General features: G+C 51.1%; 50 protein-coding genes, 1 CRISPR repeat array and 1 riboswitch (1 of these 52 running past the window's edge). Of the genes, 42 read left to right on the top strand and 8 right to left on the bottom strand.

Features of this window, described 5'->3' with window-relative positions:
* The 20 genes from A0U42_RS10390 to A0U42_RS10300 form a co-directional block, all read left to right on the top strand.
* Positions 1 to 773: the 3' portion of an adenosylhomocysteinase gene (locus A0U42_RS10390; RefSeq protein ID WP_065360914.1), read on the top strand. It extends 469 nt beyond the left edge of the window; the window shows 773 of its 1242 coding nt (coding positions 470-1242); the start codon falls outside the window, past its left edge; its stop codon occupies positions 771 to 773.
* A 15-nt stretch (positions 774 to 788) separates the two neighbouring features.
* Positions 789 to 2069, top strand: a complete 1281-nt coding sequence (locus tag A0U42_RS10385; RefSeq protein WP_065360913.1) for an amidohydrolase — start codon at positions 789 to 791, stop codon at positions 2067 to 2069.
* A 114-nt stretch (positions 2070 to 2183) separates the two neighbouring features.
* Entirely contained in the window at positions 2184 to 2429 is a 246-nt protein-coding gene (locus A0U42_RS10380) for a hypothetical protein (RefSeq protein ID WP_065360912.1), read from the top strand.
* Between the two features lie 373 nt (positions 2430 to 2802).
* Positions 2803 to 3288 carry a GNAT family N-acetyltransferase gene (locus tag A0U42_RS10375; protein WP_065360911.1) on the top strand — a complete coding sequence of 162 codons (486 nt, stop codon included), beginning with the start codon at positions 2803 to 2805 and terminating at the stop codon, positions 3286 to 3288.
* Between the two features lie 246 nt (positions 3289 to 3534).
* Positions 3535 to 3633: riboswitch (SAM riboswitch) on the top strand.
* Positions 3634 to 3709: 76 nt separating this feature from the next.
* Entirely contained in the window at positions 3710 to 4648 is a 939-nt protein-coding gene (gene cysK / locus A0U42_RS10370; RefSeq protein ID WP_065360910.1) for a cysteine synthase A, read from the top strand.
* 32 nt (positions 4649 to 4680) lie between these two features.
* Positions 4681 to 5718 (top strand): sulfate ABC transporter substrate-binding protein, encoded by a 1038-nt coding sequence (locus A0U42_RS10365; RefSeq protein WP_065360909.1) that lies wholly within the window; start codon positions 4681 to 4683, stop codon positions 5716 to 5718.
* 12 nt (positions 5719 to 5730) lie between these two features.
* Positions 5731 to 6576 (top strand): sulfate ABC transporter permease subunit CysT, encoded by an 846-nt coding sequence (gene cysT / locus A0U42_RS10360; protein ID WP_044503732.1) that lies wholly within the window; start codon positions 5731 to 5733, stop codon positions 6574 to 6576.
* 12 nt (positions 6577 to 6588) lie between these two features.
* A complete protein-coding gene (locus A0U42_RS10355) occupies positions 6589 to 7419 on the top strand; it encodes a sulfate ABC transporter permease (protein ID WP_044503733.1) in 831 nt (276 codons plus the stop codon).
* Positions 7420 to 7430: 11 nt separating this feature from the next.
* Positions 7431 to 8492: a sulfate/molybdate ABC transporter ATP-binding protein gene (locus tag A0U42_RS10350; protein WP_065360908.1), complete on the top strand. Its 1062-nt coding sequence runs from the start codon at positions 7431 to 7433 to the stop codon at positions 8490 to 8492.
* A gap of 16 nt (positions 8493 to 8508) precedes the next feature.
* Positions 8509 to 10206, top strand: a complete 1698-nt coding sequence (locus tag A0U42_RS10345; protein WP_065360907.1) for an adenylyl-sulfate reductase subunit alpha — start codon at positions 8509 to 8511, stop codon at positions 10204 to 10206.
* Positions 10190 to 10504, top strand: a complete 315-nt coding sequence (locus tag A0U42_RS10340) for a ferredoxin family protein (protein ID WP_044503736.1) — start codon at positions 10190 to 10192, stop codon at positions 10502 to 10504. The genes A0U42_RS10345 and A0U42_RS10340 overlap by 17 nt, the downstream gene beginning before the upstream one ends.
* A gap of 32 nt (positions 10505 to 10536) precedes the next feature.
* Complete coding sequence (cysD, locus tag A0U42_RS10335; protein ID WP_353736594.1) at positions 10537 to 11439, top strand: sulfate adenylyltransferase subunit CysD; 903 nt, start codon at positions 10537 to 10539, stop codon at positions 11437 to 11439.
* Positions 11439 to 13133: a sulfate adenylyltransferase subunit 1 gene (locus A0U42_RS10330; RefSeq protein ID WP_065360906.1), complete on the top strand. Its 1695-nt coding sequence runs from the start codon at positions 11439 to 11441 to the stop codon at positions 13131 to 13133. Before cysD ends, A0U42_RS10330 begins: the two co-directional genes overlap by 1 nt.
* 230 nt (positions 13134 to 13363) lie before the next feature.
* Positions 13364 to 14380 carry an anaerobic sulfite reductase subunit AsrA gene (asrA, locus tag A0U42_RS10325; RefSeq protein WP_065360905.1) on the top strand — a complete coding sequence of 339 codons (1017 nt, stop codon included), beginning with the start codon at positions 13364 to 13366 and terminating at the stop codon, positions 14378 to 14380.
* Positions 14373 to 15179 carry an anaerobic sulfite reductase subunit AsrB gene (gene asrB, locus A0U42_RS10320; protein WP_065360904.1) on the top strand — a complete coding sequence of 269 codons (807 nt, stop codon included), beginning with the start codon at positions 14373 to 14375 and terminating at the stop codon, positions 15177 to 15179. Before asrA ends, asrB begins: the two co-directional genes overlap by 8 nt.
* Before the next feature lie 12 nt (positions 15180 to 15191).
* The gene (gene asrC / locus A0U42_RS10315; RefSeq protein WP_255304169.1) at positions 15192 to 16169 is read left to right on the top strand and encodes a sulfite reductase subunit C; all 978 of its coding nucleotides are present in this window, start codon (positions 15192 to 15194) and stop codon (positions 16167 to 16169) included.
* A gap of 11 nt (positions 16170 to 16180) precedes the next feature.
* Positions 16181 to 16948, top strand: a complete 768-nt coding sequence (locus A0U42_RS10310; protein ID WP_065360903.1) for a formate/nitrite transporter family protein — start codon at positions 16181 to 16183, stop codon at positions 16946 to 16948.
* 420 nt (positions 16949 to 17368) lie between these two features.
* Positions 17369 to 17524 (top strand): hypothetical protein, encoded by a 156-nt coding sequence (locus tag A0U42_RS11665; protein WP_176698864.1) that lies wholly within the window; start codon positions 17369 to 17371, stop codon positions 17522 to 17524.
* Between the two features lie 93 nt (positions 17525 to 17617).
* A complete protein-coding gene (locus A0U42_RS10305) occupies positions 17618 to 18478 on the top strand; it encodes a formate/nitrite transporter family protein (protein WP_083122536.1) in 861 nt (286 codons plus the stop codon).
* A gap of 157 nt (positions 18479 to 18635) precedes the next feature.
* A complete protein-coding gene (locus A0U42_RS10300) occupies positions 18636 to 19193 on the top strand; it encodes a flavin reductase family protein (RefSeq protein WP_065360902.1) in 558 nt (185 codons plus the stop codon).
* A 66-nt stretch (positions 19194 to 19259) separates the two neighbouring features.
* Here A0U42_RS10300 and A0U42_RS10295 read toward each other — a convergent pair whose 3' ends face one another.
* Both A0U42_RS10295 and lexA read right to left on the bottom strand, forming a co-directional pair.
* Positions 19260 to 19919 carry a Crp/Fnr family transcriptional regulator gene (locus A0U42_RS10295; RefSeq protein ID WP_065360901.1) on the bottom strand — a complete coding sequence of 220 codons (660 nt, stop codon included), beginning with the start codon at positions 19917 to 19919 and terminating at the stop codon, positions 19260 to 19262.
* An 11-nt stretch (positions 19920 to 19930) separates the two neighbouring features.
* A complete protein-coding gene (gene lexA / locus A0U42_RS10290; RefSeq protein WP_044503744.1) occupies positions 19931 to 20548 on the bottom strand; it encodes a transcriptional repressor LexA in 618 nt (205 codons plus the stop codon).
* A 189-nt stretch (positions 20549 to 20737) separates the two neighbouring features.
* On the opposite strand from lexA, the gene A0U42_RS10285 reads away from it, so the two are divergent.
* Positions 20738 to 21070 carry a LysM peptidoglycan-binding domain-containing protein gene (locus A0U42_RS10285; protein WP_255304168.1) on the top strand — a complete coding sequence of 111 codons (333 nt, stop codon included), beginning with the start codon at positions 20738 to 20740 and terminating at the stop codon, positions 21068 to 21070.
* Here A0U42_RS10285 and A0U42_RS10280 read toward each other — a convergent pair.
* Positions 21067 to 22062, bottom strand: a complete 996-nt coding sequence (locus A0U42_RS10280; protein ID WP_065360900.1) for a site-specific integrase — start codon at positions 22060 to 22062, stop codon at positions 21067 to 21069. The two genes, A0U42_RS10285 and A0U42_RS10280, sit on opposite strands and share 4 nt — an antisense overlap.
* A gap of 229 nt (positions 22063 to 22291) precedes the next feature.
* Here A0U42_RS10280 and A0U42_RS11905 point away from each other — a divergent pair, with 229 nt between their 5' ends.
* Positions 22292 to 23101: a TIGR00730 family Rossman fold protein gene (locus A0U42_RS11905; RefSeq protein ID WP_065360899.1), complete on the top strand. Its 810-nt coding sequence runs from the start codon at positions 22292 to 22294 to the stop codon at positions 23099 to 23101.
* Between the two features lie 13 nt (positions 23102 to 23114).
* Here A0U42_RS11905 and A0U42_RS10270 read toward each other — a convergent pair whose 3' ends face one another.
* Positions 23115 to 24479: a PhoH family protein gene (locus A0U42_RS10270; protein WP_065360898.1), complete on the bottom strand. Its 1365-nt coding sequence runs from the start codon at positions 24477 to 24479 to the stop codon at positions 23115 to 23117.
* Between the two features lie 639 nt (positions 24480 to 25118).
* Between A0U42_RS10270 and A0U42_RS10265 the strand changes: the two genes are divergently transcribed.
* Complete coding sequence (locus A0U42_RS10265; RefSeq protein ID WP_065360897.1) at positions 25119 to 25475, top strand: PTS glucitol/sorbitol transporter subunit IIA; 357 nt, start codon at positions 25119 to 25121, stop codon at positions 25473 to 25475.
* Positions 25476 to 25591: 116 nt separating this feature from the next.
* On the opposite strand, the gene A0U42_RS10260 is transcribed toward A0U42_RS10265, so the two are convergent.
* The 4 genes from A0U42_RS10260 to A0U42_RS10245 form a co-directional block, all read right to left on the bottom strand.
* Positions 25592 to 27370 carry an adenine deaminase C-terminal domain-containing protein gene (locus tag A0U42_RS10260; protein ID WP_065360896.1) on the bottom strand — a complete coding sequence of 593 codons (1779 nt, stop codon included), beginning with the start codon at positions 27368 to 27370 and terminating at the stop codon, positions 25592 to 25594.
* A gap of 12 nt (positions 27371 to 27382) precedes the next feature.
* Positions 27383 to 28714: an NCS2 family permease gene (locus A0U42_RS10255; RefSeq protein WP_044503755.1), complete on the bottom strand. Its 1332-nt coding sequence runs from the start codon at positions 28712 to 28714 to the stop codon at positions 27383 to 27385.
* 392 nt (positions 28715 to 29106) lie between these two features.
* On the bottom strand, positions 29107 to 29946 hold the full coding sequence (locus tag A0U42_RS10250; RefSeq protein WP_065360895.1) for a LemA family protein: 840 nt from the start codon (positions 29944 to 29946) through the stop codon (positions 29107 to 29109).
* Positions 29947 to 29955: 9 nt separating this feature from the next.
* Entirely contained in the window at positions 29956 to 30720 is a 765-nt protein-coding gene (locus tag A0U42_RS10245) for a hypothetical protein (RefSeq protein WP_065360894.1), read from the bottom strand.
* 241 nt (positions 30721 to 30961) lie between these two features.
* Between A0U42_RS10245 and A0U42_RS10240 the strand changes: the two genes are divergently transcribed.
* From A0U42_RS10240 to A0U42_RS10155, 19 genes are all read left to right on the top strand, one after another.
* Positions 30962 to 31252 (top strand): YciI family protein, encoded by a 291-nt coding sequence (locus tag A0U42_RS10240; RefSeq protein ID WP_065360893.1) that lies wholly within the window; start codon positions 30962 to 30964, stop codon positions 31250 to 31252.
* A gap of 465 nt (positions 31253 to 31717) precedes the next feature.
* The gene (locus A0U42_RS10235; RefSeq protein ID WP_065360892.1) at positions 31718 to 32779 is read left to right on the top strand and encodes a hypothetical protein; all 1062 of its coding nucleotides are present in this window, start codon (positions 31718 to 31720) and stop codon (positions 32777 to 32779) included.
* Between the two features lie 148 nt (positions 32780 to 32927).
* Positions 32928 to 36608, top strand: a complete 3681-nt coding sequence (locus A0U42_RS10230) for an ESPR-type extended signal peptide-containing protein (protein ID WP_065360891.1) — start codon at positions 32928 to 32930, stop codon at positions 36606 to 36608.
* Positions 36609 to 36900: 292 nt separating this feature from the next.
* Positions 36901 to 37524, top strand: coding sequence for a hypothetical protein (locus A0U42_RS10225; RefSeq protein WP_141669522.1), 624 nt, complete (start codon positions 36901 to 36903; stop codon positions 37522 to 37524).
* A gap of 10 nt (positions 37525 to 37534) precedes the next feature.
* Positions 37535 to 39541 (top strand): dynamin family protein, encoded by a 2007-nt coding sequence (locus A0U42_RS10220; protein WP_065360889.1) that lies wholly within the window; start codon positions 37535 to 37537, stop codon positions 39539 to 39541.
* The gene (locus A0U42_RS10215) at positions 39531 to 41285 is read left to right on the top strand and encodes a dynamin family protein (RefSeq protein ID WP_065360888.1); all 1755 of its coding nucleotides are present in this window, start codon (positions 39531 to 39533) and stop codon (positions 41283 to 41285) included. Before A0U42_RS10220 ends, A0U42_RS10215 begins: the two co-directional genes overlap by 11 nt.
* Positions 41286 to 41452: 167 nt before the next feature.
* A complete protein-coding gene (locus A0U42_RS10210) occupies positions 41453 to 43282 on the top strand; it encodes a TM1812 family CRISPR-associated protein (protein ID WP_065360887.1) in 1830 nt (609 codons plus the stop codon).
* A 243-nt stretch (positions 43283 to 43525) separates the two neighbouring features.
* A CRISPR array of direct repeats spans positions 43526 to 44073; the repeat unit is 36 nt; unit sequence GCCGTATTACCCAAATCCCCGTAAGGGGACTGAAAC.
* 332 nt (positions 44074 to 44405) lie between these two features.
* Positions 44406 to 45116, top strand: a complete 711-nt coding sequence (gene cas6 / locus A0U42_RS10205; RefSeq protein ID WP_065360886.1) for a CRISPR system precrRNA processing endoribonuclease RAMP protein Cas6 — start codon at positions 44406 to 44408, stop codon at positions 45114 to 45116.
* A complete protein-coding gene (locus A0U42_RS10200; protein ID WP_083122532.1) occupies positions 45113 to 46321 on the top strand; it encodes a hypothetical protein in 1209 nt (402 codons plus the stop codon). Before cas6 ends, A0U42_RS10200 begins: the two co-directional genes overlap by 4 nt.
* Positions 46322 to 46357: 36 nt before the next feature.
* Positions 46358 to 46675, top strand: coding sequence for a hypothetical protein (locus A0U42_RS11525; protein ID WP_083122530.1), 318 nt, complete (start codon positions 46358 to 46360; stop codon positions 46673 to 46675).
* A gap of 12 nt (positions 46676 to 46687) precedes the next feature.
* Positions 46688 to 47326 (top strand): RAMP superfamily CRISPR-associated protein, encoded by a 639-nt coding sequence (locus A0U42_RS10195; protein WP_065360885.1) that lies wholly within the window; start codon positions 46688 to 46690, stop codon positions 47324 to 47326.
* Entirely contained in the window at positions 47323 to 48885 is a 1563-nt protein-coding gene (locus A0U42_RS10190; protein WP_065360884.1) for a hypothetical protein, read from the top strand. Before A0U42_RS10195 ends, A0U42_RS10190 begins: the two co-directional genes overlap by 4 nt.
* Complete coding sequence (locus A0U42_RS10185) at positions 48875 to 50227, top strand: RAMP superfamily CRISPR-associated protein (protein WP_065360883.1); 1353 nt, start codon at positions 48875 to 48877, stop codon at positions 50225 to 50227. Before A0U42_RS10190 ends, A0U42_RS10185 begins: the two co-directional genes overlap by 11 nt.
* 5 nt (positions 50228 to 50232) lie before the next feature.
* Positions 50233 to 50790: a CRISPR-associated protein Csx19 gene (gene csx19 / locus A0U42_RS10180; RefSeq protein ID WP_065360882.1), complete on the top strand. Its 558-nt coding sequence runs from the start codon at positions 50233 to 50235 to the stop codon at positions 50788 to 50790.
* 1 nt (position 50791) lies between these two features.
* Positions 50792 to 52807 carry a TIGR03986 family CRISPR-associated RAMP protein gene (locus A0U42_RS10175; RefSeq protein WP_065360881.1) on the top strand — a complete coding sequence of 672 codons (2016 nt, stop codon included), beginning with the start codon at positions 50792 to 50794 and terminating at the stop codon, positions 52805 to 52807.
* A 60-nt stretch (positions 52808 to 52867) separates the two neighbouring features.
* Positions 52868 to 54730, top strand: coding sequence for a TM1812 family CRISPR-associated protein (locus A0U42_RS10170; RefSeq protein WP_065360880.1), 1863 nt, complete (start codon positions 52868 to 52870; stop codon positions 54728 to 54730).
* Positions 54731 to 54806: 76 nt separating this feature from the next.
* Entirely contained in the window at positions 54807 to 55151 is a 345-nt protein-coding gene (locus A0U42_RS10165; protein WP_065360879.1) for a hypothetical protein, read from the top strand.
* 14 nt (positions 55152 to 55165) lie between these two features.
* Positions 55166 to 56953 (top strand): TM1812 family CRISPR-associated protein, encoded by a 1788-nt coding sequence (locus A0U42_RS10160; RefSeq protein WP_065360878.1) that lies wholly within the window; start codon positions 55166 to 55168, stop codon positions 56951 to 56953.
* Between the two features lie 24 nt (positions 56954 to 56977).
* Positions 56978 to 57631 (top strand): hypothetical protein, encoded by a 654-nt coding sequence (locus A0U42_RS10155; RefSeq protein WP_065360877.1) that lies wholly within the window; start codon positions 56978 to 56980, stop codon positions 57629 to 57631.
* Positions 57632 to 57671: the final 40 nt, after the last annotated feature.

The raw sequence follows: 57671 nt of genomic DNA, 5'->3' as shown, positions 1-57671 counted from the left end.
TCCACGGCCTCGATAAAGCCGGCCAGTTGAAGGTCCCCATGATTGCAGCCAACGATTCGTACTGCAAATATCTCTTCGACAACCGCTACGGTACAGGCCAGTCGACATGGGACGGCATCATGCGCACGACGAACCTCACTGTCGTCGGCAAGAAAGTCGTCGTCGCCGGCTACGGCTGGTGCGGTAAAGGCTGCGCTATGCGCGCTAAAGGCCTCGGTGCTCACGTCATCGTCACCGAAGTCGACCCGATCAAAGCCATCGAAGCCGTATTCGACGGTTTTGAAGTCATGCCTATGGCCGAAGCGGCCAAAGTCGGCGATATCTTCGTCACCTTGACCGGTGATAAAGACGTCATCCGCGGCGAACACATGAAGAACATGAAAGACGGCGTCGTCCTGGCCAATGCCGGTCACTTCGACGTCGAAATCAACCGGCCCGAATTGGAAGCCCTTTCGGTCCGCCATTTTGAAGCCCGCCACAACATCGAAGGCTATGAACTTCCCAACGGTCACGTCATCAACCTCTTGGCGGAAGGCCGTCTGGTAAACTTGGCTGCCGGCGACGGTCATCCGGCTGAAATCATGGACCTGTCCTTTGCCGTTCAGGCCCTGGCTGCTAAATACATCCTCGACCATCATACGGAACTTGAAAACCACGTCTATGTCCTCCCTCATGAAATCGACGACGATATCGCCAAGATCAAACTGGCTTCCATGGGGTACGCCATCGATACCCTCAGTGAAGAACAGCGCAAATATTTGAATCTCGACTGATAGGAGCGGACTAGGATGAAAAAACTGATTCAGCACGTCGGCCTCTATCGGGACCACAAGGTAATAGAAGATCAAAACATTGCCATCGACGGCACGAAAATCACGGGCTTTCCCGAAAATCCCGTCCTTTCCGATTACGATGAAGTCATGGACGGCAAGCAGATGCTGGCCCTGCCGGGCTTCGTCAACACCCACAACCACATCGCCATGACTGTCTTCCGCAGCTATGCCGATGACATGCAGCTCATGGATTGGCTCCAGAAGAAAATCTGGCCGGCCGAAGATAAGCTTGACGGCGACGTCGTCTACGCCCAGACCATGCTCGGTATTGCCGAAATGATTCGCTGCGGTACGACGTCCTTTGCCGATATGTACTTCTTTATGGACGATGTCGCCCGCGCCGTCGACGCGTCGGGCATCCGGGCCTGCCTGAGCCGGGGCATGACGGGCATTACGCCCAGCGCCGAAACGGCCCTCAAAGAAAATAAACAGCTCTTTTTAGACTGGCATAAAAAAGGGGACGGCCGCATTACGGTCATGCTAGGACCCCATGCGCCGTACACCAATACGCCGGAATACCTCTCCCGCGTCGTCGATTTGGCCCATGAATTAGGGGCTGAAATCCATACCCATTTGTCGGAAACGAAGGGCGAAGTCGAAAACATTAAGAAGCAGTACGGCAAGTCGCCTATTGCCTGGTTCAACGACCTGGGCCTCTTCGACACGGGTTGCCTGGCTGCCCACTGCGTCTGGGTCGATGACGATGATATGGATATCATGCTTAAAAAACACGTCCGCGTCGCCCACAATCCCGGCAGCAACCTGAAACTGGCCAGCGGCTTTGCGCCCATCGCCAAGATGCTGAAAAAAGGCCTCACCGTCGGCCTCGGTACCGACGGCGCCTCGAGCAATAACAACCTCGACATCGTCGAAGAAATGCACTTGGCGGCGCTTGTCCACAAGGCCAACACCCTCGATCCGACGGTCATCCCGGCTGAAACGGCGATCAACATGCTGACCGAAGGCGGGGCTAAATGCCTGGGCTATACGGATATCGGCAAACTCGAAGCCGGCTACAAAGCCGACATCACCTTAGTCGACCGCGAAGGCCTCCATTGGTACCCGAAACACGACGCCCTCAGCCTCATGGCTTACAGCGCCAACAGCATGGACGTCGACACGGTTTTGGTAAACGGGGAAGTCCTCCTGCGAAACAAAGAGTTTACCAAACTCGACATCGAAAAGATCAAAGCTGAAGCCGAACGGACCAAAGAAAAACTCTTTGCCCAAATTTAACCGTTCGTATCAGTGCGCCTTCTTGAATACTCCTTGTTTTATCCCCGAAAAGCGTGTATAATTAAATTCACTTTGAGGCTATTTATGTACGTTTACAGGGAGATGCATCGATTCATGAATAAAACGCTCGTCACGGCTGCCTTCGTCGTCTTGGCACTGCTCTTATCGACACACTGGGATTTACCGGCCATTAAGATCCTCTTGACCGGCTGTCTCCTGGGCTGGTTAGCCCGGTCCGTCGTCGTCAACATAAAAGAGAGCAACCGGAAAGCCGAAGTACGGCGAAATAAACGGCTCCGCCGCATGGCTGCCGATCACGCAGCCAGGGAAGAAAGCCGTGCCGGTGTAAGCGAACACTGAGGTGTAAAAGGCGACATACAGCCTTTTGAAAAGAACTTGTGTGAGGTAAAAACTTCATACAGGTCCTTTCCTGTATTTGCCGCTGTGACAGGCCTTTTCCGGTGAAAATCACAGCCGTTCGAATGTTTCGGAAGGATGCTTCGATTCCCGGAAGGGGCCGGAGTTACAGGGGTATTTATTCGATGCCGACCGGCTGCTGCTGTTGAAAAAGAGCGATATGACGGTCTGGAACTTTCGGGACGTTCATGTTACGGACTTTCTCCAGACGTTTTCCTGTAGCTTTTTCTCGGCATTTACGATATAATATTTGAAATATATGTTCACCGTGTCCGACTGTAAGAGGCAGGAGGGCCGTGATGGAAGGAGCGATGGCATGAATATCAGAATGGCGACCCTCGACGACCTTAAGGCTGTCACCGCCGTAGAAGCGGCTTGTTTTCCGGCAGCCGAGGCGGCATCGGAAGAACGCCTGCGCGGCCGTATTTCCTACTTTGGCCGTCATTTTTGGCTGCTCTTTGGCGACGATGGGACTCTTATTTCTTTCGTCGACGGCATGGTTACGGATCAACGTGATTTGACGGACGACCTCTATGGGGATGCCTCTCTCCACGACGAAAAGGGTGCTTGGCAGATGATTTTCGGCGTCAATACATTGCCAAGTCATCGGAAACACGGTTATGCCGCATTACTTCTCACGAAAGCTATCGACGACGCCCGCAAAGAAGGCCGCCAGGGACTGGTCTTGACCTGCAAGGATAAGCTCCTGCATTATTATGCTAAATTCGGCTTTAAAAACGAGGGACTCAGCACCTCGGAACACGGTGGAGCCGTTTGGTATCAAATGCGCCTTACTTTTTAATGAAGGCGGATAAAGGCTTCTTTATACGTAATTTTAACTTTTTTCTTCATTTTTTTCATAAAATGCCTTGACAAGACGCCTTACAAAGTGTACAATTCCAGTAACGTTTCAAGCGAATCGTTGTTGTATACATTGTATAAGAATGAGGTATGTCATTATGGGGTACTTAAAAAAATTGACCATCATGTGTTGTACGATATAATCGTATTGTACAGCCATCTATCATAGGACAATACAATACGAACCTATTCATCCAGAGCAGCCGAGGGACTGGCCCTTTGACGCTGCGGCAACCTACGTAGGTAAGGTGCCAATTCCAGCAGGATTTTACCTGGCAGATGAAGTCATGGGCATACGTTTATTTCTTGCGCCATCTGCTTAGTACAGGTGGCGCTTTTCTTTGGGCAAAAAGGAGGGCTTTATGGAGCACGTCGCAAAACACGTGACCGACCTCGTCGGTCATACGCCGCTACTGGAGCTGACCCGCTGGCAGGCGGTACACGGCATCAAAGGCCGGGTCCTGGCCAAGCTTGAATACTTCAATCCCTTGGGCAGCGTCAAGGATCGAGTGGCCGTGGCCATGATCGACGCCGGGATACAAGCCGGGAAGATCGATCAGGATACGGTCATCATCGAACCGACGAGCGGCAACACCGGCATCGGTCTTGCCATGGCCGCTGCTGTGAAGGGCCTGCACCTCATCTTGACCATGCCCGATACGATGAGCCTGGAAAGGCAGAAAATCGTCAAGGCATTGGGGGCTGAAGTCGTACTGACACCGGGCATCGAGGGGATGCGCGGCAGTATCGGCAAGGCTGAAGAACTGCGAAAGTCTTACGGCAACGCCTTCATTCCGCAGCAGTTCGACAATCCGGCCAATCCGGCCATCCACCGGACGACGACGGCCGAAGAAATCTGGCGCGATACGGACGGTAATGTCGATATCTTCATTTCGTCCGTCGGCACCGGCGGTACCATTACCGGCACGGCTGAGGGGTTAAAAAGCCATGACCGGGAGGTACAAATCGTCGCCGTCGAGCCGAAAGACTCGGCCGTCCTTCGCGGCGGAAAGCCCGGGCCCCACGCCATTCAGGGGATTGGCGCCGGCTTCATTCCCAGCGTCCTCGATATGTCACTCGTAGATGATGTGATCGACGTATCGAATGAGGATGCTTATGAACGGGCTCGGGAAGTGGCCAAGACCGACGGCCTTTTAGTCGGCATCTCGTCAGGTGCCTCCTTACAGGCGGCCCTAACCGTCGCCAAGCGGCCGGAAAACGAGGGCAAGACCCTCGTCGTCCTCTTGCCGGACGGCGGCGAGCGCTATTTATCTACGTCTTTATTTGAAGAAGGCCTGTAAGGGCCAGCAGTCGGTATCGAGGGGGAAAAGATATGAAGCATAAAAAAATCATAGCGGTACTGACTGTCACGGCAGTCCTCACGGCGGCCGGTCTCTTGGCCGGCTGCGGTCGTGGGACTGATGAGGACACGCTTACCTTGACCAATGTCTCGTATGATCCAACACGTGAATTATATAAAGAATATAATGAAGCCTTTCAAAAGCATTATAAAGAGCAGACCGGGAAGGATATCCGCATCGTCCAGTCTCACGGCGGTTCGGGCAGCCAGGCCCGATCGGTCATCGAAGGCAGTCGGGCTGATGTCGTGACCCTGGCCCTGTCGTATGACATCGAACGCCTGGAACGGGCCGGCCTCATCGATGCCGGTTGGGAACAGGAACTTCCCGATGATTCGGCGCCGTACACGTCGACCATCGTCTTTCTGGTTCGCAAGGGGAATCCTAAGGGGATACGCGACTGGAACGATTTGACGAAATCCGGCGTCAGTGTCATTACGCCCGATCCCAAGAGCAGCGGCGGTGCCTGTTGGAACTTTTTGGCCGCTTGGAGCTGGGGCCTTGATCATTTCGGGGGGAATGAAATCAAGACCCGGGCCTTCATGACCGACCTCTACCGCCATGTCACCGTCATGGACGCCGGCGCCCGGGGCTCGACGACGACCTTTGTCGAAAACGGGCAGGGGGACGTCCTCATCGCCTGGGAGAACGAAGCGCTCTATACGATGCGCGAATATCCCGGCAGCTATGAAGTCGTCGTACCCAGTGTCAGCATATTAGCACAGCCCAGTGTGGCCGTCGTCGACCGCCTGGCTCGGCGCAAGGGCCATGAACAGGCGGCTCAGGAGTACCTGCGCTATTTGTACTCTGACGAAGGCCAGGAATTGGCCGCCAAAAATGATTTCCGGCCGTCCAATCCGGAGATTCTCCGGCGCTACGCCGACCGATTTGACCTTAACGTCAAGCTGACGCACATCAGCGACTTCGGCGGCTGGGATGCAGCCTATGTCAAATTCTTCGACGACGACGCCATGTTTGATAAAATCATGGCCGATGTCGATGGCAGTCAATAAGGAGGGATGCAGATGAATCCATTTTCAAACCCCGCGGGCGGGCGAAACCGAATTATTCCCGGCTTCGGCCTGACCCTGGGCGTGACCCTGGCCATGCTGTCCTTATTGATCCTCATTCCGTTGATATCGATTTTAGGCCACGCCTTTCAACTGACGGCCAATGACTACGCTAAGCTCATCACCAACAGCGCCATTCGCAACGCCTTTATCACGACCCTTGGAAGTTCTTTCTTGGCAGCCCTGATCAACTCCGTCTTCGGTTTCATCCTGGCCTGGGTCCTCGTCCGCTATGAATTTCGCGGCAAGACCCTCTTAAACGGTGTCATCGAACTGCCCTTTGCCTTGCCGACGGCCGTTGCCGGCATTACCCTTTCCAAGCTCTATTCCGATACGGGCTTCTTCGGCAGTTTCTTTGCCGGCTACGGCATTTCCATTGCCTATACCCATATCGGCCTTATCATCGCCTTGGTCTTCGTCGGCATTCCTTTCGTCGTCCGCTCCATTCAGCCGGTCCTGGAAAATTTGGATCCGACCTATGAAGAGGCGGGGAGTATGCTCGGTGCATCGAAGTTCACCATTTTCCGGCGCATCATCTTTCCCGAGCTGCGGCCGGCTCTCTTGACCGGTTTCGGCCTGGCTTTTGCCCGGGGCCTTGGCGAATACGGCAGTGTCATTTACATTTCCGGCAACAGTGCCAAGAATCACACTCAGGTCGTCTCTTACGTCATCATGCAGAAGCTTAATTACGTCGACTATGCCAGCGCTACGGCCATCGCCTTGGTCATGCTCATCATCGCCTTTGCCATGCTGTTTTCCATCAATATGATTCAGCTCTGGCAGGCCCGGCGCGTTCAATAGAGGAGGGGAATCATGAAGCACAGCAAGACAAAAATACTCTTACTGAGCATCAGCGTCGTCTTTGTCGTCGTCATGCTCATCGTCCCCCTCATTTCGGTCCTGATGAATTCACTGGCCGAAGGCTGGGACTTTTACGTCAAAGCGTTGACGACGCCTTACGTTTTGTCAGCCCTGCGCCTGACCTTGATAGCTACGGTCATCGCCGTCATCGTCAATACCGTCTTCGGCCTCTGTGCGGCCTGGGCCATTTCAAAATTCGACTTTCGGGGCAAACACCTGCTCACGACCCTCATCGATATTCCCTTTTCCGTCTCGCCGGTCATCGCCGGCCTGGCCTTCATCATGACCTTCGGCCGCATGGGCTGGATCGGGCAGTGGATTGAAGTCCTGAACGACTATTTAGGGACGGATATTCAAATCGTCTTCGCCGTTCCCGGCGTCATCTTGGCGACGATTTTCGTCACCTTTCCCTTCGTCTTCCGGGAAATCATTCCGGTCCTCCATACCCAGGGCCGCGATGAAGAAGAAGCTGCCGCCCTCATGGGGGCTAAGGGCAAGACGATATTCTTCCGCATTACCCTGCCGCAGATCAAATGGGCCTTATTGTATGGCATCGTCCTCTGTACGGCCCGGGCCCTCGGCGAATTCGGTGCCGTCAGCGCCATGTCGAAACTGCGGGGCGAAACCTTTACATTGCCCCTTGAAATCGACGCCCTCTACCAATCGGGATCGACCGATGCCATTACGGCAGCCTTTGCCGTCTCGTCCTTACTCGTACTCTTAGCCGTCGGCGTCCTTTTGCTGCGGGTATTCTTTGAAGCCAAGCTCCATAAGCCATCTTAGGAGGTGATGTCATGTACGTCGAAATGAAGCATATCGAAAAAAATTACGGCTCTTTCCACGCCTCACGGGACGTCTCCTTTGGCGTCGATAAGGGCAAACTGGTCGCCCTCCTGGGGCCCAGCGGCAGCGGCAAGACGACGATCCTGCGCATGCTGGCCGGCCTTGAAAATCCCAACAGCGGCGACATCGTCATCGACGGCAAACGGGTCAATGACATTCCGGCCGCCAAGCGGGGCATCGGCTTCGTATTCCAAAACTACGCCTTGTTCCGCTATATGACCGTCTTTGACAACGTTGCCTTCGGCCTCACCATTCAAGGGATGAAGAAAGACGACATCCGCCAGCGGGTCCTGGAAATGATCGACCTCGTCGGTCTGGCCGGCATGGAAGCCCGCTATCCCAATCAGCTCTCCGGCGGCCAGCGTCAGCGCGTCGCCTTTGCCCGGGCCCTGGCACCTCATCCCCAGGTCCTGCTCCTCGATGAACCCTTTGCGGCCATCGATGCCAAGGTGCGCCAAGAGCTGCGGAACTGGTTGAAAGAGACGATCCACCGCGTCGGCATCACCAGCATCTTCGTCACCCACGACCAAGATGAAGCCGTCGAAGTGGCCGATGAAATCATCATCACCAATCACGGCCGCATCGAGCAGGTCGGAACGCCTTTCGACATATACAGTAAGCCCAAGACGCCCTTTGTGGCCGAGTTCATCGGGACGCCCGTCGTCATCGACAACTGCAGCGTCCTCACAGGATTTGTCGACGTCGGCGGCCCGAAAAGAGCCATCATCCGGCCGGAATTCCTCAAGATTTATAAACAGGGGACGATGAAGCGCTACGCCAGCGCCGCCGAAGAGGGCATCGTCGAAGCCGTCGTCTTCCGCGGCAGCCGCCTCGACGTGACCCTGCGCGTCAAAGACTACCTCATTCACGGGGAATACGCCTTTGACGCCCCGAATCTTGCGGTCGGCGAAAGGGTGAAGGTCCTCATTTACCGCCTTCACGTCCTCGACGGCGACAAGACCTATTTACGAGAAAACAGGGCCATGATGGGTTCTGATGTATTCTATATTTAAACGAAGGAGTATTGCCATGCAGATTCAGAAGGAGAAAATCATCCACACCGATGTCCTCATCATCGGCGGGGGAACGGCGGGCTGTTACGCCGCCTTGACCCTCCAGAGCCTGTCTAAAGCCTCGGTGGTCATTGCCGAAAAGGCCGACATACGCCGCAGCGGTTGTCTGGCAGCCGGCGTCAACGCCTTGAATGCCTATATCACCAAAGGCCATACGCCGCAGTTTTATGTGGATTACGCCAAGAAAGACGCCGCCGGCATCGTCCGCGAAGACCTGCTCTTAACCATGTCGGAAGGGCTCAACGAAGTCACCCGAAAGCTTGAAGAATTGGGATTGGTCATCTTGAAAGACGAACAGGGGGAATACGTTACCCGCGGCCCGCGCAACATCAAGATCAACGGCGAAAACATCAAGACCATCTTGGCCGATGCCGTAAAGAAACTGGACGATGTCGAAGTTATCAATCACTTGAATATCACCGACTACATCGTCCGCGACAATCGCATTGCCGGTGCCCTCGGCTTCGATATCCTGACCGGTACGGCCTATGAAATCCGGGCCAAAGCCGTCCTCTGCGCGACCGGCGGTGCGTCCGGCCTCTACCGGCCCAACAATCCCGGTTTTTCCCGCCATAAGATGTGGTACAGTCCCTTTAATACGGGAGCCGGCTACGCCATGGGCATCCGGGCCGGGGCGGAAATGACGACCTTTGAAATGCGCTTCATCGCCCTGCGCTGCAAGGATACCATTGCCCCGACGGGAACCATCGCCCAAGGCGTCGGTGCCAAGCAGATCAACGCCAAGGGCGAAGTCTACGAAGATAAATACGGCCTGACGACGTCCCAGCGTCTCTACGGCACGGTGAAGGAAAACCTCGACGGTAAAGGCCCTTGCTACCTCAAGACCGAAGGCTTGACGGCCAAAGAGGATGAGGCCCTTTTAAAAGCCTACCTCAACATGGCGCCGAGCCAGACCTTGAAGTGGATGGAATCGGGGAAATTCCCGAGTCAGCAAAATGTCGAAATCGAAGGGACCGAACCCTACGTCGTCGGCGGCCACACGGCCAGCGGCTACTGGGTCGATACCCATCGACAGACGACCATTGAAGGCCTCTATGCGGCCGGTGACGTAGCCGGCGGCTGCCCGCAGAAGTACGTAACCGGCGCTCTCGTCGAAGGGGAAATCGCTGCCAAGCATATCGTTGAAACCGCCTTGTCCGGAGACCTCGAACTGACGGCCGACGAAGAACAGCAGCTCTTAGCCGACAAGGTCGCCGAATACAACGCCTTCCTCGGCGAAGAACGACCTTTCTTTACCGTTGAAGAACTGGAAGAAGCCATGCAGAAAGTCATGGACACCTACGCCGGCGGCATTGGCAGTCATTACCAGTACAACGAACGCCAATTGGCCCTGGCCGATGAAAAAATCGACCAACTCACCGATTTGGCCGACAGCGTCGGTGCCGGCGACTACCATGAACTGCTCTTCGTCTACGAACTGCGCGAACGATTGACGGTCTGCAAGGTCCTCATTGCTCACCTCCGGGCCCGCAAGGAAACGCGGTGGCATTCCTTTGCCGAAAATCTCGACTATCCGGAGCAGAGGGAAGAATGGCTGAAATACGTCAATTCCCGCATGGATGAAGACGGCCAGATTCACATGGTATACCGCGATTTAGTACCGGGAGGGAGCCTTTATGAGCATTCGCATTAATCAAGACCGCTGCATCGGCTGCAAACGCTGTGTGTCCGTCTGCCCGGGCAGCCTTATCGATATCAACGAGACGGGAAAGGCCCGGATGCATTACCCCAAAGACTGTTGGGGCTGTGTATCCTGCGTCAAAGAGTGTCCCGTCCAGGCCATCGACTTTTACCTCGGCGCCGACATGGGCGGCCGGGGGAGTACGATGAACGTCACCACCGAAGGCCAGTACATCAAATGGCACATCCGTCGGCCTGACGGCAGTGAAGAGACGATTACCATCGACCGCAAACAGGCCAATTCGTATTAAGGCCTTACTATCTATCTGTTTAGAGGGGGATTATTATGTCTGCATTATCGCATCTTGACAACTTGGAAGCCGAAGCGATTTACATCATCCGCGAAGTGGCGGCAGAGTGTGAAAAGCCCGTCATGCTCTATTCCATCGGCAAAGACAGCTCGGTCATGCTCCATCTGGCCTTGAAGGCTTTTTATCCGGAAAAACCACCGTTCCCGTTCCTCCACGTCAATACGACCTGGAAGTTTAAGGAAATGATTCGCTTCCGCGATGAAACGATGAAAAAATACGGTCTTCAGCTCATTGAACATATCAATCAGGAAGGTGTAAAACAGGGAGTCAATCCCTTCGATTACGGCGCATCCTATACGGATATCATGAAGACCCAGGCCTTAAAGCAGGCCTTGAACCAATACGGCTTCACGGCAGCCTTCGGCGGCGGCCGGCGTGACGAAGAAAAGTCTCGCGCCAAGGAACGCATCTTCTCCTTCCGCAACGAAGCCCAGGCTTGGGATCCGAAGAACCAGCGCCCGGAAATGTGGAAACTGTACAATACGCATATCCATAAGGGGGAAAGCATGCGCGTATTCCCCATTTCCAACTGGACGGAAAAGGATATCTGGCAGTACATCAAGCGGGAAAACATTGACATTGTATCCCTGTACTTTGCCGCTGAACGGCCTTGTGTCTACCGCGACGGCAACATCATCATGGTCGACGACGACCGCATGCGCTTAAAGCCCGGCGAAGAAGTCATGCATAAGAAGATTCGCTTCCGGACCCTTGGCTGCTATCCGCTGACGGGGGGCATCGAATCGGACGCCGACACGCTGGACGCCATCATCGACGAAACCTTGAGTGCCGTATCGTCGGAACGGACGAGCCGGGTCATTGATAACGAAGCGGCCGGCAGTATGGAACGCAGAAAGAGAGAGGGGTATTTCTAATGGATAGAAATGAAAACGGTTTATTAAAATTCATCACCTGCGGCAGTGTCGACGACGGCAAATCGACGCTCATCGGCCACTTGCTGTACGATGCCAAACTGCTCTATGCCGATCAGAAACGGGCGTTGGAACTTGAAAGCAAGGTCGGCAGCCGCGGCGGGGCCATCGACTATTCGCTCCTCCTCGACGGCCTCATGGCTGAACGGGAACAGGGCATCACCATCGACGTCGCCTACCGCTATTTCAATACGGATAATCGCAGCTTCATCGTCGCCGATACGCCGGGCCATGAAGAATATACGCGCAACATGGCCGTCGGCGCCTCCTTTGCCGATTTGGCCATCATCCTCATCGACGCCACCCAGGGCGTCTTGGTCCAGACTCGGCGCCACGCCCGTATCTGCGCCCTCATGGGCATTCGCTACTTCATCTTTGCCATCAACAAGATGGACCTCGTCGACTACGATCAGAAGCGCTTTGAAGCCATCAAGCAGGATATCGAAGCCCTTCGGGACGACTTGGAACTGGAAAACGCCGTCTTTATTCCCGTCTCGGCGACGGAAGGGGACAACGTTACCAAAAAGTCCGTTCCCATGGCTTGGTACGACGGCCCGACCATCCTCGAATACTTGGAAACGGTCGACGTCGAAGAAAATGACGAAGAAGGCTTTTACCTTCCCATTCAGCGTGTCTGCCGGCCGAACCATACTTTCCGCGGCTTCCAGGGCCAAATCGAAAGCGGCAGCCTGGCCGTCGGCGATACGGTTCAGATCCTGCCCAGCAAGCAGGAAGCGAAGGTTAAAGACCTCCTGGTCGGCTTTAATTCCGTGCCGTCGGCCTCGAAGGGGCAGCCGGTCAATGTCCAGCTCGACCGGGAAGTCGACGTTTCCCGGGGCTGCGTCTTTACGAAAGATACGGCTATCGGCCTCGGCCAGCGCATTACAGCGACCATGCTCTGGATGGATGACCAACCCTTAGTCGTCGGCAAAGAATACGTCGTCAAACTGGGGACTAAGGAAATCGTCGGCGTCCTGACCGATGTGGACTACACCATCGACGTCAATACGGGCGAGAAAAAACGGGCCACGGCCGTTTCAAAGAACGAAATCGCCGTCTGCACCTTGTTCCTCCAGGAACCGATCGTCGTCGACACCTTCAGTCATCACAAGGGGCTTGGCGAACTGATCCTCATCGACCGGGTCACCAACATGACGTCGGCCTGCGGCGTCGTCATCGACGGCAACGATACCGACAGCGACCACACCTTCGTCAATGGCAGCCTGAAAGGCCGTGGCGACGTCTTTGAAGACTTCTTCTACGGTATGCAGAGCCTGAACATCACCAAGGCCAAACCGGCTTACCGCCAGTATCATATCGGCGATGCCATCCCGACGAAAGGCGAAACCTATGCCTATCCCGACGACTTCGACATCCTCATCCTACGCGATAATTTGGCTGTTGAAATCCGTAAGGCCAAGGTCGCCAATATCCTGACCCTCGACGGCTACGCCTATACGGAAAAACCGTTGGTCAACGGCCGGGGCTTTGCCATTAACGTCCATACGGCACAGGAATTTGCCGACTTTAAGGCCGATTATGCCGCTGCCGGCGACAATCCCGACGCCAAAGTCTTCGATAAGTGGCTGACTTTTGAAACGTACCGTACGATTAAATTCCATAACGATTTTGAATAACTTCATCACGAAAAAAGTGCTGTTCCCACGGCGGGAGCGGCACTTTTTTTGTCTTTTGAGAATGGCGGTATAGATGACTTTTAAGCATGATTAATTGCGGATATTTTCAATAACCGTTGCGACGGCAACAGTTTGAACGGTCCCTTCCTGCTATGATAAGGGCAAGCTAGAAATAAGATTGCTGTCACGATATATGTGAAAAAAAGTATTTACTGAAAGAAGGGACTGCTATGGGATACGCGGTATCACTTGAAAAATTTCAAACTGTCTTCGATAGCTGGAGAAAAAAATATGATATTTACGCTCCGAAAGTCTTTGAAGGAACGGGTCGTTTTTCTGAAACAGACGTCGTTCGTTACGGGAAGGTAGCGGATTTGGCCGACATCGATTGGAACGAACGGTCGGAATACTCCTTTAAGGATATTCTCCTGCCGCTGAGTCAGACCTTATTGTACTTTACGGAACATGGTATGACCGAATCGGAAGGTCCGACGAGAGGAACTATCGTCTTCCTCCGCAGCTGCGACCTCCACGCTGTAAAGCGCCTCGATTATATGTTCCTTGAAAACGGTCCGGAAGATTCCTATTATAAGCGCGTCCGCGACGGTCTGAAGTTCGTACTCATGGGTTGCGACCACGACTTTGACGGCTGCTTCTGTGTCTCCATGGGCACCAATATCAGCACCGACTACGACGCTGCCGTCAACGTCCACGGCGATGAGATCGAAATCGACTGTAAGGATGAAGACCTGGCTGAAGCCCTCCGTGCCATGGGCGCTGCCGAAGCCGACGTCACGCCCGACGCCGTTATGGAAAACAGCCTGACCGTCAAGGTTCCGGAAAACCTGACGTCGGCTGTTGCTAAGAGCTCCATTTGGGACGAATACGACAAGCGCTGCATCAAGTGCGGCCGCTGCACCGTCGCCTGTCCGACCTGCACCTGCTGGTCCATGCAGGATCTGTTTTACACCGAAAACGGCCAGGCCGGCGAACGGCGCCGCGTCCAGGCCTCGTGCATGATCGACGGCTATACGGAAGTGGCCGGCGGCCTCTGTTTCCGCAAGAAAGCCGGTGAACGGATGCGTTTCAAGGTCCTCCACAAGGTCCTCGATTTCAAGAAGCGCTCGGGCTTCCAGATGTGCGTCGGCTGCGGCCGGTGCGATGCCATCTGTCCCGAATACATTTCCTTTACTCATTGTGTCGAAAAATTAGAAGCCGGTATGAAGGAGGTCAGCGGCCATGAATAATTCATATATGCCTTTTCGCTCAGAAATCTTAGAGGTCATCAAACACGCCGATGTGGAATATACCTTCCGCATGTCTTACGACCGCGGCGATACGCATCCCGTAAAGCCCGGCCAGTTCTTTGAGATCTCCATCCCGAAATACGGCGAAGCGCCCATTTCCGTCAGCGGCATTACCGACCATTCCTTGGATTTTACCATCCGCCGCGTCGGTTCCCTTACGGAAGAAATCTTTGAAAACTACGTCGGCGGCCACTTCTTCATGCGCGGCCCTTACGGCAACGGCTTCGACGTCAATATCTTTAAAGGCAAGGAAATCGTCCTCATCACCGGCGGTTCCGGCCTGTCTCCGGTTCACGGCGTCATCGACTACTTCGCCGATCACATGGACGAATGCCAGAGCCTGAATATCATTTCCGGCTTCAAATCGCCGGACGACATCTTGTTCCGCGACGATTTGAAACGCTGGATCGCTGACGGCATGAACTTCATCTACACCGTCGACGCCGCCCCCGAAGGCTATGAAGGCAATGTCGGTCTCGTCACGCAGTACATCCCGCAGCTGCCGCTCAAGGACTTCGATAACGCCATCGCCGTCGTCGTCGGGCCGCCGATGATGATCAAATTCTCCATTCAGGAACTCTTAAAAATCGGCTTCGATGAAGAAAAAATTTGGTTGTCCGAATCGCGCAAGATGTGCTGCGGCCTCGGTAAATGCGGTCACTGCCGCATCGGCGAGCTCTACGTCTGCCAGGACGGCCCGGTATTCAAATATACGACGGTTCGCTCGTTTATCGACTAGGAGGGAAGAACGATGATTGATATGAATTGTGGCAAGTTAAAGAAAAACGCCTTTCGCGTCACCAAAAACCGCGGCGTCACGTCGGCCCGCGTCCGCGTTCCCGGCGGCCATCTCCGGGCCGACGTTTTAGGGAAAGTTCAGGAAATCGCCGAAACCTACGGAAGCGGAGAAGTCCATCTGACCATCCGTCAGGGCTTTGAAATCTTAGGCATTCCCTTTGAAAAGGTCGACGAAGTCAACAAGGCCCTGCAGCCCATCATCGAAGAATTGGGCATCAACCAGTCGGAAAAGGGCCGCGGCTACGATTCGTCCGGTACGCGTAACATCATGGCCTGCGTCGGCAACCGCATCTGTCCCTTTGCCAACTACGACACGACGGCTCTGGCCGAACGGATTGAAAAGGCCATTTTCCCCAATGACCTTCACGTCAAAGTCGCTCTCACGGGCTGCCCCAACGACTGCGGCAAGGTTCGCATGCACGACTTCGGCATCATCGGCATGACCGAGCCCCAGTTTGACCCGACGCGCTGCATCAGCTGCGGTGCCTGCGTCAAGAAGTGTAAACAGCTTTCCGTCGAAGCCCTCAAGATGGACAAGAACCGCCCCGTTCGCAACGTCGAAAAATGCATCGGCTGCGGCGTCTGCGCCCACGCCTGCCCGACCCGTGCCTGGACGCGGAGCAAGACCCAGTATTTCCGCATGACCCTCCTGGGCCGCAGTGGCAAGAAAAACCCCCGCATGGGCATCGACTTCATCAAATGGCTCGACGCTGACAGTGTCGTCAAGATCATCAGCAACGTCTACGCCTACGCTCAGAAATACATCGACCCCGAAGCGCCGGGCGGCAAGGAACACATCGGCTACATCGTTGACCGGACGGGAACGGAAGAATTCCTGCGCTGGATCATGAAAGACGTCAATCTGCCGCCGAAAGCAGAAATCTACAAACCGCTGTACTGGGACGGCATCCGCTACTCGGGATTGAAGTAGGGGGCAGGTTCATGTATCGAGACGAATATGCGGCTACGGCAGCCGGCGCGGCAGCCAAGGTACGCTTATTAAAAAAGAATCCCTTAGGATATTTTCTTATGTCGGCCCTGGCCGGTGCCTACATCGGTTTTGGAATCCTCCTCTCCTTTACCGTTGGCGGCACCTTGGGACCGATTCCGATGAATAAAATCGCCATGGGTCTGTCCTTTGGCATCGCCCTCAGCCTGGTCATCATCGCCGGAGCCGAGCTCTTTACGGGCAACGCCATGGTTCTCTTTAACGGCTGGCGGCAAAAGACGGTCACCTTGACCGACGTCATCGGCCTGTGGATTGTCTGCTATATCGGTAATCTCGTCGGCGCCGTCATCTTGTCGTTCATTTTCTATGGCGCTGCCGGGACTGCCGGCGGCGTCGGACAAGCCCTGGCCGGAGCTGCAGCGACTAAGATGAGCCTGCCGCCGCTGGTCCTCTTCCTCAGGGGCATCTTGTGCAACGTCCTGGTCTGTCTCGCCGTCTGGTGCGGTTTTCGTTGCAAGTCTGACAGCGGGAAATTGATCATGACTTTCTGGTGTCTCTACGCCTTCTTTACCTGCGGCTTTGAGCACAGCGTGGCCAATATGACCGTCCTGACCTTAGGCCTTCTCAATCCGGCCGGCATGGCCGTCAGCCTGGCAGGCTACGGACACAACCTGCTGTGGGTCACTTTAGGGAATCTCGTCGGCGCCATCGTCTTCCTGGCCATTCCCTATGGCGTGGCGGCTAAAAAAATCGCTGAATAGTCGTCCACCTGAAATTTCGGCTCTCATAAGGAAAATACAGCCATTCGTAATGGATGATTTCAGGGTTACTCCCATATTTGACAAAGATCCTAAAAAACGGCTTCCGCTATGGGAGCCGTTTTTGTCTTTTCGGAACAAAGACAGAAGAACCATGATTTATTGATATATGTATAATGATATTTTTTCAATATTTATGGCGGTGACAACTATTTGAATGGCTCGTTTGTGGTATAATAAGAACAAAATAAAAAAGCGATTTGTTATCAAAAGATGTGAAAAAATCATGGATTGAGAGCGAAACGGCTAGGGGATAGATGTATCCTTTGAAACCTTTCAAACTGTCTTTGCCAATTAGACAAAGAACCTCAGTTCAATCCGATGCGCTGCGGAAAAAAGACCCCCCGCAGGGGCATCGATTTTATGAAATGGGCCGACGCCGACAGCGTCATCAACATCATCAGCCATGTCTACGCCTACGCCCAACCATATATGGATCCGGAAGCTCCGGGCGGCAAAGAATATCTCGGCTATATCATCAATTGGACGGGACCGGAGGAGTTTCTGCGCGAAATCTGAAGGACGTCAACTTACCGCCTAAAGCTGAGGTCTATAAGCCGTTGTATTGGGACGGCATCCGTTATTTGGGTTTGAAGTAGGAGGCGAGGTATTATGTATGATGAAGAATATGCAGCAACCGCTGCTGGTGCGGCTGCCAAGGTACGTTTGTTAAAAAATAATCCTTTGGGGTATTTTCTCCTGTCGGCACTGGCCGGTGCCTATATCGGCTTCGGCGTCCTCCTGGCCTTTACGGTCAGCGGCACCCTGGGACCGATTCCGATGAATAAGATTGCCATGGGCCTGTCCTTTGGCGTCGCCCTCAGCCTGGTCATCATGGCCGGGGCCGAATTGTTTACGGGCAACGCCTTCGTCCTCTTCAGCGGCTGGCGCGGAAAGACCGTTTCTTTATACGACGTCGTTCACCTGTGGGTCGTCTGCTACGCCGGAAACTTCGTTGGCGCCGTCATCTTATCGTTCCTCTTCTACGGGGCAGCCGGGACGGCGGGCAGTGTCGGACAGGCCTTAGCCGGGGCCGCCGCGACCAAGATGAGCCTGCCGCCGCTGGTCCTCTTCCTGCGGGGCATCTTATGCAACGTATTGGTATGTCTTGCCGTCTGGTGCGGCTTCCGCTGCAAGTCCGACAGTGGCAAGCTGATCATGACCTTCTGGTGTCTCTACGCCTTCTTTACCTGCGGCTTTGAACACAGTGTGGCTAATATGACCGTCCTGACCTTGGGACTCCTCAATCCGGCCGGCATGGCCGTAAGCTTCTCCGGCTTCGGCTACAACCTCCTGTGGGTCACCTTAGGCAATCTCGTCGGTGCCGTCGTCTTCCTGGCCATTCCTTACGGTATTGCTGCCGCAAAAAAACAGGCACACTCGACGACCAGCATCAGTTCATCTTCTAAGACTGCCGCACCGAAACGTACTGTACATGTCCCGTCATCGGCAAGTACTTCTGCGACGCACTGACGGCGACGAAGTACATGTCCTATCAGAGTCATAGACCCGGTCCGTACAGCCATTCTGCTGCGGCGGCCGGGTCTGATTTTTTAGTTACATCCTGTATCCATCGCTCACGAATTTCTGTTATAATAAAGAAAATAAAACCGTAAGGGGGAATGACATCATGAGTAAAGAATTTATCGGAAAAGAAGCTTGCATCGCCCCGGAAGGGGTATTCATTATCGGAACCTACGATGAAAATGGCGTTCCCAATGCCATGAATGCCGCCTGGGGCTCCCAGTCCGATTTCGATGAAATCACACTCTTTTTGGATAAACACAAGACGACGGACAATGTCAAAAAGACCGGCGCCTTTACCGTTGCCTTTGCGACCAAGGATACGATGGTCCTGGCCGATTATTTCGGCGTCGAAACGGGGAACCGAGTCAATAAGATCGAAGTGGCCGGCTGCCACGTCCACCCGAGCAGCCACGTCAAGGCCCCGATCATCGAAGAATTTCCCGTCACTCTCGAATGCGAATGCAAGAGCTATGACGACGAAACGGGGATCCTCGTCGGAAAAATCGTAGCCCAACAAGCCGATGAATCGGTCCTCACGGACGGGCTCGTCGACTATGACAAGCTCCAGCCCATCCTATTCGACAGCAGCACCAAGACGTACCGCCTCATCGGCCCCGTCGTCGGCAAAGCCTTCCACGACGGCCTGGCTTTAAAGAAGTAAATCTACTATACGGCATGCAAAAAGGGAGTACCGCCAAATGCCTTGGCAGTGCTCCCTTTTTTGTATTTAGTTTAAGGTAACGGTCTGTTGATTTACATCGATGAGTCCTTCTTCTTTCATGCGCGACATTTCCCGGGCGACGGCTGTTCGATCGGCACAGAGGTAGTCGGCCAACTGGCTTCGGGTCACAGGGATGGAAAAGGTTGAACTGCCGGCTTTTTCCGATTGGAAGGAAAAATACGTCAGCAGTTTTTTGCGCAAGGTCTTCTTAGAAACGATTTCCAGCTTTTCCATGAGCTGAGCATTCTTGGTCGCGATGAGGTGCAGCATATTTTCGATGAGCCGATGATGAAAAGGACAGGCCTGTGTACAGACGTGGAGGACTTTTTGAAAGGGCAAGGTCAGGAAGGTCGTCGTCTTGACGGCCTGGAAGGTGACTAAAGACTGCAACATCGTAGCGCAGACGAAGGTTTCCCCAAAGAGGCCGCCTTCTTTGATGACGGCCAACACGGCCTTGTCGCCCCAGCGGTCTTCGTGGATCATATGGACTTCACCGCTCAGGACGACGCCGATATAGCGTACTTCATCCTGAGCCAGGACCAAGAATTCTCCCTTTCGCACGGTCTTCGTCCGGGCGCCGAGGCAGGTGAGCATGGCTGACCGGTCTTCGGGGCGGATGCCGTCAAAGAGGGCACTGTTGGCAATGGCTGCTTCAACATCAACCATAAAGATACCTCCTAATATTGACGGTAGAGGCCGACGACTTTGCCGAGAATCTTGCAGTTTCGCGTGTAAATCGGTTCGTATTCATCATTTTCCGGCTGGAGTCGAATGGCATCTTTTTCGCGGAAATAACGCTTTACGGTCGCTTCATCGTCGATGAGGGCGACGACGATTTCACCGTTTTCTGCCGTATCCTGATGGCGGACGATGAGCTGATCGCCTTCGAGGATGCCGGCATTTTTCATACTGTCCCCTTGGACGATGAGCATGAAGCAGTCGTCATTGCCGATGAAATCAGCCGGGAAGGGATAGACGTCTTCGACGCACTCTTCGGCAAAGATAGGAGCTCCGGCACGGACCTGGCCGACGAGGGGCAGGGGAACGATCTTCTTCGAACGCCACGAACCTTCGTCGAGGAGTTCGATCGTTCGGTTCTTAGCCGGGTCGCGGCGGATATAGCCTAGGTCTTCCAGGCGATGGAGGTAGCCATGGACCGTCGACGTCGAACTGAGGCCGACTTCTTTACAGATTTCCCGGACCGACGGGGGATAGCCGAATTGGTGGACACAGGTGCGGATGTATTCTAATATCTGTTTTTGACGGGTCGTCAGCATTTTTTCATTGGTAATCATATATAGTCACTCCAGTCTCTGGCAAGTTACAATCATTCCAGTATAGCTAGTCACATTATACCGAAAATACCGAAAAAAATCAAACATTTGTTCAAATCACCTTGACAAGAACAACTGTTCGAAGCTATAATAAGGGTGTCGACGAACACTTGTTCTTAGAACGTTCGTTTTTACTTAGGAGTGATAACCATGAGAAGAAGACGAAAAGGGAGAGGCCCGTTACTGAAATATGTCGCCTTGATTGGCCTGGCTATCTTTATGTGCACCCAAATCGGTTGGAGCTATCAGCCGTCACAGGAATACGTTTCCGTTCGCGTCGAACCGGGACAGACCATTTGGCAGCTGGCGTCGGTCGTCGTCGATGAAGATACGGATGTACGTCAGGTCATCCAGTCCATCCTCGATGAAAATAAACTGACCGGCGATCGTGCCATTCAGCCCGGTCAAGTCCTGCGCCTGCCTGTCGCTGCCGGCAAGGCCGGCCATGTGCGGCAAGTCTTGGCTGCACAGCTGGTCCCTTAAGACTTATCTTCGGTAATCTTTAAGATCGGACTGTCGACGAGGCGGTCGGCTTCGTCGATATAGCGGCGGACGATGGCCTGTGACTTATGACGGGTCTGGCGCATGATCTGCCGTTCCTCGACGTGGTGCTGGGCGGCCGACGTGGCAAAACCGTGGCGCAGGCTGTGGGCCCCGTAATCATCGGGGTTCATGCCCATGAGTTCGGCATAGTGCTTGACGATGAGGGCAATGGCCTTATCGGAGATCCGCGTCTTGCGGATATGGTGTCCTTTGGTCAGACCGCGGAAGACGGGACCCGTCGTGATGCCGCTCATGTCGAGCCAGTTCTTTAACGCCGTGACGGCGCAGAGCTTCGTATCCTTTACCATGGGGATGGCGATCATCTGGCCTTGGTCGAACTGGTCGGTCTTCGATTTGCGCAGGGTGATCAAAAGGCCCAGGCGGGTGAATTTCAAATCTTCGACGTCGATGCCGGCCAGTTCTGAACGGCGCAGGGCCCCGTAAAAGCCGACTAACAAGATGGCTCGGTCCCGAATCTGCTGGATGTCCTTGCCTTCAAGGAAGGTCAGCATTTCTTTGATGTCGTCGAAGAGGACCGGTGCCTTACCGTGCTGAATGGTGCCCTTCATGCGCTTGATACCGCGCAGGGCGTTGCGGACGATGGGAAAGCGGCAGGGATTGTCTTTGACACCGGCGGCATCGAAATTTTCCGTGAGGGCACTGATGCGCCGGGCAATGGTATTGGCCTTGGCATTGTCGGCCAGGTCGTTAATATAGTTTACGATCGTTTCCGGTTCCGCCGGAAAGGACGACAAATCGTGGTAGGAACACCAGTCGCAGAAGTCATTCCAGTCCGAGCGATAGGCGTCGACCGTATTGGCCGCCCGGGCCGTATACAGGCTTTGGCGGGATTTATGGGATAATTTCTCGTTGTTGGCAATGGTGTCGCTGCGGCCGATAAAAAAGTTAGGCGCATCTGTTTCTTTAGGCAAGGGATCGGCTCCTTTCGTTTTCGCATAGATAAGAAAAAGGCGTTTCGCAAGAATATTCTTGTGAATACGCCTTTTACGTATACCTCGATAGAAAAAGCTCTTTGAAATACTGACTTTTTCTGCCCTTCATACAGCGGAATACTCCTCACATATGCTATAATAGATAGTATTATTGTAGCATACAATGGCCAGAAGAGCCATGACATACAGCGGAAAGAAGGGAAGTGCGATGAATATTACAGTCTACCTCGGCGCCAGCCGGGGAAACGATCCCAGTTACGAAGCCTATGCCTCGGCCTTAGGGGCCTGGATTGCAAACCACGGCCATACTTTGATTTACGGCGGCAGCCGAACGGGGCTCATGGGAGCCTTGTCTGCCGGAGCCCTAAAAAAAGGCGGCTCCGTCATCGGCGTAGAGCCTCAAGAATTTATCGATACGGCGCTCCAACAGGAGGGCCTGACAAAGCTCATCGTTACGCCGGACATGGCTTCACGCAAAGCGAAGATGATGGAATTGGGCGACATCTTCCTGGCTTTTCCCGGAGGCTTCGGTACGTTAGAAGAAATCAGCCAGGTCATGAGTGAAGTAAAACTCGGTCACCTCAAAGGTCGCTTCGCCTTCCTCGATTTCAACGGCTATTATCAGCCTATGAAGGCCTTCTTGGAAGCCATGGCTCATCAAGGTTTTGTCGATGCCAAGTGGGTAAAAGCCGCCGCTTTTTTACCGTCCTTGGCGGCCCTCAGTGCTTTTGTGGCTGGCCGGGAACTGCCAAAACCGGGGGAAACGTGGCGTCACTTTAAGCAGAAGCGATACCGTATCATCGGCCTTGCCGACGATGCCGCAACGAAGGAAACGTACGTCGTATACAAGACCTTGTACGGCGAATACCGCGATTTCATCCGCCCTTTAGACATGTTCCTCAGCGAAGTCGATCATGAAAAATATCCCGACGTCCGCCAACGCTGGCGCTTTGAAAAAGAAACGGGCGGCTGCTGCTCGTGGAATCCGGCGATATCTCAACAGTATCTGAAACCGTAATCGTTACAAAAATCTATAAGCGCTGAACGGCGTCCAGGGCTAAAGGCGACCGTTCGCATTCGTCAGCTCGCATGGTCAATTGATAGCATAAGGGGCTGCCCTTCATCTTACCGGCGGCATAGGTCAGGCCGTTCGTCCGTTCATCGAGGAAGGGGCGGTCAATCTGATTGGGGTCGCCGACGAGAATGATTTTCGTGCCCTTGCCGGCCCGGGTGATGATGCCCTTGACCTGATTGGGCGTCATGTTCTGCGCTTCGTCGATGATGAGGTACGTCTTTTCGAGAGAACGGCCGCGGATGAAGTTCAAGGCTTCGGTTTGAATGACGTGGCGGTCGAAGATTTCTTCAATCTTTTCGGCCAGTTCTCGTTCATTTTCATAGCGTTCGGCTTCATTACTGTCGATGAGCTGTTCCAAATTATCGATAATAGGCCGCATGAGGGGTGAAATCTTTTCCTGTTCGTCACCGGGTAAAAAGCCGATATCCGAGTCGAACTGAGCGTTCGGCCGGCAGATGAGGATGCGCCGGTATTCACCCGTCGGATGGTTGATGATTTTTTCGAGGCCTACGGCTAACGAGTAGAATGTCTTGGCCGTGCCGGCTTGACCCTTGATGATGACCAACGGCGCTTCTTCCGCCGACTGCATCAAGGCTTCCTGCATAAAATACTGGCCGGCATTTCGCGGCTTGATGCCGTAGGGGGAAACGCGGCTGTAGGTCAGGGGGATGACGCGCCCTTTATGGACCCGGCCTAAATGGGTCTTGCGAAGGGAGGCATCGGCTTGTAAGATGATGAATTCATTTTCCTGTACCGTCACGTCGTAGCGCTGAGCGTCGCCGTCGATTTGATAGAGACGGCTGGCATCGATGCCTTCTTCTAAGAATGCATCGAAGTCGCTTTCCGGGACGTAGCAGGTCTGACGGCCGGTATAGCCGTTCTTTTCGGGCAGTACCTGTTCCGTACTGAAATCCTGAGCTTCAATATTCAGCACCTGGGCTTTGAGCCGCAGCACCAGGTCTTTTGTGACCAAAATGGGCTGACAGCTTTGCAGGTGGCAGCAGACTTTGAGAATTCGGTTATCGGCCTGATCGTCAGGCAGCGATTCCGGCAGCGCCTCGTGGACGCAGTTAATCTCGATACGCACTGTGCCGCCGTTATCAAGAGATACGCCGTCCAGTAAATTGCCGCGGAGTCTTAAACGTTCCAAAAAGCGGATGGCTTGCCGGGCATTGAACCCGCGTTCACCATCCGCTTTTTTTAATCCATCCAATTCTTCCACGACAACCAGGGGAATGACGACATTATTATCTTCAAAACACTGCATAGCATACGGAGCCTGAATCAGGACGTTCGTATCGAGAACATAAGTCTTTGCCATAGAAATCCCACCTTTTAGTCTATTTTTTACAGCATACCAAAGGAAGATATAGAACATGTAAAGCGATGGAAAAATTCCACGTAAAACATTTGAAAACGTCTATGCCTGTGAAAAAGGCGCTAAAGCGGCTAAAAGATAGCAAGAACGGCAGCTGATGGTATCTTTCTTCGCGGGATCCGAATCGCAGCATTCTCGAAAATCTTATTTTTTGATCGGAGCCATTGTCTGCCGATGCTATGAAATCCCCTGTGTTTAGCCCGGGCCGCCGCAGCGGATATGCGACTCTTCATTGATTCCCCATGCGGTATTGATGAGGCCGTTGGCCGGCCTTGTCTTGTCGAGGCTGCCGCCGTTTCCGGCTGGAATCTGCCCCTTGCCCGGCTGTCGGATCCGGTACTATTTATTTTCCCACATTTTTTTGATTGTTAAAGCATACGTGGGACTGACCGTAGAAAGCGTATGGAAGTCATATGCAGCTGCGACTTGCTTCGCTTCTGCTACAGCTATCTTGCGAAGGCCGGAAATATCTGTTATATTTTAATTATACAGCGAGATGTTATTTGCTGATCTTCTGTTACAGCTATCTTGCGAACACTTAGAATCTCTGCCAGGTTCTAAGGGATACAGAAAGGAGTCACTATGAAATACGAAGCAAAAGTTACTGCGATTGGGGAATCGGTCCTGTCGTTTATGAAAATACGAAACAGCATTATTATCTTCGATAACGACGTTCCCTATGCCTATGAAAATATGGTCGTGTCCCATACGAAGAGTACCCTGACCCAGCCGATTGAAGTCGGCGATAAACTGCTCATTGCCGATGAAGAATATCAGGTCAGTGACGTCGGTTCAGAAGCGAATCAGACCTTGAAGGAACATGGCCACTGCACCCTCGTTTTCGGAGTCGGGATAAAAGCTGAAATGCCCGGCCAAATCGCCTTGGAGGGCAAAAAGGTTCCGCGTATTATGATCGGTGATATGATCATCTTTTTATAATCGTTAGGGATTATACGAGATATGGAATAAATGAAATCGTCCCCATGACGTGGTATGCCTGTGTCATGGGGACGATTTTTGTATGGTGCTATAAATTTTGTCTTTCTGTCAAAGGATTATGGTTTCAGTTGTAAAATGGGGTCGAAGTAAGCAAGTTTCGTATAGTCGACGTTGCCGCCGTCGGTGATGGCAAGGTCGGGAATGGCCGTAATGGGCAGGAAAGAGAGGTAGAAGATGGGGTCCGGCAGGCGGCTGCCCAAGGTCTTGGCAGCTTCATCGAGTTCGTTTTCTTTCTGAGCCAAGTCTTCCGGCGTCATATCGGAAGCGATGCCGGCAATGGGCAGGGACAGGAAGGATACGATTTTCCCGTCGAGGACGACGACCTGTCCGCCGCCGTTTTCGATGAGGGTGTTGGCTGCCAGGGCCATGTCTTCGTAGTTGGCGCCGGCGACGACGAGGTTATTGTCATCAGGAGCAGCCGTCGTGGCAATGGCCCCTTTGGTGAGGGACCAGCCGGAGATGAAGCCTTTCGAGACGTTGCCGTTCTTACCATAGCGTTCGATGACCGAGACTAAGGCCACGTCTTTTTCGGCACTCGGGCGAACGATGCCGTCTTTGACCTCGAGTTCGACGTCACGGCGTTTGCGCATGAAGGGGCCGACGCTGTCGATGGTTTCGACGATGGCCGTGCCTTCTTGGAGGTCGACGTGATAAGCAAAGTCGAGGGGATTCAATTTTTCATGCTGTACTGTCTTGAGTAAGGAGGCATCGCGGAGGGGGACGGTGTAGGTGAAGACGTTTTTCTTGTTTTCAGTGATGACCATGCCCTTACTGATAACCGTTTCGACGGTGAAGGTCCCGGGCTGGTCGACGAGGAGGATGTCGGCATCTTTACCGGGCGCAATGGAGCCGACGCGGTCGTCGATTTCATAGGCTTCGGCAGCATTGATGGTGGCTATCTGGATGGCTGTCATCGGAGCGAGACCTGCAGCAATGGCCAGGCGAACCATGTTGTCGATATGGCCGTTCTTTAAGATGCCGCGGGCGTGGACGTCATCCGAGCAAAAGCTGGTGTGGCGGGCAATACCCGGGGCCCCTTCGGTGATGGCCCGGACATTTTCCTTGAGGAACTTGGTGACCGCCGATTCGCGGATGATGGTGTGCATCCCTTTGCGGGCCTTTTCTAAAAATTCCTGATGGTCGTAGCTTTCATGGTCGACGCGGACGCCGCTCATGAGGTATTCGTTGAGGTCCTTGCCGCGGGCCAGAGGGCTGCAGCCGAAGATGGGGCGGTGATATTTCTGGGCCAAGACCAAGGCTTCCAGCGTATCCGGATCCTTCGTCTGGACGGCTTCGCGGACGAGTTCCCAAATGCCGTAGCAGTTCGGATCCTGATGGTATTTAGCGTGGTCTTTGGCGGTGACATTGTAGGCGATGGTCGACACGGGAATGGTGTAGGGTGTCTTATACGGCAGGGCCCAGAAGACCTTCAGCGGCGACGCTTCGATTTCTTCAAAAATCGGGCCTAAACCGTCGACGCCGATGACGGAAATATATTCGTCAAGGCCGCTTACGATGCTCGTCGTGCCGCAGGGGACGACGGCTTGGGCAAAGCGGGTCATGCTCATCTTACTGCATTCCACGTGGATATGGCAGTCGATGAGGCCCGGAGCTAAATATTTCCCCGTTCCGTCGACGATTTTGGTGTCAGGTCCCATGTAATCGGAAATATCACTTTCGACGGCAACAATCTTTCCCTTGTAGATAGCGACGTCGGCCTTATAGTATTCACCGGTGTTGACGTTGATCAAGGTACCGCCGACGATGGCCAGGTCGGCCTTGATTTTGGCCGCGCCGGCATCGATATAGTCGGATAATAATTCTTTTGTAAGCATGGACAGACCTCCTTAGAATTTAAGTATCGTCAAAGTATACAGCAAGATGAGGAACAGGACGAACATGACCCAAATGAGGGGATTCAGTTCTTTCCGGCGGCCGGCAATGGTCATCAGAATCGGGTAGAAGAGGAAGCCGAAGGCGATGCCGTAGGAAATGTTAAAGGTCAGGGGCATGCCGATGATGACTAAGAAAGCCGGGAAGGCCGTCTCGAATTGATCCCAATGAATTTCGCGGAGGGACGACGTCATGAGGACGCCGATGATGATCAGGGCCGGTGCCGTGACCTGAGCCGTAACGACCGACAAGAGGGGCGAGAAAATCATGCTGAAGCCAAAGAGAATGGCCACGACGATTGCCGTAAGGCCCGTCCGGGCACCGACAGCGATACCGGCCGACGATTCGACGTAAGCTGCGGTCGGTGTCGTTCCCATGACGGCCCCGCCGAGCATGGACAGGGAATCGGCCATGAGGGCTTTCCCGATGCGGGGCATCTTGCCGTTTTGCATGATGCCTGCCTGCTGAGCAAGACCGATCAAGGTTCCGGCCGTATCGAAGAAGGCGACCAGGAAGAAGATGACCACGACGGCCCACATCTGCGGGTCGGTGACGATGGCGCCCATGTTGGCGACGCCGACGCCGAAGGTCGGTTCCAGGCTCGGAGCCATGGAAATGATGCTGTCCGGCAAGGGGATGAGATTGGTGACAAGGCCCAAAATAGCCGTCAGGACGATGCCGTAAAAAATCGCCCCGGGAACCTTCTTAGCCATGAGCATAGCCGTGACGAAGATACCGAAAATAGTCAGCCACGTCGTTGCGACCTTAAAGGAACCGATGGCAACCATCGACGACGGGTCGGCCATGACGATGCCGCCGCCTTGGAGGCCGACGAAGGAGATGAAGATGCCGATACCGGCAGCCATGGCGTACTTTAAGTCCTGAGGAATGGCGTCGATGATGATTTCACGCAGTTTGAATAAGGATACCAAGGTAAACAAGATGGATGCAATGAAGACGCCGCCCATGGCCTGCTGCCAAGGCATTCCCATAGCCAGGACGATGGAATAAGTGAAAAAGGCATTGTCGCCCAGGCCCGGGGCAATGGCGATGGGGTAGTTGGCCAAAAAGCCCATGAGCAGGCAGCCCATGATAGCCGATAAGGCCGTGGCCGTGAAGACGGCACCGGGGTCCATGCCGGCATCGCCTAAGATAATGGGATTGACGAAGAGGATGTAGGCCATGGAGACGAAGGTCGTAAGACCTGCCAGGCATTCGCGCCGCACCGTCGTATTATGTTCAGATAAATGGAATAATCGTTCTAAAAGTCCGTTTGCTTGGGACATGTGATTAAACCCTCCTTTGATAAAGAAATAGAATCGTTCCAACACAGGGATTCTCTCCGATGACGCAAAAAAAAGCGGTTTCGGTTTTCCCTAAACATAAAATAAAAACCGTATTAAACAAAAAAAGAAATAGCCGAACATACGCCATTAGCGTACATAGCTATTTCTTTTGCCGAAGCCTCTAGCGCCACTAGAAGTCCTGTTATGGAATTGATTACCCGTTCATTATATCGATAACAGACCTTATTGTCAATGAAAGTACAGGGCCGAACCTCATTGAAAAAGCCAGTCCCCCTAAGATACGCCATCATTGGGAAATGGGCCGCTGAGAGCTTCCTCACAGTGTTTTTTTGAAATCCTTACGGCCACTCGGTCAGTCCTCGTAAAGGGACTCAATCATCAGACTGAGCCTCGGTCAATATCGCCGTATCGGCAGGGTACTTGGCCTTGCAGTCCGGGTAGTTGCTGCACGTCCAGTAATCCTTATGAGATAAGGTCCGTTTATGCAGGTAACCGGTGCCGCAGGTCGGGCAGAGGCGGATGACCGGTTTTCCGTCGTCGTCGGTGAAATCGGCCTTGCATTTTGGGTTTTCGCAGCGCCAATAGGGACCGAATTTCCCTTTCCGTTGATGAATTTCAGACTGGCATTTGGGACAATGATAGACCGGTTCCGGCATAACCTCTTTGACCGGACTTTCGATGACCGGAGGCAGTGCGTCCGGAGCCGTCTTGATTTCGGCGGGACCGGTTTCGAGATCCTTTTCTTTTTGATTGTATTCGGCCGACTTAAAGCCAAAGAGGGGCGCCAGCAGGCAATAGGGAATTTGGCTGCGCAGGGTCTGATAGTTGCTGACAGCCTCATTATATTCCTGACGGCTCGCTTGAATCCGGAGCTCCAGCGCTCCGACGCTGTCCATGAGGGACAGGTAGGTCTGATTCGATTTCAGTTCCGGATAGGCGGCGGCCAAAGCCTGGAAATTAGCGTTTTGACGAGACATGTTGGCAAGACTCGCCTGGGTGAGAGTGTTGCTTTCGCGCTGGCTGAACTGCTCGGCAATGACATAGAGGTGATAGAGCGTCGCTTCCCGTTGGGCCTTGTAGGTTGAAATATCGGCCAAGGCCTTGCGGACGGGCTCGCGCGTGCGGCCGAGAGTATTGTATATGTGAATCAAATAGCGAAGGATGAACAAGGCGATGAGGATTTCGCCGATGGTCTTCAATATATCGAGCATAGAAACCTCCTATTTGTCTTCTATATTCCAGTCATAGTGCTGCATGCTAAGCTCGGTGATGACCACGTCGTCCGGATCAAACTCAGGATGCTCTGTATAATCGACGGCCCGCTGGCGGCTGCGGTCAATGGGCTGGGGGAGTTTGTACGAAATAGAGAGACTATAGCCCGAGCGGTCGCCGGTTGACCAAGAATAGATAATGGTTTTGGCAAATTCATTGCCGTTAATCTGTCCGTCTAAATACTGCGACCCCGTCGGCCCCTTGCCTAAGGCCTTGGTCATATTGTCGGCGGCCAATTTAAAATCATCCAGGCCTTCCTTCAGAATCGCTGCCGTGTCATCGGGCTTCAATTTTTTTACGTCATCGGATTTCACGGTCCTCTTCAGCACAACGGAATAATTCCCTAGGGGGCGGCCCTTTTTAAAGTCGGCCATCAAAGCTTCGCGGTTCATGACGTAGGGGACCGTTTCGTGTTTTTCAGAACGGCCGTACGTATGGACAATGCCGATTTGGCCATTGTCGTAGGCTTCTAAAATACTCGGCAGCTTCCACATCTTGGTCTGCGTCGAATTATTATAGTTCCAGCCGCTGACGCCGGAAAAATTCTGCTTAAATTCACTGTCCGACATGCCGAGGTACATCGTATAGACATTGGCCGGATTACGGCTGATCACGTCGGTTTCCTTGGTCAGATCAAGGGCAAAGCCCGTCATGGCCGTCACCGTGAGGATGCCCGTAAAAAGGCCGGTACAAAGAACTTTCTTCCACTTCATTAAAACGCCTCCTTTAGAAAATCCCTATGGGGAAACAGTCTTCACTTCAATCGTAAATACATTATTAAGTATAAAAAAGAATCCATATGTTACAGATTCGACATGCGACATAAAAATCCTTCTCTCGAAAATTTACAAAAGCTGTCAAAATTTTCTAAGCAACGCCTTGCATGGACTAAACTCCATGCCGTAAGCTATAAGTAGCAAAGGGTCTCAGTTACTGAAAAGGAGGTCATGCACCATGTTTATCATCAGCGAATATTTGAATCCGGAAAACATTCCTCAGGACCAGGCTGAATCTTTATTTCAGCAGCATGCGGAATGGTTCACCAAACATTTTAACCTTGGACATTTTGTCCTCGTCGGTCCTTACTTAGATATTCCTAAGGCCGGCGTCATGCTGTCTGCCTTGTCTTCACGAGAGAAACTCGAGGCCATCCTTGCCGAAGACGTCTTTGCCAAAGACGATATGGCTCGCTACGAAGTCCATGAATTCAAAGCAGCTATGGTATCGAAGATAACGGCCGAATAAAAAGTATACGACTATCAATGTAATACCGGCGATACATTGTATTGCCTGACAGCCCTGTTTCATCGTCATCAGTATGACGGTGGAGCAGGGCTTTTTTTTGCGTGCATTTTTCTATCTTATTTTTGCAGATTGCCGAAGTATCGCTCTATGATAAGCTGACATATAATCATCATGAATGATTGCGTTACAAATATATTTAAAATATATTATTAAAATATTGTTAAAACTGTTAATTATGACAAAATAAGGACAGGTAATATGTTATACTAAAAGTGATAATGCATAGAAATCCGTCTTTAATCAATGTATACAGTATTTTATAATCGTATTATTTAACATAACCCATAATAAGACAGAATTTCTTATTATCAACTTACACAAATTAAATAAATTACAGCGCAGATTCGCCTGTTCTATGCTGCCAGTTAAAAAGTATACAGGCGGACAGAAGGGAAGGATGTCGTCATGTCAGTTGCAATTCCAAAGAACCGTAAGGTCCTCATCGGTCTTTCAGCCGTCTTAGTATGTCTCATCGGTGCCTTGTTATTTTATTTTCTGTATTGGGTCAAGACGCCGGCCTATTCCTTGAGTCTCGTCCAAAAATCGATTGAAAAACACGACTTGCCGACCTTTAAGCGCCATGTCGACTTGAAGTCCCTGTACAGTCGAGGCTTCGATGATTCCTTGCAGGAGTTTACGGGAGGCGGGGTGTTATCACCTTTGTTGGACAGCACTGTTGCTACCATTCGAAATAATTTTATTCAGAGCATGATTACGGAAACCGAAAAATACGTCGAAACGGGTAGTTTTGAAGCAACGAACCAAGGGGACATCCGGGTAATCACTTCCATGCAAAAAGTTCGTGAAGAATTAGACACACCGAATCTCGAGTACTCCGGTGTCAAAAGTACGCATATAGACGGCCACATAGCCATTGTAACAATTAATCTTCACAATAAAAAGCTAAATAAAGATTTTGACCTGAAAATCAAGATGCGGGCTATCGATAACGGTGAATGGCAGGTCGTCGAAGTGACCAACTTAATCGAATTTATGCGGGAACAGGAAAAGGCGACACAGGAGAAACTTGCGGAAATCAATGCTCCGATTAAGAAAAAAATGGACACAGCCTTCGACGTATCGAATCGAGTTGCCGGCCGCATTGTCAAACCAAGCTCATTCTTACCAGCATACTATATCCGTTTCCAAATAGGCTATACCTTGCCTAAATCGGATCAGCGCGTTAGAAGCGTCATGGGCTACTTGAGCGTTAAAGACAAGAGCGGAATAACGGCAGTTACCCTGCCGGTCCAAATCAATTACATCGATGTAATGTACAACGCTTCCGACTATACACCAGATAAGATTTGGACCTTTGACAGTGAAAGTGAAGACTCCCTGAATCCCTTCATCGAAAAGGAAAGGAAAATCTATACCGAAGGCCTCAACAACTATACTCTGGAATTCACCATTCAGAAGATGACCTTTACCGACGGAAAGGTATTGGAATTGCAGGATAAATTATAGGCTATAAATAAAATGAAAAAACAGACTAGTTGTGATAGTGAGAACTTGTCTGCCATATATAGATGGATGATAAGAAAGGAGAAATAATTAGAAAAAAGCAGGTAAAAAATCCCATCGTACTATGAGGAAGAGAAAGGAGACTTTTGTTATGAACAGGATTTATAAAGTTATTTGGAGTCATGTAAAGCACCGATACGTCGTCGTGTCCGAACTAGTCCGTAGCTGCACCAAACAGTCGGGAAGCCAGGTTACCAAGAAAATGGCTGCCGTCCTAGCCGTGCTGGCCTTGACTGCCGGTGTCGGCAGCATAGCAGAAGCCGCTACTAACGGGAGCTGGACGACAGGCACCGATGCGAAGGGAAACTTCACGGCCCATATCGATACGGAAAATACCATGGGAAGTAATGCCAAGGATAATACCGTCGTCGGTGATGGGAACACGGTAAACACTAGTAAAAATGATATAACCGGTGATAAGAATACTTTAGGTTCATCAAGCGGCAGTGATTACGTCATTGGTGACGGTAATACGATTACCCGCTTAAAATCATCATGGATTATCGGTAATGAAAATAAAATATTTACCAATTCTAGCGGCTTTTCAGCGGCAAAAAACTCTCTTATTATTGGAAGTAAGAACACCTCGACCGAGGAGATTAATAACACCATCTTGGTGGGAAATAGTAATGTAGTCAATGCATTGATCACTGGTTCCGTAGCTATTGGGAGTGGAATGGAATTTGGCAAGAATACAGATAACTCCGTTGTAATCGGCAATAATGCGAAAAATGGGGTTTCGCCAACTGATCCTATTAAATGGACAGGCAGTAAAAATTCTGTTGTAATTGGGGAGTCAGCCAGTAATGAATCTGCATATAGTGTAGTCATAGGATCGAATGCTAAGATGGGAAACAAATTGAGCACTGCCGGCGTAAGTATTGTTATTGGTTCTTTTGCTACTATTGGAGATGATTCAGCACAATCTATCCTTATTGGTCCCAGTAATTCAAAGGATAACTACTCAAAAATTGGCAATGATGTAGATGTTGCTATTGCTATGGGACATCATGTTGAAATAGGTGATAAATCTGACCAAGCTGTTGCCATCGGTGGTGAGGAAACAAAAGTTGGAAATAACGCTCCCCATGCTATTGCACTGGGTTCCTACTCAAAAATTTCTAATGACACTTGGTTTGGAGAAGCACTTGGCTATAGTGCTGAGGTAACGGGGCGCTCCAGTTTAGCTGTCGGTCATGATGCCCAAGTCGGTGAGGCCGGTCAAGAGGCAAGTAACTATTCTATAGCTATTGGGAATGAATCAAAAATTGCGAGTAGTGTAGATATAGCGACAGCTCTGGGAACGGAATCATCTATTGGAACAGAGTCTCATGCCAGTATCGCTATCGGCTACCGGTCAAAGATAGAGGAATCGTCAGGAGATGCACTTGCTATTGGTCCGGAGGCCAATGCTAAAGGGAATTATAATATTGCTATTGGCAGTATAGCCTCTGTTAGCACTCCTTCTGAAGAGCGGCCGGATTCAATTGCCATTGGCCATATGGCTAATGTTAACGGCTTACATAGCACCGCTTTAGGATCGGGCGCTAAAGTCATTAATGAAAGCTTAGAATCGACCGTTATCGGTTATAAATCGTTAATCAGCAGTGATCATGGTACTGTAATAGGCGCTAACTCTTCAATCGGTGCTAATTCCAGCAATTCCTTTGTTGGCGGTGAAGGATCTTCTGTGGCCGATAATGTGATGTTTGGTACGGCTGTGGGGTCAAATGCTGCGGTAAATTCTGAATTTGGTACTGCCATTGGCGGAAAGGCTAATGTAGGAGCTGATACCCAATATAGTGTGGCCTTAGGCAGCAGTAGTACGGTAAAAAGTGATGATATGTTTACATCCGAAAAATTAACGGCTTTTCAGACAAGTCTTGGCGATTTTTATAGCGATAAGTGGAATATTTCAAGTAGTGATGGTGATTATGGGGTCCTTTCCGTTGGCGACAGTGCTTCTTCTCAACGCCGCATCATCAACGTAGCCAAGGACCGTATTTCCGCAGACTCTTATGACGCCATCAACGGTCAGCAGATCTACCACTTGACAAATGATTTAACGGCTCAAATTGCTAATGCCGGTGGTGTTGTCTCAGCTGGGACGAATATCGCATCTGTGAAGACAGGAAAAGATGAAACCAGCGGTAAAACGGCATATGTAGTTAATGCGGAAAATGCCAGCGTCAGTGTCGATGATAATTTCTCCTTAACATCTACGACAGATAATACGACGAATATCACCGATTACAACATTGCCTTGAAAGACATTGTCACCATTGGCTCGTCAGCAGGGAGTAATCCTATTACGATTAATGGTACAACCGGGCATATTACAGGCCTGACCAACAAGACTCTCGATGTGGCTGACTTTGCTACGGTTGGTCGGGCTGCCACGGAAGAACAGCTCAAAGCCGCTATGGGCGATATGAAAGCGGATCAACAACTTCGAGACCAGCATCTCGTTGCCAATCCCGATGGCGGTAATTATATCGTCGATAATAAAGGCGAAGTAACCTTAAAAGTAAAAGGGGCTCCTGATGAAGATGGGAATGCGACATATAGCGATGTCGTTATTGAAGACGTGGCCTCGAAAAAGAAATTCGATGAAATTGTCGGCGGCGGTCAATATTTTAATAATGAAACCGGTAAAGGCAATGTCGTCAATAACAATATGAATGTCACCGAAGCTATTGAGGCCCTCGATAAGGCCGTCGATAAAGCCGCAGCGGAGGCCGAAAAGCATCGCACTGTTTCGGCAGGTAACGGCATTAAAGTAGAAAAAACAGAAGCCACGGACGACAAGGAAGCTGACTATAACGTATCTCTTGCCAACGACATTACTTTGACAGGTGACGACGGAACCAACACGATTCACATCAACGCCAATGACGGTAGCATCACGGCTTCTCAAAGCATTGCTGTCGGTGAAAATACGTATATCACAACAGATGGCATCAATGCCAACAATCAAAAAATCACCAATGTTAAAGCCGGTGAAGACGATACGGACGCCGTCAATGTCAGCCAGTTGAAAGGGGTTCAGCAGCAGGTTACTAATAACAGCCTGGCCATTAACAATTTGGGCAACAAGGTCAATCAACTGGACAACCGCATCGATGAAGTCGGTGCCGGTGCCGCTGCCTTGGCAGCCCTCCATCCGCTCGATTTTGATCCGGATGACAAGTGGGATTTCGCTGCCGGTTACGGCAATTACCGCGGGGAAAACTCGGTAGCCGTCGGCGCCTTCTACCGTCCCAATGAAGATACCTTGTTCAGTGTCGGTGGAACCGTCGGCAACGGCAATAACATGGTCAACGCCGGCGTCTCCTTCAAGTTCGGTCAGAGCAATGGTGTATCGACATCGCGCGTAGCCATGGCTAAGGAAATTAAAGACCTGCGCCGGGAACTGGAAGCCATGAAGTCGGCCATGCTCGATGCCAATGCCGGCCGCAAGATCGATACATCGAAGCTCCAACTCTTCCCGGACGTCCCCCAGAATCACTGGGCTTATGAATACGTGGCAACCCTGGCCGGAAACGGCATGATTCAGGGATATCCCGACGGCACCTTCGACGGCAACCGCCCCATGACGCGCTACGAATTCGCCGCCATGCTGTACCGGGCTATGGTTAACGGCGCAACCCTGTCGGACAAGATTCTCACCGAATTTGCTCCTGAATTAGAACGGTTCACCGTCGATACCGTCCATACCGACAAAGACGGCAATCCGACGGTAGAACGGGTACGCGTTGCGAAACGCAAATAGGCTCCAAACCTTTGGTAATACCGTAAAATCGTAACATAAAGATACTCCCTTTGAACCTGACAATTACCGGGCTATCCGGCAGGCATCCTTCAAAGGGAGTATTTTTGCTGCAAAGAATGGCAGAGGAAAATTAGTTGCCAGCAGGATTATATCACCGTAATGTAGAAATAGTACCGTATAAAATATTTGTTTTTTAACAAAATTTTAACAACAGTAAAGGGCTATGTATGCTGAAATCCCTGAATACAGCGGGGAAAAGGGCGTATAAATACGAGGATAAAGGGTGATTTTTATGGCAAACGGATTGGAAGCGGAATTCATTAAAACGATTGCAGACGTGACGAAAGAGGTAACCGACGATGTCGTACGTCATTCGGCTTTAGCGTCCGTCAATGAACTGAATGGGACCTTGAAAACGCTGAAGGCTGAATCGGGGGAACTGGTAAAGGATATCCGCCAAGCCAAGGACATGTATCAAAGCGTATCGACTCATAGCCAACAGTCTCTGCAAAATTTTAATCAGCATGTCGACTCCTGGCTGGATAATTGGTTAGAGAAACAAAATCAGCTCTTACATAAAATTGACGAACGCAATCGGAAGATGCTGAGCCAAATTGAGCAGTTGGAACGGAATCAAAATCAGGTCGGCACGGCATTGAAACAGCGAATCGGTGATGTCGAACGGATTCAACTCGATCAAAAGAACGCAGAAAACAAACGCGCCCTTACGAGAAGCCAAAATTTTCAGGCAACGCAAAAACAAATTCAGGAAACGAAAGAGACGCTGCAGTCGAACCTGATCAGCCAGACTGAATTCTTACAAACGATGATTAAGAAATTGGCCTATATGACTTTCTTCAACCTGTTGATTGTGATAGGCATCTTGCTTTATCTGGTCCGGGGAATCTTTTTATAGGAGAAGGCTTATGATTACGAAAGATACAGTGGCCGCTGTCCAGTCCCTTTATGCCCATATCGAAGCAGAATATAACCGGCAGATACAGGAGCACTTACTTCAACAAATGACGGCTCCCTTGGAACCTATCAAACGACATATGAATGCCATTGACGGGTTTTGCAATCATAAGAAGACGGCTAAGCTCCATGATTATATCGGGCAGATACAAGATGATTGTACGGCTGTTGAACAGTTAGCAGAGGACTTGACCTATCCTTTTACCTTGTTCATCATGGGAAATGGTAAAAATGGGAAATCGACGTTGATTAACGCACTATTGGGGCAACAGCAGGCTGCCGAAGGCATTGTGCCGAAAACGTGGAAAATCGATATTTTCCAACAGCGTGAAGGGACGGATTGTACCCTCACATTTCGGGACGGAACGAAGAAAAGATTGACGCATGAAGCGGCACAGGAGTTTTTAGCGGCAGAGGAGAAGAAGTGCAAAGAATCGGGTAAGGCTATTTCCAAGAAATTGAAGGACTTTGCCGCCAGTGGGGCCCCGCCGAAAGAACTGGAAGAAAAGCAACAGGAATTGAAGAAGTACGAGCTGTACAAGTCGGCCGTCATTGAAGCCGCTTGGCCCGTAGCGGACAGCCCTATTTTAGAACATTACCGCCTCGTCGATACGCCGGGACTGCGGCAGGAGCTAGACGATATGGTCTATGCCAGCGCCAATGAATATTTCTCGAAGGCTGACGGCGTCATTTGGATTTTGCCCGGCGATAAGATAAACAGTTCCGGTGACTATAATGAGCTGAAAGAGCTTTACGCCAAGTATGAAAAACAGCCCAATAACCTCGTTGCCGTTGTCAACCGCATCGACCTCATTCGCCAAGCCGGAAAAGACGTCGACGAAGTCGTAACCGAGGCTAAAAAATTATATGGCAGCATGATTCCCGATATTATTCCCCTGTCAGCTAAAGAGGCCCGAGAGGCAGAAATACTTTTGAAGCAGCCCGATTTAAGTCAGGAAGACTACGAACGCGGACAACAGCTCTTGGAGCAAAGTAATTTAAAGGCTCTGTTTGACCTATTGAATCGAACCTTCCTGGCGAATTCCCTGCAGTTACAGGTTCAAAGCAAGACCCGGAATTGTCAGGAATTGTACGGCGACGTACGCTCAGCGTCTATGGAAGCGATTGACGTCTTGAAGAAAATGGACGGCGAACGGGTAAATAAAATTCAAAATTGGGAAAAAGATAAGGCCGATGTCCTGCAGCGTTTACAGCAAGAGCTGAAGAATTTTGAGAGCCAGGAATCGAATCGGGTGTTACAGGAAACGAGTAAGGTCGAAAATCGCCTTTGGGATATGGAAAGCGGACTCCGAAATTCCTACATTATGGATAAAATCATTCGCCCCGGTCAGATTGAGAAAACCTTAGAAGTGATGGTTCAACACCATTGCAGCCAGCTTTCAACGATTACAGCTCGCCATATGTCACTCGCTCCTTTCCGGGAATTTCCCTTATTGAAGAATCGGCAGCTGAATGCCTCTGCTTCTGCGGGAAATGCTGTGAACGACGCGGCTATATCGGGAGACTTAAGCGACGAAGGGACTGCGCAGTTTTGTTTGGGCGGGGCCTTGGCCATTGGGGCCGCTGCCTTGTTGGGGCCTGTCGGATTGATCTTTGCCGGTTTTGCCGTTACGGATCTCGGACGCAGCGTGGCCAAATGGCTGTCTCGTACGTTTGGGGACAGTATGTCGGTGAAGGTGCAAAAGCGGCTTTCGAGTCAACTCGGCACGGCTGTAACCAAATTATCTAAAGAATATGAGGATTATCTCAACCGGGCCGATGAATCCATCGAGACCTTGCGGGAAGATACCTATGCCGAACTGTATGGCCCATCGGAGCAGAAAGAGGCTATCATAAAAGACCTGTCACAACTGGGAGAAACGAGCAAACCTGACATAAAGCCCTTACGGTTAAAGGATATTCTGTTTTCAGACGGGAGGAATCACTATGGAAGTTAAGCAGCACATCGCGCAAATCATAGAGCGATTAACGCAGTCGCCCTTATATCATGATAAGAACTTTACGAAGCTTCCGGACATTCATAAAGAGTTGGAATTATTGTATGCTAAATTAGATCAGCCCCTTCATGCAGCCATCTTAGGTGAAGTAAAGGCCGGGAAGTCGACACTGCTCAATGCCTTTGCCGGCGGCGACATCTCGCCGACGAATACGACGGAAACGACGGCCTGCATTTTAAAGATAACCTATGGGACCGACGAAGAAGGCTGCATCTATTATAAAGACGGCTCCCAAATTGTGTCGTCTATCGATACCGTCTATCAGACCTTATCCGAGCATCGCCGGGAGCCTGAGTTTTTCAGTCAAATAGATTATATCGTCATCAAAAAGAATTTGACCGGCTTGAAACACATGTATCTCATCGATACGCCGGGGCTGGAAACGATTACGGCCTTAAACGAAGAAAAGACGACACAGTATTTTCAGGCCGTCGATGTCGTTTTATGGGTCTTTAACGGCAATTATTTGGGGCAGTCTGACGTCAATGAGCATTTGCGCCACCTGTCGCGCATGGGAAAACCCATCGTCGCCATCATTAACCGAATCGACCAAGTCGACGGGGATCCGCAGGAACTCGTAGACTACCTGGATGAACAGCTGGGCATCTATGTCCGGGCGATTTTCCCCTTATCGGCGCAAAAAGCCTATGACGGAATCATGAATCATGATGAAGCGGCTGTAGAGGAATCCGGCTTTTCCGCTTTGTACCAGTACTTAGATGAGCATATTGAACGCAAGGCGGACCAAGTCCTAATGGATAGTATTGTCAATTCGGTCAAGGCTTTGGATGAACAAATCGAGTTGCTTCACAAACAGGCGATGGAGCAAATTGAGCTGAAGATGAGAACTTACTTGGAGCTTGATGAACAGATTCAATACAATGGAAATCTGATGATGCAAAAAATCATGTCCCGTGCCCAAACGTGGGTACAGCACGATTTCTTATCGAATGCCGAACAGACGGTCCAACACAGAATCAATGACCAGAGTTTCTTTAGTACTACTTCAAAAGACGCCATTCAACGAGAACTGGAACAACTCCTGTCAGAAGACCGTCTTCAGCAGGAAATCAATGGATTTTTAGGCCAACTGCAACGAGATATTTATCAAGAATGGCATGGTAGACTGTCTCAAATCGATGCAGAGCTTTCCCACCTTTATCGGGAAAATCAAATCAAGAACGATTTAGAAATTTCTCAACTGAAACAGGCCTTTGCCGGGCAGACCGGGATGGATTCGATGAAAGATTCGGTGCTGGTTGCCAGCGCTGCCGGCGGAGCTTTATCGGTCTATTCGGCCATCTTAGGACCGGCGGCATCGACGGTAACCATCGGTTCTGCCGTGGGAGCCATCATGCCTCCCGTACTCTTGGCAGGAGCTGCTGTGGGCCTCGTTACCGGCTATGCCAGAAGTAAAAAGATGAAAAGCAGTCAAACCATGATGGCTAATGACGTGTTAGACCGGATTCGCAGCCACGTTTCACAGGAATTACTACCGGCCTTAGAACAACATCTGCAGCAACTGTGCAACAAGACGGCAGATGAAGCCAAGCGTGAATTCGTAGAGAAGAACTTTGACGGGCGCAGTGTGGATGAGTTGAAGCACCTGGTTCAACGGCTGCAGGAGTTTTTGCAGCGGACGGATGCGGAAGGGGTTGCTCAACTTTCACCCGGTAGAAAATAAAAGTAGAGAAGAAAGTGAAACTCTTTGAACCATCGTCGATGGAGGCGAATACACTGGCGGTCTTTATGGGGCCTGTGATGAAGCCCGGGGGACGAATTCGCTGATTTGACGTATTGGTAAGGAATGAGGCAGTATTTGTATGAGGTTACCATGAAAGGAGTGAGTCGATGAAACATATCATGCTGCTGTTTTTAAACGAGGTCCGTCTCCATTATGACCGTACGTTGGTTGTTTCGCGTTATGAAAATATCGACGGGACGATGAGTGACTGTGTCCAGGACAACGAAGCGGCCATTCGCCGGACGGCGGCTTCCTTAAAACGGCAGGGCGAACAAATCGATTGCCTGTTCTATTTTTCAACCAAGCGGACACGGGAAGCGATTTGCTGCGTCGACGAAGCCGGGAATGAGTGCAGCTTGACTCAGGAAGACCTCTTTCGGGAGCGGATACAGTCCTTTGTGGCTCAGTGTATTCGCGTCGACTGCGATGAACTCCGTCAGCCCGAAAACCGGGTTCATCAGGCCCTTGAAATGGCCGGCGCCATACGTGCCTTTATAGAAGCGAAGCAATGGCAGTCCGAAGGTGTACAGCTCCACGTCGATGTTACCGGCCCTTTTCGCCATACGTCGATGATGCTGCCGGTCATGCAGATTTTGAAACACGACGGAATTCGAACGGCGACCGTCCTGGATGCGAACCGCCATAAAGGGCAAGTCGAAGAGGTAACCGACACCTATTATCTGTCCGGCCTCCTTTCAGGGACGGATGAATTCATCAACTTCGGCAGTACTCGCGGCATCATGGCCTGTATGGAAGGGGCTGAGCAGACGAGGGAAACGAAGATACTGCTGCAGCAGATGCATGACTTCACCAATGCCGTCCGTATCTGTCGGACCGGGCAAATTGCGGTCCTGGCCCAAAAATTCCGGGAAGCCTTGAAGGACTTTGAACAGGCCGGTGCCGTCTCGATGCAGGAAAAAATATTTCTGCGCGTTTTGGAAGTTTTCAAATCCGAGTACAACTTGCTTTTAAGGGAAAACATGACGCAGCTCGACATCATTCGCTGGTGCGTTGAAAAAGAGTACCTCCAACAGGCACTGACCTTGTGCAGCGAGTGGATCCCCGGTGACCTGGTCGACCGTCGTATTTTTTACCCCATTAAAAAATTTATTCCCAATCAATGTATGCGGGAAAAATTGCCTCACCAAACGTGGCAGCAGTATTTTGTGAATGATCTTACGGTGAGACGGACGAAAGAAGATAGCGATGCCTACTTGAACCGCCTGTTTCCCCGACTGGAAAAAAAGAAGCGGGAAACGAGGCTCCGCACCATCATCGCCGACTTTGAAGCCTCCGGTGACGTGGATTATGTCCTGCGCCGATACCCTAAGGAGGCTGTCTATTTCAAAGCCTTGCTGGAAGAATTGCGTTTTGTACGGCAGATCCTCTCTGACTTGACGACGGATAAGATGACGAAGGAGGAACTGAAACAGAAGTGGCCGAAAATCTATGCCATTTTGCATCGCATGTATCATCGAGTCAAAAATAGTCCTAACTTTGATCTGACTTTGGACGAATATTTGAAAAATCAAAGGGTATCGGCCATGTATAATGTTTTGAAGACGGCATCGTATGCATTCTTCCAGACCCTGCTGCCGTTGCCCGATGAATTTTTAGAACATGTGCCGCCTTCTGTAGGGGATGTTCCGGGTATCTATGAATCAGAAATCGCTTGGAATAATCGTCAAGTTTATTACTTGCGCATGATGAAGTATGACTATGTCGGTTACAAACGGCCGGCTAAAGCAACCTTAGAAATCCTGCACGACTACTTCCAACTTCGTATCGAGCGGAATTGTATCAACCACGCCCATGACGAAGGCACCCTGTCGACAGAGGGCATCAAAGACCTCATCTTTGATTTGCTGCGGCGAATGGAAAATATATCGGAGCGTGAATCAGGAGAACTGTCAGACTTTGACCAATTGACAGAATAAGTCAAGAAAAGTATACTAATTATAAATAAGGGTAATACGTTAGCCGAAAGAAAACCGATTTTGGGGTGAACCCCCTGGGAGGTTTGAAAATTTCAAAAACGGCTGAAAATGGCGTAACTAAGGGAAAAAACGACACTGCCCAAATTTTATTTTTCACCCGGGTCGCCGAAAAAGAGGAAAAAAGCCGGAGGTTTGAAAAAATCGCCTGTGAGCCCAGTCAGGGAGCGGGTACTGAGGGACAGGGCCGTATTACCCAAATCCCCGTAAGGGGACTGAAACGGAAGATCGTTTTTTAAATCAAATAAAATATCGGAAGCCGTATTACCCAAATCCCCGTAAGGGGACTGAAACGCTACTTCGGCATACTTCATGGAACCATCGGCTCTAGGCCGTATTACCCAAATCCCCGTAAGGGGACTGAAACTCTGTTTCTTTCCTCAATTTATCAGAGGCGTCTAAATGGGCCGTATTACCCAAATCCCCGTAAGGGGACTGAAACTCCAGATTAATTCGCTAACCATTCTCTTTTTACGTCGCCGTATTACCCAAATCCCCGTAAGGGGACTGAAACTGCCGCTATCGTAGAACCTTTGGAACAGATTTCTCGTGCCGTATTACCCAAATCCCCGTAAGGGGACTGAAACGACTGCATCGTCGTTAAGATTATTCAGAACTGCCCACTGGCCGTATTACCCAAATCCCCGTAAGGGGACTGAAACGCCAAACAAGCTTGGTCAGTTCAACTAACAAGACCCGTCGTATTACCCAAATCCCCGGAGTTAAATTGACTCCTTTTAGGAAAAAGGCGTTTGTACCATAGGGGACTGGAAAGGTCTTGGTTGGCAACGGTATATGCATTCCTGGAAGTCATCTCGATGCGTTTTGTATAACTTATGTAAACTATTAAAATAATAAATTACTTTTTTGAATAAAATCCTGTCATTTGGCAGGATTTTATTTATTCTGTGTCGAATTTGTAAATCATAGAAGTATTATTACGCTTTTTTAGGTATTTACCATGACGGCAAAGATGTAGCCTTTGCCGTAGAAGGAGTTGATATCGTTGCTGGAAATCTGCGAGATACCGCTGAGATTTCCCAAGGGGAAGGGAGTCCATCCTTCGATGGGCTCGGTCTTTCACGGAGCTTTGATGGAGCTCATAGGTCCTGACTGGGCCGGTGTTTTTCACCGCAAGGGGATGCGCCCGTACAGTCAGGCCGTCTTTTGGAATGAACAGGCACGGCAGAACCTTTGGCGCCTGGGGTTTTTGGAGACATCGGCGGCGTCGGTCATGCTGCCGGCCTTGGAACGGACGAAGTCCTTGGCTTTACACCAGCAAGGCTATGACGTCGGCTTAGGCCGTATCCGCTGCCGGTCCATTCCCCTCGATGGGGAGCAGGCTGTACCGGGGCCGGTGCCGATGGGCGCTGAGATTCGTTTTCTGACGACGACGAGTTTTAAGCGCAGCGGGGCCTATGTCCTGTTTCCTGAACCGGAACTGCTCTATCAAAGTATTCTCCAGCGCTGGCCCCTGATGACCGGAGAGACGCTGGAAAAAGGGCTTCACCAGGTATTAAGCTATTATACGATTATTCAAGATTATGACCTCCATACGGAGTTTTTCGGCTTGGAAGGGCACGGCGTCAAAGGTTTCGCCGGCTCCGTGCGGCTGCGTTTTGGCGGACCGGAACGGGTACGGCAGATGGCGGCGCTCTTACTAAGGTGCGGCAGTGCTGCCGGCTTTGGCATCAAGACGGCCTTAGGCATGGGTGCTTCACAGGTTCGGATCGTGACGGGAAAAGAGGGTCATTTGAAAAGGAGGAGAGGCGGATGAGTGTACAAGCGCTTTTGTTTGATACGCGGTCCATTCAGAAGTATATTTTTTCAGGCAATCGGTTGAAGACCAACATCGGTGCTTCGTACATCGTCGAGCATGTTTTTGACGATGTGTTGGTCAAAGAGATTTTGGCCGATCCGGCATTCGGGTTGGGTACCGTTGACGGGACGAGCTGGAAGATGCGGACGGAACCGCTGAAGGATCTGCCGGCTGATTGTTACGTCGCTTATATCGGCGGCGGCAATGCCCTGATCCTGTTCAAGGAAGGCGTCGCCGACTGCCGCAAGGATATCGTAACGGCCTTTACCAAAGAGCTTCTCGTCCGTTACCCCGGCCTGAAGACCGGCGTTGCCATGGGACCTTTGGACTTATCGGAAAATTTTAAAGATGAACTGGGAAAACTGTATCGTCAATTGAAGGACAATCAAAACACCGTCTTCCCCGTGGTGAATGTTCCTTATACGGGACTGACCTTGCCTTGCGAAGTCAATGGTGAAGCAGCTGACTTTTATGATGACACGCACCTCATGGTTCAAGAAGGTTCGCCGCGATTCTTCTCCCAGGAAGTCCGGGCCAAGACGGCTGCGGCCTCGGAAGCCAATGACGACCTGCACCGACGCTTTGCAGATCAGCTGAAGGGCTATAAGTTCCCTATGGAGCTCGACCGACTGGGCCAACGGGAAACGGAATCGGATATCGCTATCATTCACATCGACGGCAATCAGATGGGCAAGCGCTTCAGTGATTGTAAAACCCTCCATGAGCGGGGACGTTTGTCTTACCAGGTACGGAAAAATACGGAAGACACCTTCGCCGTTCTCTTAGATTCTATCGTGGCCGAATACGATTCGTACGGCGACTTCCTCGATTTGGAAGACGGCGTCCTGCCCATTCGTCCCTTGATTCTCGGCGGCGACGATATTACCTTTATTTGCCCGGCTCGACTGGCAATTACGTATACGAAACGCTTCATGACGACCTTGAACCAATATTTTGCCTCCTGCGCCGGCATTGCCATCCTGCCGACGGCCTATCCCTTCTTCCGTGGCTACAAACTGGCGGAACAGGCCTGCGATGCTGCCAAAGTTCCGTCGCGTGGGAAAAAATCATCACAGAAAGAGGATTCATCACAGGAAACGCCGCCATCGTGCTGGCTGGACTTCGTCATCCTCCACGGCGAACAGGCTCCGAAACTGGATTAAATCCGCCAAACCGAATACAAGGGCGCCCTTGGCAACATGCACTTCGGCCCCTATCGCGTCGATGATGACAACAACGAACATGCCTTGGCAAAACTCCTTTCCTGCACCAAACAATTGACGACGATGCCGTCCAATAAGGTCAAAGAACTGCGGTTTACGGCACAGAAAGGGAAGGCAGATATTCGCCTCTATTTGGAACAGCTGAAGCATATGGGCCTTGGCCTGCCTCATGTCGACGGTTGGGAACGCTTTGAAGAGGCCGTATGGAATAAAAAGGATGGTTCTGCGGCCGGGCAGACGCCTTACGTCGATGCCATTGAAATCATGGACTACACTGTCCCGGAACTGCAATAGGAGGTACGGACTATGGAATATGAAGTACGGATTAAAACGGAATCGCCGCTGTGCCTGAATTCCGGGAAGGCTGACGTCAACGTCGACACCGACATTGTCCATGACGAATTGGGCATGCCATATTTCCCGGGGAAACGCCTGCGCGGCCTCCTGTATGAAAGTGCCGTCGAAGTCGTTGAAATGGCGGAATTATGCACCACACCTTTTATCGAACGAAAGACCGTAGAGGAACTCTTCCACAAACGGGCGGACAGCACGGTCGAACTGATCGTCCCGAGTTTTTACCTGGAAGACTACCGGGACATGGCTAAAGAATGGAAGTATCTCCAGTCTCATTTTGACCTCATCCAACCGGAATCGGTCTTACAGACTTATACCTCTATTCGCTTTCAGACGGCCCTCAACGCCGACGGGACGGCCAAAGAAACGTCCCTGCGCAACATTCGCGTCGTCGACAGCGACTTAGTCTTCGTTGGAAAAGTTCAGGTCAACGGCGGCGAACCCCGCCACGAACAAGCTTTGGCCTTGGCCGTTTCCAATCTTCGGCGAGCCGGCATGAACCGCAACCGCGGGTTTGGACGCCTCTCTTGCACGATGAAAAAACAGGAAGATCTGATGGCTCAGGCTTTTTCGAAAGGGGGTCGTAAATGATGCAGATTTCCTACGTTACGATTGAAACCTTATCGCCCGTCGTCTTGACAGCACCGGGCAGTTCCCAGCTCCTCACGGCGAGCAGCGAATCCTTCAGCGGAACCCTCCTGCGCGGCGTCTTAGCCGGGAAATACGCAAACGACCATAAATTGGGTGCGAAAGCCCATATGGATGAAAATTTTATCCGCTACTTTTTCTCGGATCTGCGCTTCGTCAGTGCCAATCCCAGTGCCGACGGAAAAAGAGCCATGGTACTTCCCTTGTCGCTCATGAAAGCGAAAGCCGTATCCGGCGATAAGCCGATTCTCGACTTGTTGTCCGATGAGGGGAAAGCGGGATATAAGAGCCTCAAAGGCCTGTCCGTCGTCGATGGCGGGACGATTCGCCCCGTATCGGTCAAATCGAGCATGACCTTCCACATGAGCCGCAGCGGCGACAAGGAACGCCTGAGCGGTCACAGCCAGGACGGCAAGGTCTATACCTACGAATCTATCGACGCCGATCAAACCTTCCAAGGCGCCGTCATCGGCGATGACGATTGCTTGCAGTCCTTCTTTGACGACGTCGGTAAAAAGGGGAAAAGCTTCACCTGCCGTATCGGCCGGTCGAAACGGACGGAATACGGGGGCTGCCGCCTGACTTTTACGCCGCCGCAGGCCCTTCCCGATGAAACCTTTTCCGACACGACATGCCTTGTCCTCGATACGCCCCTTTTGCCGACGGATGGAATGGCAGCAAGGGCTGATCGGGTACTGCAGGAAGAAGTCATTGACGTCCTCAATCGTCGTGCCGGCAGCAACACGTTTACCTTGGGCCGTGTTTTCAGTACGCCGATTACCATTGAAAACTTCGTCGGTATTTGGCAGATGCGGCGCCCGCGCAGTATGGCTCTCGCCGCCGGAACGGTCTTTGAAATCCATAAAGACGGTCCCTGGCAGGATAAGGATGTCCAAGCTTTGACACAACTGATGTACGGCGGGGCCGGCGACCGGACGGAAGAAGGATTCGGTCAGCTGCGGCGGTGGAACCCCCAAGACTTGACTATCGACGATAAGGGCGAAAAGAAGGAATTGGAAGAGATTTCTATTAAATCTCCGGAAGTGAAGAAACGGGCCGCTTCTATCTTGGAAAGCCGTATCAAGGAACAGCTCCACAACTTCGCCTATGAAGATGCCGCTCAATTGAAAGGCCTTGAAGGCGGGGCCAAGACCCATCTCTTTGCCCGTTTAGAATCGTGGCTTGACCGGGATTTCCGAGCTGAACTCAAGGCCAAAGCCGGCAAGAATGAGACTGTGGGTACTCATCTTCGCCGCCTGCGCCTGAACGGGGCTCCCCTTTACGAGATTTTTAACGGAGACAAACCGGCGCCTTATGAAAGTGCCGATCGGGAAAAAATGCTGTCACAGCTGATTCCGGATGAGCTTGCTAAAATGATCGGATTCAAGGAACCCAAAGAATCGTATTTCCATGAATACTGGCTCTGGTTCTTCCGCCACAGCCGCAAACGGGCCGTACAAGTCCGTAAAACTGCATCGGAGGTGAAGAACGATGAAACATGAAGCCAGCCTGTTGTACTGCGTGCAAGTCGAAGGGGTCTTATCCCTTGAAACCCCCTTACTCATCGGTTCCGGTCGGGAAACGGACGACATCACCGATATCCGTGTCCTGCGCGATAAAAAAGGACAGCCCTTTATCCCCGGCACGTCGCTTGCCGGCGTCCTCCGCCATCTTGCCGCTAACTGGGACAAAACGGCGACGCAGCTGCTCTTTGGCTACAGTGACGACCGCCGTGGAGAAGGCGTGCAGAGCGCCGTTTGCATCGACGATATTTCCCTTGAAAATGCCTATATTACCGTTCGCGACGGCGTGTCCATCGACGAATACACCGGCGTTGCTAAGGATAAGGCCAAATACGACTATGAAGTCGTCGAAAGAGGGGCCCGCGGCACCTTTACCATGACTTGGCAGCTGCGGCAGAAAGTCGTCAACGACCTGCCGAAATGGAAGGTATTTCTTGACGATTTAGTAAAGCAATTATCCTATGGCATCCGTCTCGGCGCCATGACGGCCAAGGGGTTTGGCCATGTACGCCTTGAAAAGGCCAAAATCCATCTCTACGATTTTAGCCAATACGACGATGTAAAGGCCTGGCTCAGTCGGAAGGTTCCCAAAACGGTCTATGACGTCAAGGCCGAAGAACGCTTAGGCAACCAGTCTTTCGTCATCGAAGCCGATTTTGCCTTGAAGACATCCCTCTTAGTTCGCAACCGTGACGTATCGGCCGCAGACAGTGATCAGAATATCGATGTCGTTCCCATGATGAGCGGCAACGATTATCTCATTCCCGGTCCGTCGGTCAAAGGCGTCCTTCGCCATCAGGCATCTCATATCCTGCAGGTATTAGGGAAGTCGACGGATTTATTGGACGGGCTCATGGGCTATTCCCGTGACGATGGGAAAAAGCAGAAGAGCCGTTTCCTCGTCGACGAAGTCTATATTTCACCGGACCACGTGGCAGCGGTTAAACAGACGCGCAACGCCATCGACCGTTTCACGGGCAGCACCATGGACAGCAAACTCTTTGCTGAAAAGCCCTTATGGCAAAAAGATAAGACCCGCTCCGTCGTCACCCTGCGTCTTGCCATTGAAGACTGCCAAGATTGGGAAGCCGGACTGGCTTTGTTCCTCTTAAAAGATCTCTGGACCGGCCAAGTGGCTCTGGGCGGCGATAAATCCGTGGGCCGTGGCTATTTGACCGGCCACCATGCTGACATCCGCTTCCAAAAAGACGGAAGGCGCCAGCACTGGGTCCTCGAAGAGAACGGAAAGGTAACCGGCGGTGATCCGGCAGCCTTAGAAGCCTATGCAGCGGCACTGAATCGTGTTGCGGAAGGGGAGTGAGCGCAATGAGTATGGAATTAGCCCGGAAGGGATTGACCTTGGTCGACAGCCCGGTGACCTGGAAACGGAAAATCCATGAAACGCAGCCCTTAGGGGACGTCATTAAACAATATATGAAAGATTCGGCCAGCCTCGTCGTATGGCAGCGCCAGCAGATTTCCTGGGGCCGTTGGGACGGGTCGTCGATTGTCTTTGCCAATCAAGAAACCTTGGACGAAAATCAGATTCTGGAAATCCGCATCTTTAACGAAAAGGAAGAACTTCACCTCTACCGCCGTCACGGTGCTTATGAAGGCCGCTATGTCTGCGACGGCGAAGGCTCGGTCCAATGCCACGTCGACGCCTTATCCCGCCTTTGGGGGCATAAGACGGCGCACGACGGGACGTTCGTCACCTTGAAAGACGACGAACGCTTCCTTTCCATGACCGTGCCCTGCCAAGAAAAGGCCGACTATTATGGACTGGTCACGCGCAGCTATATTGAAGCCGATGATAAAACGGGCCAGGCCGGTTATAGCGATTACCGCTTTGTCCGCATCGAATCAGCCGAAGGGGGGAGATAAGATGAATGAAGATATATTAAATCAGATGAAGGCATTGGGACTTATAGAATCTACGGAACTGGAAAAGGAAGAGAAACCCCAAAAAGAAGATAAACAAAAGAAACCAAAAAAACCAAAGAAGGTGTCCATCACCTTAGACACGAGCTTAGATAAAAAGCCTCGCGGCAATTACCGCAGACAGGGGGGCGGCAACTCCTATCAAGGCGGCCAAAAGGAGAAAAAGCAGCAGATTCCATCCTTGAAGCCCCATCAGAAGTATGTGGACAATGCCAATGCTCCGAAAGCCGCCGTATCGGCTTATAACTTTGTCCCTTTTACGAGAACCGTTCTGGCCTCACCCCTCGATGCCATGAAAGGCGATTTTCGCGGCTATATTGAAAGTCAAGAGACCTACAGCGGTACTTTATCACTGGAACTTTCTAATGTGACGCCGCTCTTTATCGGCGGCGGCAATGGCGGCGACGATGAAGCCTTCTTTTCGCCAACCGGCGAGCCCTTGATCCCCGGCAGTTCTTTGCGCGGCATGGTACGCGGCCTTTTCAAAATCGTCACGGCCGGTACCATGCGCCGTGATGAAGATTTCGTTGACCGCCACCTCTATTTCCGCTGCCTCATGGCTCCGAAGAGCATGCCTCAGTTAAAGGAACTGAACGCCTATTACGTGAAGCGTATGTCGACGGAACATGCCGATTCCAAAACGGGGAAACCGGTCAAACGGGCAAAACCGGGATTTCTCTACCGTCTTGAAGGCGACGGGACATACTATTTGGCTCCTTGCGATATGAAATCGATCAAGGCTTACGAATATGGTACAATTCCCGAAGAATCACAGGTTGATTGGAATCCCAAAGAAAAAATTGCCTATATTTTGACCGGAAATCAGCGGAATAAAAAATTTGTTCGCTGCTTATCCAATCCTGATTGGAACGAAGCTGAAGCCGTCCCGGAACGGCTCATTCAGGAATATCGCGATGACACGCGCCGTAAAGGTGTCGATCTGTTAAATGATAGTAGCAGTACCGAACAGCAGGCCGCCTATCGTGGCGGATCGGCGAAGCAGTTTTCCGGACGCAGTGATATCGACTTCCTCGTCCCTTGTTTCTATACCAAGGAAGATGGGGAAATCACCTCCTTCGGCCATGGCCGTTCTTACCGGATTCCTTACCAGAAATCGGTTGGCGACCGACTGCCCAAGGTCTTGCAGAAAGATCCCGATGTCGTCGATTTTGCCGACGCCGTTTTTGGCCGTAAGGAAGACTGGGCCGGCCGCGTATCCTTTGAAGATGCCCATCTGACGTCTCCCGTAAATTTAGGACCTAAAGCTTGGGTAAAACCCTTATTGGGAGCCAATCCGACGTCGTACCAGCTCTATTTGACCCAAAATGATTGGCCGCCGGCTCATTGGGACAGCGATGCCCCTGTAGAGCTGCGGGGCTATAAGATGTATTGGCACAAAAACATCGGAAACAGCGATTGGCAGGCCAAAACAGAACAGCAAAAGGGGAGTATTACGAAAAAGATTGAGCCTTTATTGGCCGGCAATGCCTTTTCCAGTGCCATTCACTTCCGCAACCTGACGGCTGTTGAATTGGGAGCCTTGTTAAAAGTATTCCACCTCCAAGAGGAAAATGAAGATATCGTCTATAAACTCGGTATGGGGAAATCCTTGGGTATGGGCAGTGTGCGCATCAAAGCGCAGCTGCACCTCGACAGTGACCGTTACGGAAATCTCTTTGACGGCGGAAAATGGCAGGAGTCAAAACAGTCTGCCGATGCAATGAATTTTATCGAAGCCTTCGATACTTATGTCAAAGAACACCTCGGTTCTGTTGAATCATCCTACCAAGCGTCTCTGAAAAATCTTCGCATCATGCTTGATTGGAACAATACCAAACGGCCGAATTGGGTTCGCAAGGTCAGTGCCGCCGGCAGTGACAAGGGTACCCTAAAAGGCGGCGTTGATCCGCAATTTACAGATCGGGCCGTCTTGCCGACACCGGATAAAATCATCAAATAAAATAGAAGAGAAGGTTGCCCTCATGGGCAGCCTCTCTTTTCATATCTATAGGAGGCCTGTATGGAACATCAGGGAATACTTTTGTTTTTGAGTGATGTCAAGGTGAGAGATGGAAAGGTCAGGGTCACCAACTACAAGGATATTGGCGACTGCTACACGACCAATGAATCGGCCGTCCGTTACTGTGTTCAAAAGCATGAGCCACTAGAGCGACTGTTTGCCTTTGCGACCCAGAAAGTTCAATCAACGTTAAAGGATGAAAACACCAAAGAAGCTTATTGTGATGAAGACGGAAATCCCTATACCCATCTTTCATATTTCGAATATCGCCTGAGACAGGGAGAACATCCTATTGAGGCTGAACTCGAAGTCGCTTCATACAATGAAGAGGGCGAGATGAATGAAAATATTCAGTCTATCGTCGATATGGCGGCTAAAGTCGACGCATTCATTGCCAAGCTGCCAAAAGATGATACCTTAGTACTTCATGCTGATTCTACGGGTGGCATGCGTAATGCGGCCATGGTTACGATGGCCATCCTGCGCCTCATGCAGTATGACGACCGAGTCCGTATCGGCGACATCTTGTACTCTAATTGGAATAAACACATTGTTGAAAAAGTTAATGATATCTATGCCTTGTTCGACCTTATCTCCGGTGCTGAAGAATTTGTTCGCTTTGGCAGCGTCCAAACCCTTCGTGATTATTACAAGCGGCAAGCTATGTCTAAGCAGTCACCGGAATTACAGCAACTCATCAAGGCCATGGCTGATTTTTCCGATGCCATCAGCCTTTGTAACTACGGCATCTTCCGTGATGCGATTACGAACTTGAGAAGAACGATGGAAAACTTCCATGACCGCATGCATGATGCGAACGGTGAGGCGTCTTTACCCGATTCCCTCATGAATCGCCTTTACGGCCGGATTCGTCACGAGTACCGCTGGCTGCTGCGGAGTGAAGAACCGGATGACATCACCCTTATCGAATGGTGCATTCAGCATGATTATATCCAGCAGGCCTTGACCCTCTATACCGAACGGGTGCCAAAAATCTTTTGCTCCTATAATATTGTTACCTTGACAAAAGAAGGGCAAGAGGCTTTCGATACGTTCCTTCAAAATAGCACTGATAAAGCACCGGCGGCGGTTCAGTTATATACTCAATTTTGCAACAAAGATAGAGAACGCGAAGTTAACCGGCACTTCAGCAATATACAAAATGATTACGATCAACAGCTAAAAGCGGCCTCGCAGTTAATCCGGACGAACGCACGCACTGACCAGAAAACAGATTGGGCGATACAGGCTCAAGGAGTGATTAAAGACTATCTGAAAGAGAACTCCCATACAGATATAGTAGATACAGTGTCTCTTAATGACGAATTAGGGCTGGCAGCCGGTTTTTCCTTGATTCAAGCCTTATGTCGGACACCGGGAAAAATCATGCAGGGAGAAATCTCATTAGGTGACCTTGAAATGAAGAAGCTCCAAGTTTTAAAAGCAGCCTATATGTCGGGGGCCAATAATAAACGACTTCAGGACATGAAATCCTATGAACAAGGCAATAATTTGGTCAAATTCGTTGAGAAAATGAGTTCTGATGATTTGCAGAAACTTTTTTCTGGTATTACCATTTCTGTTCCCTATCCGAATCGGTTCCTTCGCTTGCTTGATTGCGGCTGGGCTTACACTGATTTGTCTAAGGAAGTATTATATAAACTCTTAGATCAATACGGTACCATTAAGGATGCACGAAACCACACCAATCATGCCCGGAACGATCACCAACTGTCTACGTTGGAAGACATCAAGGCTTTGCTGACCGAATATGTAGAAAACATCAAAGAAGTTTGCTATCGTCAACGAGCCGAGACTTCTAAAACGGAAACAGAAAGCCACGAAGAAAACGGCACCGCATAAAAAAGGAACACATATTATTTTTTTCATGCCATATAGGGTGGCCCCTGTATGGCATGGGATATAAGGAGGCATACGGATGCAGCTCATCAATCTCACACCTCACGACATTCAGCTTGTCTACCAAGATCCGGAACTCGACCACGAAGCGATCGACATCATTCCTGCCTCGGGGATGCTCGCCCGTTGTGACGTCATCAAGGAAGCGGTCGGCATGGCAGGGCCCGTCCCCGTCTACAACATGACTTACGGTCCCGTTCAAGGTCTGCCGGAGCCCCAAGCGGACACGGCCTATATTGTCTCGTCTGTCGTAGCCCAATCCTTGGCCGGCAGTCGCAGCGACGTCCTCGTTCCCATCGACTTCGTTCGCGACAATGAGGGACAGATTACAGGCTGTCGCGGCCTGGGGCGACTCATGAAATAAAGGGAAGTGGATCTATGAAGCATATCATGCTGCTGTTTTTGAGCGAAGTTCATCTCGATGGCGATAAAAAATTATCCCTGTCTCCATATAAACTCTTCGATGGGACGATGATTGACTGCGTTCAAACCAATGAATCGGCAGTCCGTTGGACGGCGAACAACTTACGAAGACAGCAGGAACAATTGGACTGCCTGTTCTACTTTTCAACGAAAAGGACTCAGGAAGAGCTTTGCTATATCGACGACGAAAATCATGAGCACCGCTTGACCCATGAAGCCTTATTCCTCAATCGGATAGGCCCTTTTGCGGCGAACTGCGTCCGCATTGATTACAATGAACGGAGTCAAACCGAGGAAAGTGTCCGCCAGGTCCTGGAGATGGCCGACGCCATTCGAGACTTTATGGAAGAGCATGATTGGAAACCGGAAGACGTAGCGCTCCATGCTGATTTTACCGGCGGTTTTCGCCATGCGTCGATGATGATGCTGTCGGTCATGCAGCTCTTGAAATACTACGGAATCGGGACGACGGCCGTCCTGTACTCCAACCGCAATGAAAAACAGGTCGAAAATGTAACCGACATCTACCGCATGTTCAACCTCATTTCCGGCGCCGATGAGTTCATCAACTTCGGCAGTACCCGGGAAATCACGGCCTACATGGAAGGCTCGAATCAGACAGCGGAAACGAAGGTCCTCTTGCAAACGATGCGCGACTTTACTAATGCCGTGCGCATCTGCCGGACCGGAAAAATTGCGCCCTTGGCAGGCGAACTCCAAGAAGCCTTGCAAAACTTCGAGCGAGCCGGTGCCATTTCCCTGCAGGAAAAGATTTTTCTGCGCATCTTAGCCATCTTTAAAATGGAATACGGGTCCCTCCTGAAAAAAGACTTCACCAAACTCGATATCATTCGCTGGTGCGTCGAGAAAGGCTACCTCCAGCAAGCCATGACCCTGTGTACCGAATGGATGCCTGAAGAAATCATAGATTCCCATATCTTTTACCCTATTCATCCCTTGATTCAGAATGATTGCAAGGAAGGGAAAACGGATTACCAGACTTGGCAGTACTATTTTCTAAATACCTATTCTCCAGCCGATCCGTGTCAACAAGATGCGCCCCTAAAAATCGGAAAGCCTAAAAAAACGGAAGAAGCCGCTTTACGTGAAGTGATTTCGCATTTTGTAGAACGGAAAGATGTCTCCCTTGCGTTGAGTCAATATTCGGGAAACGGTGAAAGAATAAAACCGCTGCTGGATGAGTTACAGATAGCCCCCAGGGTGTTAAGGGCTATAAAAAACGGAAGATTAAAGCTCCGGAGCATGAAAAAACGTTACCCTAAAACGTATGCCATCATCCGCTTTATGTATCTTCAAGACAAGAAGGCTCCAACATTTAACCTAAAGGAATCGGAATACTTCAAACGTCGGGATATAGATAAAATTTACCATTATTTAGAAAAAGCTCCTTATGAACTGCTCAAAATTCTTGTACCGTTTGATGTGGAATCCTCAGCAGAAGAGAAAAAAATTACCGTTTCTGCTAAGCCGACAGTAGACGGAATCTACCTTTCTGATGAAAACTGGAATAAGCGACAGTACCAGTATCTGAAAATGCTTGATTGCGGTTTTGTTCAATGTCGACAGCCTGCGGAAGAGGCCTTAGAAGTTTTGCATGATTACTATAAACTCAGATCCGAAAGAAATAATATTAATCACGCTAACAATGGGGACACTCTGTCGACACAGGAAGTCAAAGAATTAGTATTGAAACTCTTGCGGGGCATGGAGAGTCGCTTATAGAATTGATAAAAGGGAAGTGGATCTATGAAGCATATCATGCTGCTGTTTTTGAGCGAAGTTCATCTCGATGGCGATAAGAAATTATCCCTGTCTCCGTATAAACTCTCCGATGGGACGATGATTGACTGCGTTCAAACCAATGAATCGGCAGTCCGTTGGACGGCGAACCACTTACGACGACAGCAGGAACAATTGGACTGCCTGTTCTATTTTTCTACGAAAAGGACTCAGGAAGAGCTTTGCTATATCGACGACGAAAATCAGGAGCACCGCTTGACCCATGAAGCCTTATTCCTCAATCGGATAGGCCCTTTTGCGGCGAATTGCGTCCGTATTGATTACAATGAACGGAGTCAAACCGAGAAAAGTGTTCGCCAGGTCCTCGAGATGGCCGACGCCATTCGAGACTTTATGGAAGAGCATGATTGGAAACCGGAAGACGTAGCGCTCCATGCCGATTTTACCGGAGGCTTTCGCCATGCGTCGATGATGATGCTGTCGGTCATGCAGCTCTTGAAATACTACGGCATCGGGACGACGGCCGTCCTGTACTCCAACCGCAATGAAAAACAGGTCGAAAATGTAACCGACATCTACCGCATGTTCAACCTCATTTCCGGCTCTTTGTCAAATGTTGGGGTGCCAACTAAATCATCCACCGCGAATGGACGTGAGTGAGTTTTCCTCGCTCTCGTCCATTTATTGGCGCCGAATAGGC

Source organism: Megasphaera sp. DISK 18 (genome assembly GCF_001682955.1).
In the GTDB taxonomy this organism is placed as follows: Bacteria; Bacillota; Negativicutes; order Veillonellales; family Megasphaeraceae; genus Megasphaera; species Megasphaera massiliensis.
The sequence above is the reverse complement of the archived record's forward strand: the minus strand, read 5'-3'. Positions and strand labels throughout refer to the sequence as shown.

Excerpts from the sequence above, each read along its gene's own strand:
- A0U42_RS10305 (WP_083122536.1), top strand. The coding sequence starts at position 17,618 with ATGTATGATGAAGAATATGCAGCAACCGCTGCTGGTGCGGCTGCCAAG.
- A0U42_RS10240 (WP_065360893.1), top strand. The coding sequence starts at position 30,962 with ATGTTTATCATCAGCGAATATTTGAATCCGGAAAACATTCCTCAGGAC.
- csx19 (WP_065360882.1), top strand. The coding sequence starts at position 50,233 with ATGAGTATGGAATTAGCCCGGAAGGGATTGACCTTGGTCGACAGCCCG.
- A0U42_RS10215 (WP_065360888.1), top strand. The coding sequence starts at position 39,531 with ATGGAAGTTAAGCAGCACATCGCGCAAATCATAGAGCGATTAACGCAG.
- asrA (WP_065360905.1), top strand. The coding sequence starts at position 13,364 with ATGGGATACGCGGTATCACTTGAAAAATTTCAAACTGTCTTCGATAGC.
- A0U42_RS11905 (WP_065360899.1), top strand. The coding sequence starts at position 22,292 with ATGAATATTACAGTCTACCTCGGCGCCAGCCGGGGAAACGATCCCAGT.
- lexA (WP_044503744.1), bottom strand. The coding sequence starts at position 20,548 with ATGATTACCAATGAAAAAATGCTGACGACCCGTCAAAAACAGATATTA.
- A0U42_RS10195 (WP_065360885.1), top strand. The coding sequence starts at position 46,688 with ATGGAATATGAAGTACGGATTAAAACGGAATCGCCGCTGTGCCTGAAT.
- A0U42_RS10260 (WP_065360896.1), bottom strand. The coding sequence starts at position 27,370 with ATGCTTACAAAAGAATTATTATCCGACTATATCGATGCCGGCGCGGCC.
- A0U42_RS11665 (WP_176698864.1), top strand. The coding sequence starts at position 17,369 with ATGAAATGGGCCGACGCCGACAGCGTCATCAACATCATCAGCCATGTC.
- A0U42_RS10155 (WP_065360877.1), top strand. The coding sequence starts at position 56,978 with ATGAAGCATATCATGCTGCTGTTTTTGAGCGAAGTTCATCTCGATGGC.
- A0U42_RS10380 (WP_065360912.1), top strand. The coding sequence starts at position 2,184 with ATGAATAAAACGCTCGTCACGGCTGCCTTCGTCGTCTTGGCACTGCTC.
- A0U42_RS10385 (WP_065360913.1), top strand. The coding sequence starts at position 789 with ATGAAAAAACTGATTCAGCACGTCGGCCTCTATCGGGACCACAAGGTA.
- A0U42_RS10230 (WP_065360891.1), top strand. The coding sequence starts at position 32,928 with ATGAACAGGATTTATAAAGTTATTTGGAGTCATGTAAAGCACCGATAC.
- A0U42_RS10365 (WP_065360909.1), top strand. The coding sequence starts at position 4,681 with ATGAAGCATAAAAAAATCATAGCGGTACTGACTGTCACGGCAGTCCTC.
- A0U42_RS10225 (WP_141669522.1), top strand. The coding sequence starts at position 36,901 with ATGGCAAACGGATTGGAAGCGGAATTCATTAAAACGATTGCAGACGTG.
- A0U42_RS10310 (WP_065360903.1), top strand. The coding sequence starts at position 16,181 with ATGTATCGAGACGAATATGCGGCTACGGCAGCCGGCGCGGCAGCCAAG.
- A0U42_RS11525 (WP_083122530.1), top strand. The coding sequence starts at position 46,358 with ATGCACTTCGGCCCCTATCGCGTCGATGATGACAACAACGAACATGCC.
- A0U42_RS10165 (WP_065360879.1), top strand. The coding sequence starts at position 54,807 with ATGCAGCTCATCAATCTCACACCTCACGACATTCAGCTTGTCTACCAA.
- A0U42_RS10285 (WP_255304168.1), top strand. The coding sequence starts at position 20,738 with ATGAGAAGAAGACGAAAAGGGAGAGGCCCGTTACTGAAATATGTCGCC.
- A0U42_RS10200 (WP_083122532.1), top strand. The coding sequence starts at position 45,113 with ATGAGTGTACAAGCGCTTTTGTTTGATACGCGGTCCATTCAGAAGTAT.
- cysT (WP_044503732.1), top strand. The coding sequence starts at position 5,731 with ATGAATCCATTTTCAAACCCCGCGGGCGGGCGAAACCGAATTATTCCC.
- A0U42_RS10250 (WP_065360895.1), bottom strand. The coding sequence starts at position 29,946 with ATGCTCGATATATTGAAGACCATCGGCGAAATCCTCATCGCCTTGTTC.
- A0U42_RS10300 (WP_065360902.1), top strand. The coding sequence starts at position 18,636 with ATGAGTAAAGAATTTATCGGAAAAGAAGCTTGCATCGCCCCGGAAGGG.
- A0U42_RS10235 (WP_065360892.1), top strand. The coding sequence starts at position 31,718 with ATGTCAGTTGCAATTCCAAAGAACCGTAAGGTCCTCATCGGTCTTTCA.
- A0U42_RS10160 (WP_065360878.1), top strand. The coding sequence starts at position 55,166 with ATGAAGCATATCATGCTGCTGTTTTTGAGCGAAGTTCATCTCGATGGC.
- cas6 (WP_065360886.1), top strand. The coding sequence starts at position 44,406 with ATGGGCTCGGTCTTTCACGGAGCTTTGATGGAGCTCATAGGTCCTGAC.
- A0U42_RS10185 (WP_065360883.1), top strand. The coding sequence starts at position 48,875 with ATGAAACATGAAGCCAGCCTGTTGTACTGCGTGCAAGTCGAAGGGGTC.
- A0U42_RS10190 (WP_065360884.1), top strand. The coding sequence starts at position 47,323 with ATGATGCAGATTTCCTACGTTACGATTGAAACCTTATCGCCCGTCGTC.
- A0U42_RS10265 (WP_065360897.1), top strand. The coding sequence starts at position 25,119 with ATGAAATACGAAGCAAAAGTTACTGCGATTGGGGAATCGGTCCTGTCG.
- A0U42_RS10170 (WP_065360880.1), top strand. The coding sequence starts at position 52,868 with ATGGAACATCAGGGAATACTTTTGTTTTTGAGTGATGTCAAGGTGAGA.
- A0U42_RS10375 (WP_065360911.1), top strand. The coding sequence starts at position 2,803 with ATGAATATCAGAATGGCGACCCTCGACGACCTTAAGGCTGTCACCGCC.
- cysK (WP_065360910.1), top strand. The coding sequence starts at position 3,710 with ATGGAGCACGTCGCAAAACACGTGACCGACCTCGTCGGTCATACGCCG.
- A0U42_RS10175 (WP_065360881.1), top strand. The coding sequence starts at position 50,792 with ATGAATGAAGATATATTAAATCAGATGAAGGCATTGGGACTTATAGAA.
- A0U42_RS10255 (WP_044503755.1), bottom strand. The coding sequence starts at position 28,714 with ATGTCCCAAGCAAACGGACTTTTAGAACGATTATTCCATTTATCTGAA.
- A0U42_RS10350 (WP_065360908.1), top strand. The coding sequence starts at position 7,431 with ATGTACGTCGAAATGAAGCATATCGAAAAAAATTACGGCTCTTTCCAC.
- A0U42_RS10245 (WP_065360894.1), bottom strand. The coding sequence starts at position 30,720 with ATGAAGTGGAAGAAAGTTCTTTGTACCGGCCTTTTTACGGGCATCCTC.
- A0U42_RS10220 (WP_065360889.1), top strand. The coding sequence starts at position 37,535 with ATGATTACGAAAGATACAGTGGCCGCTGTCCAGTCCCTTTATGCCCAT.
- A0U42_RS10210 (WP_065360887.1), top strand. The coding sequence starts at position 41,453 with ATGAAACATATCATGCTGCTGTTTTTAAACGAGGTCCGTCTCCATTAT.
- A0U42_RS10345 (WP_065360907.1), top strand. The coding sequence starts at position 8,509 with ATGCAGATTCAGAAGGAGAAAATCATCCACACCGATGTCCTCATCATC.
- asrC (WP_255304169.1), top strand. The coding sequence starts at position 15,192 with ATGATTGATATGAATTGTGGCAAGTTAAAGAAAAACGCCTTTCGCGTC.
- A0U42_RS10270 (WP_065360898.1), bottom strand. The coding sequence starts at position 24,479 with ATGGCAAAGACTTATGTTCTCGATACGAACGTCCTGATTCAGGCTCCG.
- A0U42_RS10355 (WP_044503733.1), top strand. The coding sequence starts at position 6,589 with ATGAAGCACAGCAAGACAAAAATACTCTTACTGAGCATCAGCGTCGTC.
- asrB (WP_065360904.1), top strand. The coding sequence starts at position 14,373 with ATGAATAATTCATATATGCCTTTTCGCTCAGAAATCTTAGAGGTCATC.
- A0U42_RS10340 (WP_044503736.1), top strand. The coding sequence starts at position 10,190 with ATGAGCATTCGCATTAATCAAGACCGCTGCATCGGCTGCAAACGCTGT.
- A0U42_RS10295 (WP_065360901.1), bottom strand. The coding sequence starts at position 19,919 with ATGGTTGATGTTGAAGCAGCCATTGCCAACAGTGCCCTCTTTGACGGC.
- A0U42_RS10330 (WP_065360906.1), top strand. The coding sequence starts at position 11,439 with ATGGATAGAAATGAAAACGGTTTATTAAAATTCATCACCTGCGGCAGT.